The organism is Embleya sp. L77, assembly GCF_055557415.1.
The window spans coordinates 5,945,008-6,002,678 of record NZ_CM145709.1 but is presented as its reverse complement, the minus strand read 5'-3'; the positions used below and the strand labels follow the sequence as shown (position 1 = coordinate 6,002,678).

46 protein-coding genes and 3 pseudogenes (2 of these 49 only partly in view) are annotated in these 57,671 nt (G+C 71.6%); 26 read left to right on the top strand and 23 right to left on the bottom strand.

Annotation, left to right across the window (positions count from 1 at the left end):
- The 8 genes from ACZOOI_RS25605 to ACZOOI_RS25570 form a co-directional block, all read left to right on the top strand.
- Positions 1-270, top strand: partial view of a VanZ family protein gene (locus tag ACZOOI_RS25605; RefSeq protein WP_465278035.1) — the 3' portion only. The gene continues 243 nt to the left of window position 1, outside the view; the window shows 270 of its 513 coding nt (coding positions 244-513); the start codon falls outside the window, past its left edge; it ends in the stop codon at positions 268-270.
- 135 nt (positions 271-405) lie between these two features.
- Complete coding sequence (locus ACZOOI_RS25600) at positions 406-1,617, top strand: ROK family transcriptional regulator (protein WP_465278034.1); 1,212 nt, start codon at positions 406-408, stop codon at positions 1,615-1,617.
- A gap of 235 nt (positions 1,618-1,852) precedes the next feature.
- Positions 1,853-3,139, top strand: coding sequence for an ABC transporter substrate-binding protein (locus tag ACZOOI_RS25595; RefSeq protein ID WP_465281286.1), 1,287 nt, complete (start codon positions 1,853-1,855; stop codon positions 3,137-3,139).
- 4 nt (positions 3,140-3,143) lie between these two features.
- Complete coding sequence (locus ACZOOI_RS25590; RefSeq protein WP_465278033.1) at positions 3,144-4,109, top strand: carbohydrate ABC transporter permease; 966 nt, start codon at positions 3,144-3,146, stop codon at positions 4,107-4,109.
- A gap of 88 nt (positions 4,110-4,197) precedes the next feature.
- The gene (locus tag ACZOOI_RS25585) at positions 4,198-5,103 is read left to right on the top strand and encodes a carbohydrate ABC transporter permease (RefSeq protein WP_465278032.1); all 906 of its coding nucleotides are present in this window, start codon (positions 4,198-4,200) and stop codon (positions 5,101-5,103) included.
- A complete protein-coding gene (locus ACZOOI_RS25580) occupies positions 5,100-6,398 on the top strand; it encodes a 6-phospho-beta-glucosidase (protein WP_465278031.1) in 1,299 nt (432 codons plus the stop codon). The genes ACZOOI_RS25585 and ACZOOI_RS25580 overlap by 4 nt, the downstream gene beginning before the upstream one ends.
- On the top strand, positions 6,386-7,423 hold the full coding sequence (locus ACZOOI_RS25575; RefSeq protein ID WP_465278030.1) for an N-acetylglucosamine kinase: 1,038 nt from the start codon (positions 6,386-6,388) through the stop codon (positions 7,421-7,423). Before ACZOOI_RS25580 ends, ACZOOI_RS25575 begins: the two co-directional genes overlap by 13 nt.
- A gap of 1,423 nt (positions 7,424-8,846) precedes the next feature.
- Positions 8,847-10,184, top strand: a complete 1,338-nt coding sequence (locus ACZOOI_RS25570; RefSeq protein ID WP_465278029.1) for an MFS transporter — start codon at positions 8,847-8,849, stop codon at positions 10,182-10,184.
- Between the two features lie 330 nt (positions 10,185-10,514).
- Here ACZOOI_RS25570 and ACZOOI_RS25565 read toward each other — a convergent pair whose 3' ends face one another.
- Positions 10,515-11,366, bottom strand: a complete 852-nt coding sequence (locus tag ACZOOI_RS25565) for a Gfo/Idh/MocA family protein (protein ID WP_465278028.1) — start codon at positions 11,364-11,366, stop codon at positions 10,515-10,517.
- A 494-nt stretch (positions 11,367-11,860) separates the two neighbouring features.
- Here ACZOOI_RS25565 and ACZOOI_RS25560 point away from each other — a divergent pair, with 494 nt between their 5' ends.
- Entirely contained in the window at positions 11,861-12,328 is a 468-nt protein-coding gene (locus ACZOOI_RS25560) for a hypothetical protein (protein ID WP_465278027.1), read from the top strand.
- Between the two features lie 285 nt (positions 12,329-12,613).
- On the opposite strand, the gene ACZOOI_RS25555 is transcribed toward ACZOOI_RS25560, so the two are convergent.
- The 4 genes from ACZOOI_RS25555 to ACZOOI_RS25540 form a co-directional block, all read right to left on the bottom strand.
- Positions 12,614-12,916 carry a hypothetical protein gene (locus ACZOOI_RS25555; protein WP_465278026.1) on the bottom strand — a complete coding sequence of 101 codons (303 nt, stop codon included), beginning with the start codon at positions 12,914-12,916 and terminating at the stop codon, positions 12,614-12,616.
- Between the two features lie 121 nt (positions 12,917-13,037).
- Positions 13,038-14,210 carry a N(5)-(carboxyethyl)ornithine synthase gene (locus tag ACZOOI_RS25550; RefSeq protein ID WP_465278025.1) on the bottom strand — a complete coding sequence of 391 codons (1,173 nt, stop codon included), beginning with the start codon at positions 14,208-14,210 and terminating at the stop codon, positions 13,038-13,040.
- Between the two features lie 263 nt (positions 14,211-14,473).
- Positions 14,474-16,240, bottom strand: a complete 1,767-nt coding sequence (locus tag ACZOOI_RS25545) for a glycoside hydrolase family 13 protein (RefSeq protein WP_465278024.1) — start codon at positions 16,238-16,240, stop codon at positions 14,474-14,476.
- A gap of 332 nt (positions 16,241-16,572) precedes the next feature.
- On the bottom strand, positions 16,573-17,526 hold the full coding sequence (locus tag ACZOOI_RS25540; RefSeq protein WP_465278023.1) for a GlxA family transcriptional regulator: 954 nt from the start codon (positions 17,524-17,526) through the stop codon (positions 16,573-16,575).
- Between the two features lie 254 nt (positions 17,527-17,780).
- Here ACZOOI_RS25540 and ACZOOI_RS25535 point away from each other — a divergent pair, with 254 nt between their 5' ends.
- Together ACZOOI_RS25535 and ACZOOI_RS25530 are read left to right on the top strand one after the other, a co-directional pair.
- A complete protein-coding gene (locus ACZOOI_RS25535) occupies positions 17,781-18,374 on the top strand; it encodes a protease (RefSeq protein ID WP_465278022.1) in 594 nt (197 codons plus the stop codon).
- 271 nt (positions 18,375-18,645) lie between these two features.
- Positions 18,646-20,427 carry a sensor histidine kinase gene (locus ACZOOI_RS25530; RefSeq protein ID WP_465278021.1) on the top strand — a complete coding sequence of 594 codons (1,782 nt, stop codon included), beginning with the start codon at positions 18,646-18,648 and terminating at the stop codon, positions 20,425-20,427.
- An 80-nt stretch (positions 20,428-20,507) separates the two neighbouring features.
- Here the strand turns inward: ACZOOI_RS25530 and ACZOOI_RS25525 are convergent, their stop codons facing one another.
- The 10 genes and pseudogenes from ACZOOI_RS25525 to ACZOOI_RS25480 form a co-directional block, all read right to left on the bottom strand.
- Entirely contained in the window at positions 20,508-22,700 is a 2,193-nt protein-coding gene (locus tag ACZOOI_RS25525; protein ID WP_465278020.1) for a xanthine dehydrogenase family protein molybdopterin-binding subunit, read from the bottom strand.
- The gene (locus ACZOOI_RS25520; protein WP_465278019.1) at positions 22,697-23,728 is read right to left on the bottom strand and encodes an FAD binding domain-containing protein; all 1,032 of its coding nucleotides are present in this window, start codon (positions 23,726-23,728) and stop codon (positions 22,697-22,699) included. Before ACZOOI_RS25520 ends, ACZOOI_RS25525 begins: the two co-directional genes overlap by 4 nt.
- Positions 23,729-23,734: 6 nt before the next feature.
- A complete protein-coding gene (locus ACZOOI_RS25515; RefSeq protein WP_465278018.1) occupies positions 23,735-24,238 on the bottom strand; it encodes a (2Fe-2S)-binding protein in 504 nt (167 codons plus the stop codon).
- A gap of 272 nt (positions 24,239-24,510) precedes the next feature.
- Positions 24,511-25,413 carry an ABC transporter ATP-binding protein gene (locus ACZOOI_RS25510; RefSeq protein WP_465278017.1) on the bottom strand — a complete coding sequence of 301 codons (903 nt, stop codon included), beginning with the start codon at positions 25,411-25,413 and terminating at the stop codon, positions 24,511-24,513.
- Complete coding sequence (locus tag ACZOOI_RS25505; RefSeq protein WP_465278016.1) at positions 25,410-27,272, bottom strand: dipeptide/oligopeptide/nickel ABC transporter permease/ATP-binding protein; 1,863 nt, start codon at positions 27,270-27,272, stop codon at positions 25,410-25,412. The genes ACZOOI_RS25510 and ACZOOI_RS25505 overlap by 4 nt, the downstream gene beginning before the upstream one ends.
- Positions 27,269-28,237 carry an ABC transporter permease gene (locus ACZOOI_RS25500; RefSeq protein ID WP_465278015.1) on the bottom strand — a complete coding sequence of 323 codons (969 nt, stop codon included), beginning with the start codon at positions 28,235-28,237 and terminating at the stop codon, positions 27,269-27,271. The genes ACZOOI_RS25505 and ACZOOI_RS25500 overlap by 4 nt, the downstream gene beginning before the upstream one ends.
- A gap of 76 nt (positions 28,238-28,313) precedes the next feature.
- Positions 28,314-29,867 carry an ABC transporter substrate-binding protein gene (locus tag ACZOOI_RS25495; RefSeq protein WP_465278014.1) on the bottom strand — a complete coding sequence of 518 codons (1,554 nt, stop codon included), beginning with the start codon at positions 29,865-29,867 and terminating at the stop codon, positions 28,314-28,316.
- Between the two features lie 74 nt (positions 29,868-29,941).
- On the bottom strand, positions 29,942-30,784 hold the full coding sequence (locus tag ACZOOI_RS25490) for an alpha/beta fold hydrolase (protein ID WP_465278013.1): 843 nt from the start codon (positions 30,782-30,784) through the stop codon (positions 29,942-29,944).
- 185 nt (positions 30,785-30,969) lie between these two features.
- Positions 30,970-32,292 (bottom strand): annotated as a pseudogene (locus tag ACZOOI_RS25485) (O-acetylhomoserine aminocarboxypropyltransferase/cysteine synthase family protein); the annotation flags it as partial.
- Positions 32,293-32,580: 288 nt separating this feature from the next.
- A pseudogene (locus tag ACZOOI_RS25480) lies at positions 32,581-33,405 on the bottom strand (isopenicillin N synthase family dioxygenase); the annotation flags it as partial.
- Positions 33,406-33,861: 456 nt separating this feature from the next.
- Here ACZOOI_RS25480 and ACZOOI_RS25475 point away from each other — a divergent pair.
- From ACZOOI_RS25475 to ACZOOI_RS25455, 5 genes and pseudogenes are all read left to right on the top strand, one after another.
- Positions 33,862-33,972, top strand: a complete 111-nt coding sequence (locus ACZOOI_RS25475; protein WP_391587815.1) for a putative leader peptide — start codon at positions 33,862-33,864, stop codon at positions 33,970-33,972.
- Between the two features lie 391 nt (positions 33,973-34,363).
- The gene (locus ACZOOI_RS25470; RefSeq protein WP_465278012.1) at positions 34,364-35,713 is read left to right on the top strand and encodes a bifunctional o-acetylhomoserine/o-acetylserine sulfhydrylase; all 1,350 of its coding nucleotides are present in this window, start codon (positions 34,364-34,366) and stop codon (positions 35,711-35,713) included.
- 27 nt (positions 35,714-35,740) lie between these two features.
- Positions 35,741-36,844, top strand: a pseudogene (gene metX, locus ACZOOI_RS25465) (homoserine O-acetyltransferase MetX); the annotation flags it as partial.
- A gap of 408 nt (positions 36,845-37,252) precedes the next feature.
- On the top strand, positions 37,253-37,816 hold the full coding sequence (locus tag ACZOOI_RS25460) for a rhodanese-like domain-containing protein (RefSeq protein WP_396008751.1): 564 nt from the start codon (positions 37,253-37,255) through the stop codon (positions 37,814-37,816).
- Between the two features lie 239 nt (positions 37,817-38,055).
- Positions 38,056-38,868: a polysaccharide deacetylase family protein gene (locus tag ACZOOI_RS25455; protein ID WP_465278011.1), complete on the top strand. Its 813-nt coding sequence runs from the start codon at positions 38,056-38,058 to the stop codon at positions 38,866-38,868.
- An 18-nt stretch (positions 38,869-38,886) separates the two neighbouring features.
- On the opposite strand, the gene ACZOOI_RS25450 is transcribed toward ACZOOI_RS25455, so the two are convergent.
- The gene (locus tag ACZOOI_RS25450) at positions 38,887-39,315 is read right to left on the bottom strand and encodes a pyridoxamine 5'-phosphate oxidase family protein (protein WP_465278010.1); all 429 of its coding nucleotides are present in this window, start codon (positions 39,313-39,315) and stop codon (positions 38,887-38,889) included.
- Between ACZOOI_RS25450 and ACZOOI_RS25445 the strand changes: the two genes are divergently transcribed.
- From ACZOOI_RS25445 to ACZOOI_RS25435, 3 genes are all read left to right on the top strand, one after another.
- Positions 39,302-39,505 (top strand): hypothetical protein, encoded by a 204-nt coding sequence (locus ACZOOI_RS25445; protein WP_465278009.1) that lies wholly within the window; start codon positions 39,302-39,304, stop codon positions 39,503-39,505. The two genes, ACZOOI_RS25450 and ACZOOI_RS25445, sit on opposite strands and share 14 nt — an antisense overlap.
- Before the next feature lie 53 nt (positions 39,506-39,558).
- Positions 39,559-40,167: a TetR/AcrR family transcriptional regulator gene (locus tag ACZOOI_RS25440; protein ID WP_465278008.1), complete on the top strand. Its 609-nt coding sequence runs from the start codon at positions 39,559-39,561 to the stop codon at positions 40,165-40,167.
- A gap of 63 nt (positions 40,168-40,230) precedes the next feature.
- Positions 40,231-40,983, top strand: a complete 753-nt coding sequence (locus ACZOOI_RS25435) for a hypothetical protein (protein WP_465278007.1) — start codon at positions 40,231-40,233, stop codon at positions 40,981-40,983.
- A 201-nt stretch (positions 40,984-41,184) separates the two neighbouring features.
- Here ACZOOI_RS25435 and ACZOOI_RS25430 read toward each other — a convergent pair whose 3' ends face one another.
- Together ACZOOI_RS25430 and ACZOOI_RS25425 are read right to left on the bottom strand one after the other, a co-directional pair.
- Positions 41,185-42,060: an alpha/beta hydrolase gene (locus ACZOOI_RS25430; RefSeq protein WP_465278006.1), complete on the bottom strand. Its 876-nt coding sequence runs from the start codon at positions 42,058-42,060 to the stop codon at positions 41,185-41,187.
- Positions 42,057-42,680 carry a TIGR03086 family metal-binding protein gene (locus ACZOOI_RS25425; RefSeq protein ID WP_465278005.1) on the bottom strand — a complete coding sequence of 208 codons (624 nt, stop codon included), beginning with the start codon at positions 42,678-42,680 and terminating at the stop codon, positions 42,057-42,059. Before ACZOOI_RS25425 ends, ACZOOI_RS25430 begins: the two co-directional genes overlap by 4 nt.
- A gap of 326 nt (positions 42,681-43,006) precedes the next feature.
- On the opposite strand from ACZOOI_RS25425, the gene ACZOOI_RS25420 reads away from it, so the two are divergent.
- The 4 genes from ACZOOI_RS25420 (at position 43,007) to ACZOOI_RS25405 (ending at position 47,624) form a co-directional block, all read left to right on the top strand.
- Positions 43,007-43,660, top strand: a complete 654-nt coding sequence (locus ACZOOI_RS25420; RefSeq protein WP_465278004.1) for a TetR/AcrR family transcriptional regulator — start codon at positions 43,007-43,009, stop codon at positions 43,658-43,660.
- A gap of 70 nt (positions 43,661-43,730) precedes the next feature.
- Positions 43,731-44,312 (top strand): TetR/AcrR family transcriptional regulator, encoded by a 582-nt coding sequence (locus tag ACZOOI_RS25415; protein ID WP_465278003.1) that lies wholly within the window; start codon positions 43,731-43,733, stop codon positions 44,310-44,312.
- Positions 44,313-44,452: 140 nt separating this feature from the next.
- Positions 44,453-45,670 carry a Cmx/CmrA family chloramphenicol efflux MFS transporter gene (locus tag ACZOOI_RS25410; protein WP_465278002.1) on the top strand — a complete coding sequence of 406 codons (1,218 nt, stop codon included), beginning with the start codon at positions 44,453-44,455 and terminating at the stop codon, positions 45,668-45,670.
- Between the two features lie 313 nt (positions 45,671-45,983).
- Entirely contained in the window at positions 45,984-47,624 is a 1,641-nt protein-coding gene (locus ACZOOI_RS25405; RefSeq protein ID WP_465278001.1) for an APC family permease, read from the top strand.
- A 45-nt stretch (positions 47,625-47,669) separates the two neighbouring features.
- On the opposite strand, the gene ACZOOI_RS25400 is transcribed toward ACZOOI_RS25405, so the two are convergent.
- On the bottom strand, positions 47,670-48,047 hold the full coding sequence (locus tag ACZOOI_RS25400) for an RNA-binding S4 domain-containing protein (RefSeq protein WP_465278000.1): 378 nt from the start codon (positions 48,045-48,047) through the stop codon (positions 47,670-47,672).
- A gap of 186 nt (positions 48,048-48,233) precedes the next feature.
- Here ACZOOI_RS25400 and ACZOOI_RS25395 point away from each other — a divergent pair, with 186 nt between their 5' ends.
- The 3 genes from ACZOOI_RS25395 (at position 48,234) to ACZOOI_RS25385 (ending at position 53,735) form a co-directional block, all read left to right on the top strand.
- The gene (locus ACZOOI_RS25395) at positions 48,234-51,047 is read left to right on the top strand and encodes a hypothetical protein (RefSeq protein WP_465277999.1); all 2,814 of its coding nucleotides are present in this window, start codon (positions 48,234-48,236) and stop codon (positions 51,045-51,047) included.
- Positions 51,048-51,281: 234 nt separating this feature from the next.
- Complete coding sequence (locus tag ACZOOI_RS25390; protein WP_465281285.1) at positions 51,282-52,475, top strand: serine hydrolase domain-containing protein; 1,194 nt, start codon at positions 51,282-51,284, stop codon at positions 52,473-52,475.
- 57 nt (positions 52,476-52,532) lie between these two features.
- The gene (locus tag ACZOOI_RS25385; RefSeq protein ID WP_465277998.1) at positions 52,533-53,735 is read left to right on the top strand and encodes a serine hydrolase domain-containing protein; all 1,203 of its coding nucleotides are present in this window, start codon (positions 52,533-52,535) and stop codon (positions 53,733-53,735) included.
- Positions 53,736-53,760: 25 nt separating this feature from the next.
- On the opposite strand, the gene ACZOOI_RS25380 is transcribed toward ACZOOI_RS25385, so the two are convergent.
- The 4 genes from ACZOOI_RS25380 to dhbC form a co-directional block, all read right to left on the bottom strand.
- Positions 53,761-53,991, bottom strand: coding sequence for a phosphopantetheine-binding protein (locus ACZOOI_RS25380; protein ID WP_465277997.1), 231 nt, complete (start codon positions 53,989-53,991; stop codon positions 53,761-53,763).
- Between the two features lie 7 nt (positions 53,992-53,998).
- Positions 53,999-54,631, bottom strand: a complete 633-nt coding sequence (locus ACZOOI_RS25375; protein ID WP_465277996.1) for an isochorismatase family protein — start codon at positions 54,629-54,631, stop codon at positions 53,999-54,001.
- Between the two features lie 191 nt (positions 54,632-54,822).
- Positions 54,823-56,565 carry a (2,3-dihydroxybenzoyl)adenylate synthase gene (locus tag ACZOOI_RS25370; protein WP_465277995.1) on the bottom strand — a complete coding sequence of 581 codons (1,743 nt, stop codon included), beginning with the start codon at positions 56,563-56,565 and terminating at the stop codon, positions 54,823-54,825.
- Positions 56,562-57,671: the 3' portion of an isochorismate synthase DhbC gene (gene dhbC / locus ACZOOI_RS25365; RefSeq protein WP_465277994.1), read on the bottom strand. 78 nt of this gene lie beyond the right edge of the window; the window shows 1,110 of its 1,188 coding nt (coding positions 79-1,188); the start codon falls outside the window, past its right edge — the gene reads right to left on this strand; the stop codon is at positions 56,562-56,564. Before dhbC ends, ACZOOI_RS25370 begins: the two co-directional genes overlap by 4 nt.

The following is a 57,671-nucleotide window of genomic DNA, read 5'->3' as shown; positions in this document are numbered from 1 at the left end:
GTGGGCGGCAATCTCGCGGTGTTCGCGGCGCTCGGCTTCCTGCTGCCGTTCCACGCGCCGCGCTTCGCCGGTCGGTCCGGCGCGTGGCGGATCGCGGGCCTGGCCGCGGCCGGGTCGGTGGCGATCGAAATCGCCCAGTGGTTGCTTGCGATCGGGCGGGTGTCCTCGGTGGACGACGTGCTCCTGAACGCCTCCGGTGCGTTCATCGCGGCCGGGCTCCACGCCGGATGCCGGGCCGCCGCGCGGGCCACACATCCGCGCGCCGGCTGACCTCGGCGCCGATTCCCCTGCCCCGCAAGGCAAACGACCTTGGCGGACACCCTTGACAGTGCCGAGAGGGCGGGCCTAATTTCCTCTACAACTCTTAGGAAGGTTTCCTAACAGTGGCGAAGGGGAGAACCGCTCATGGCCGGAAGCACCGAGCGCGGCGCGGGAGCGTCCGGGCGGGAGCAGGCCGGGCGGCCGAGCCTTTTGCGGGCCATCAACGACCGGGCCGCGCTCGAACTCCTCTTGCGGCACGGGCGGCTGTCCCGGGGTCAGATCGGTTCGATGACGGGTTTGTCGAAGCCGACCGCCTCGCAGCTGCTCTCCCGCCTGGAGGCGGCCGGCCTGGTCGTCGGGGTCGGTACCACCGAGGGTGGCCGCGGACCCGGCGCCCAGTTGTACGAGATCAACCCGGCGGCCGGACACGTCGCGGGCCTGGACGTCACGCCCGCCCGGATCCGGGTGGCCATCGCCGATCTGACCGGACGGGTGGTGGGTGAACACGAACTGCCCACCCCACGCCGGGAAGCGGCCGATACGCCGGGCCGGATCCGGGATGCGGTACGCGCCGCGGCCAAGCCCGCCGGGCTCGACCTCGCCGACCTCGCGCACGTGGTGATCGGCATCCCGGGCGCGTTCGACCCGACCACCGAACAGTTCCGCTACGGCCGCCACCTCGCGGGCTGGCACTCCCCCGGCGTGCTGGACCTCGTCCGCGAGGAACTCGGCCTGACCGTGGACGTGGAGAACGACGTCAACCTGGCCGCGCTCGCCGAGCAGCGGGACGGATCCGCCCGCGACGGCGGCGACTTCGTCCTGTTGTGGGTGGACGAGGGCATCGGCTGCGCGATCGTGCTCGGCGGCCGACTGCACCGAGGTTCCACCGGTGGCGCGGGCGAGGTCGGCTACATGCCGATGCCCGGCGCCCCGCTGCCGCACGACGTCAGCCGCCGCAACACCGGCGGCTTCCAGCAACTCGCGGGCGCGCCCGCCGTGTTGTCCCTTGCCCGCGCCTACGGAGTGGGCAGTCGTACCGCGCCGCAGGCGGTCGCCCGAGCGGTGCGCGCGACCGAATCGCGCGGCGGAGCCTTCCTCGACGAGCTGGCCAACCGGCTGGCGGTGGGCCTCGCGGTGATCGTCTCGGTGCTCGATCCGGGACTCGTCGTGTTGTCGGGGGCCATCCCGATGGCCGGCGGCGAGGCGCTGCGCTCGCGCGTGGTCGACGAGTTGCACCGCCTCGCGATCCCGCGTCCGCGCGTCGTGCTCGGCGACGTACCGGCCAATCCCGTTCTCACCGGCGCCGTGCACGCGGCGCTCGACGTCGCCCGCGACGTCGTCTTCACCACGACCTGACGCATCCGCGCCCGACCCGGCACCGCACCCTCGTTCGCGACTCGGCACCGCACTCTCGCTGCGGCATGCCCGTTTGCCCGGTCGCGCGCTCTGTCGCCCGACCCGCACCACCGCAAGGCCCCCGGCGCCGCTCGTCCCGGCCGCGCCGTCGCCATCTCCGGAGGAGGACCCAGTGCACAGACTCCCACGGCTCCGTCGTTCCATCACGACCCTCGCGTGCGCCGCCACGCTCGCCATGCTGGCCTCCGCGTGCGCCGGCGACGACGGCGGCTCGGGGACCGGTGCCGACGAGGCGCCCGACAAGAAGGTCACCATCACCTTCTGGCACGGGTGGAGCGCCGAGAGCGAGGTCAAGGCGGTCGACGACCTGGTCGCCAAGTTCAACGCGAAGCACCCCAACATCAAGGTCAAGGTCGTCTCCAACGTCACCGACGACAAGATCACCCAGGGCATCCGCTCCGGCAAGGGCCCGGACGTGGTCTCCTCGTTCACCACCGACAACGTCGGCCAGTTCTGTACGTCGGGCTCGTGGACCGATCTGGCGCCGTGGCTGGCCAAGTCCAACATCGACCCGGCCGCGACGTTCCCCAAGCCGGTGCTGGACTACACCCAGTTCCAGGGCAAGCGGTGCGCGCTGCCGCTGCTCGCCGACTCCTACGGGCTGTACTACAACAAGGACATGTTCGCCGCCGCGGGCATCACCGCGCCGCCGAAGACGTTCAGCGAGCTGACCGAGACCGCCAAGAAGCTCAACCAGTTCAACGGCGACGGGACGTTCAAGGTCGCCGGCTTCCTGCCGACCTTCCACGCCTACGAGTTCTCCGCCGCGCACACGCTGGCCCAGTACGGTCCGACCTACCAGACGCCCGACGGCAAGTCGAACCTGTCCAAGGACCCGGTCGTCCCCCAGTTCTTCAACTGGCAGAAGCAATTCGTGGAGAGCCAGGGCGGGTTCGACAAGCTGGAGAAGTTCCGCACCACCTTCGGTGAGGAGTTCTCCGCGGAGAACCCGTTCATGAGCGGCAAGCTCGCGATGACCATGGACGGCGAATGGCGCACGGCGATGATCGCCCAGGACGCGCCGAATCTGAAATACGGCACCGCGCCGTTCCCGGTCCCGGACGACCAGGTCGACAAGTACGGCCGCAGCTACCTCACCGGAACCACCGTCGGCATCGCCAAGTCCAGCCACCACCAGGCCGCGGCTTGGGAGTTCGTCAAGTTCGTCACCACCGACACCGAGGCGCTGGTCGCCTTCTCGCAGGCGATCCACAACGTGCCCAGCACCAACGCCGCGCTGGCCGCGTCGCCGCTGGCGAACGACGAGCACTTCAAGCCGTTCATCGACGCCTTCAAGCACCCCGCCAGCAACACCACGCCCGCCAGCCCCAACGGCGGCAAGTACCAGGTCACCCTCTCCGAGTACGCCTACAAGTGGGAGGCCGGTCAAGGCGGCGACCTGACCAAGAGTCTGGCCGATCTGGACAAGCAGATCGACACCGACGTGGCCCAGGTCAAGTGATCCGATGACCACGACCGCCCCCGCGGCGGCGGAGGTCCCGGCGGCGCTGCGCAGGCAGCGCCGCCGGCGGAACCTGCGCACGCTCGCGTTCCTGTCCCCGTGGCTGATCGGCTTCTCGGTCTTCTTCGCGTATCCGCTCGGCGCGACCGTGTACTACTCGTTCACCCGCTACGACCTGATCAACGCCCCGGTCTGGGTGGGCATGCGCAACTGGAACTACGTGCTCAACGACTACCCGCCGCTGTGGCAGGCGTTGCGCAACACGCTGTGGCTGGTCGTGGTGATGGTCACCTTGCGGGTGATCTTCGGCCTGGGCCTGGGCATGTTGGCGATCCGGCTCAAGCGTGGCGGCGGGCTCTTCCGCACGCTGTCCTACCTGCCCTACCTGGCCCCGCCGGTGGCCGCCACGATCGGTTTCGCGTTCCTGCTCAACCCGGGCACCGGACCGGTCAACCACCTGCTCGGCAACGTCGGTATGCCGCAGCCGGGTTGGTTCAACGACCCGGACTGGTCCAAGCCGGCCCTGACCCTGCTCGCCCTGTGGGGCATCGGCGACCTGCTGGTGATCTTCACCGCGTCGCTGCTCGACGTGCCGCGCGAACAGTACGAGGCGGCCGAGTTGGACGGCGTCGGGCCATGGCAACGTTTTCGCTACGTGACCTGGCCGGCGATCACCCCGGTCGTGCTGTTCGCGGTGGTCACCGGCGTGATCCAGACCATGCAGTACTACACGCAGGCGATGGTGGCCGGGAAGGTCGCGAGCGGCATCATCGGCAACTCCGGCCAGTCGTTCGAACCGGGCTACCCGCAGGGCACCACGCTGACGCTGCCGCAACTGGTGTACGAGGAAGGCTTCTCCACCTTCAACACCGGCGCGGCGTGCGTGATCTCGCTGCTCCTGTTCGTGATCGCGATGGCGTTCACCTTCCTGCTGCTGCGTCGCCGCTCGGGCCTGCTCGACGACGACTGAGACGCCGCACACCATCACACCGGAGCCGGAATTCCCGCTCCGGCAGCCCGAGTTCGACGATCCACCGTGCCCAGAAGGGATCGGATCCATGGCCCAGACCGTCACGGCCGAGGCCGCCGGCATCGCGCCGCCGCTCGCGCCCGCCCGGACGCCGCCGCGCCCACAACGGCGCAAGCGCGTACTGACCTGGATCGGCGTGCACACGCTCGCCGTCACCGCCGTACTGTTCTTCATCCTGCCGTTCGTGTTCCTGTTCCTGACCTCGGTGATGAGCAACAAGCAGGCGCTGACCAGCGACCTGTGGCCCGCCTCGTGGGAGTGGGGCAACTACACCAAGGTGATGAAGACGCCGGGCTTCGGCACCTGGTGGCGCAACACGCTGATGTACGCCGGGCTCGGCACCCTGTTCACCGTCGTCTCCAGCCTGCCGGTGGCCTACGCGCTGGCCAAGTTCCGGTTCCGCTTCCGGGGCGTGGCGCTGATGCTGGTGATCTCCTCGATGATGTTGCCGCCGCAGGTGATCGTCATCCCGATGTACATCTTCTGGGCCAAGCAGATGCACCTGAGCGGGACGTTGTGGCCGCTGATCATCCCGATGGCCTTCGGCGACGCGTTCACCATCTTCCTGCTCCGCCAGTTCCTGCTCACCATCCCGTCCGAATACCTGGACGCGGCCCGGGTGGACGGGTGCGGCGAGTTGCGCATCCTGATCTCGATCGTGGTGCCGATGATCCGGCCGGCGATCGCGGCGGTGGCGCTGTTCCAGTTCTTCTATTGCTGGAACGACTACTTCGGTCCACAGGTGTATGCGTCCGAGAATCCGGGCGCGTGGACCCTCTCCTACGGCCTGGAATCGTTCAAGGGCGCACACCAGGTCAATTGGAATCTCATGATGGCCGCCACGCTTCTTGTGATGGCGCCGGTGATCCTCGTGTTCTTCTTCGCCCAGAAGGCGTTCATCGAGGGCGTGACTTTGACGGGAGTAAAGGGTTGAAGCTCGCGGTGGTGGGCGGTGGGTCCACTTACACGCCCGAACTGGCGGACGGCCTGGGCCGGTTGCACAAAACCTTGCCGGTCGACGAGCTCGTGCTCGTCGACCCGGTGATCGAACGACTCGAACCGGTCGGCGCGGTGGTGCGTCGCATCCTGGCCCGGTACGGCCACCCGGCCCGGGTGGTGCTGACCGACGACCTGGACACGGGGGTCGAGGACGCCGACGCGGTGCTCTTCCAGCTCCGGGTGGGCGGTCAGGAGGCCCGCGCACAGGACGAGGAATGGCCGTTGGACTGCGGCTGCGTGGGCCAGGAGACCACCGGCGCGGGCGGGCTGGCCAAGGCACTGCGTACCGTGCCGGTGGTGCTGGACGCGGCCGAACGGGTGCGCCGGGCCGCTCCGAACGCGTGGATCGTGGACTTCACCAACCCGGTCGGCATCGTCACCCGCGCCCTGCTGGACGCCGGTCACCGCGCGGTGGGGCTGTGCAACGTCGCGATCGGCTTCCAGCGCCGCTTCGCCGCAATGCTGGACGTGGCGCCGAACCGGGTGCGGCTCGACCATGTCGGACTCAACCACCTGACCTGGGAACGCGGGGTGCACGTCCTGGACGAGCACGGCGAGCCCGGTCCGGACCTGCTGCCGACGCTGCTGGCCGAGCACGGTCCGGCGATCGCCGCGGACATCGAGCTGCCGGTGGAACTGCTGCGCGCACAAAGCACCGTGCCGTCCTACTACCTGCGCTACTTCTACGCGCACGACGCGGTGGTCTCCGCACAGCGGCACACCGAGTCCCGAGCCCAGCAGGTGGCCGCGATCGAACGCGAACTGCTGGAGCTGTACGCGGATCCGACCCTGGACACCAAGCCGGAGCTGCTGGAACGCCGGGGCGGAGCCTACTACTCGGAGGCGGCGGTGGCCCTGGTGGCCGCGCTGCTGGGCACGGGCTCCGGGTCCGGGTCCGACGACGCCGAGCGCATCCAGGTCGCGGACGTGCGCAACAACGGCACGCTGCCGTTCCTGCCGGACGACGCGGTGATCGAGGTGCCGTCGCGGATCGACGCGAACGGCGCGACGCCACTGCCGGTGGCGCCGCTGGGGCCGCTGCACTCCGGGTTGATCGCGCATGTCGCCGCGTACGAGGAACTCGCGCTGGACGCCGCGCTGCGCGGAGGCCGCGATCGGGTGGTCACCGCGCTGCTCGCGCATCCGCTGGTCGGGCAGTACGACATCGCCGAGGCCCTCGCCGATCGACTGCTTGCGGCGGGCAAGGAGCACCTGCCGTGGGCCCGGTGACGGAGGGCGGGGCCGATTCCTCCGGTTCGGCCCCGGCCGTGCTCGCGATCGACGCGGGCAACTCCAAAACCGACGTCGCGGTGGTCGACGCGGACGGTCGGGTCTGGGGCCGCGGCCGGGGCGCGGGCTACGCGCCGTACCAACTCGGCCAGGACGCGGCGGTCGAGCGGATCGCCTCGCTGGTCGAGGAGGTGCTGCGGTCGGCCGCGGGGGCCGGACCGGTGGAGCACGTGGCGGCGTACCTGGCCAACATCGACCTGCCGGTCGAGGAGTTGCACCTGCGCAAGGACTTCGAGGATCGCGGCTGGGCCCGCACGGTCACCGTCGGCAACGACACCTTCGCGGTGCTGCGCTCGGGCACGGGCGCGCCACGCGGGGTCGCGGTGGTGTGCGGGGCCGGGATCAACTGCGTGGGCCTGCTGCCGGACGGCCGGACCGCGCGCTTCCCGGCGCTGGGGCGGATGACCGGCGACTGGGGCGGCGGCCTCGGCCTGATGGAGGAGGTGATGTGGTCGTCGGTCCGAGCCGAGGACGGTCGGGGTCCGGCAACCGCGTTGGCCGCCGCGACGGCCGGGCACTTCGGCCTGGATTCGGCGACCGCCGTGGCCGAGGCGGTGCATCTGGGCGAGTTGCCGTCCGAGCGGCTGCACGAGTTGGTACCGCTGCTCTTCCGGATCGCCGACGCCGGGGATCCGGTGGCGGGCGAGGTGGTCGAGCGGCAGGCCAAGGAGATCGCGGTGATGGCGGTGACCGCGCTGGGCCGACTCGATCTACTGGCGGAGGAAGCCGACGTCGTGCTGGGCGGCGGGGTCCTGGCAGCCCAGCCCCCGATGCTGATGGCAGCGGTCTCCCGCCTGATCCTGCACTCCGCGCCACGAGCGGTATTGCGGGTGGCCGTCGATCCACCGGTGGTGGGCGCGGCCCTGCTGGGCCTGGACCGCCTCCGCTCCGACGGCCGAGCACCCGAGGACCCCACGGGCAAGGCGGAGCACCTCCTGCGAACCAGCTGGGGGCGTACGGCCTGACCCCCAACACGGGTCGCCTGCGTACCGACGGGAGACGGCCGGCGCGGCGCGAAGCATCGCCCGCGCGCTCGGCGAGGCTCACAGCCGAACCCGACCGGCGTCGCGTGGGCGGGGAGGTACCGGCAACCACCGCAACCTCACCGCCCACCGACCGCCACCCCAGGCTTCACCCCCGTCGCACCAACACGGCTCCGCCCCCGACGCGACGCGCCCCACCCCAAGCACCACCGGCCGCGTAGCGGACGCGCAACCCACCACACCACCACGCACAACCCGACCCGGCCCGAGCGCTCCCACCGGCGGAAAGGCACCACAATCGCCGCAGCGTCCCCGCCCACCGCCGGCACCCCAAGCGGGTACACCTCGGTCGCACCGACACGGCTCCGCCGCCACCCCGTCGCGCCCGCCCCCAGCACCACCGGCCGCGTAGCGGACGAGCAACACGGATGCGAAGCACCGAACCCAACCCCGGCCGCGAAGCGGACGCGCACCCACCACCCCACCACACCACCACGAACAATCCGACCCGAGCGCGCTCCCACCGGCGGAAAGGCACCACAATCGCCGCAGCGTCCCCGCCCACCACCGGCACCCCAAGCGGGTACACCTCGGTCGCACCGACACGGCTCCGCCGCCACCCCGTCGCGCCCACCCCCAGCACCACCGGCCGCGTAGCGGACGAGCAACACGGATGCGAAGCACCGAACCCAACCCCGGCCGCGAAGCGGACGCGCACCCACCACCCCACCACACCACCACGAACAATCCGACCCGAGCGCGCTCCCACCGGCGGAAAGGCACCACAATCGCCGCAGCGTCCCCGCCCACCACCGGCACCCCAAGCGGGTACACCTCGGTCGCACCGACACGGCTCCGCCGCCACCCCGTCGCGCCCACCCCCAGCACCACCGGCCGCGTAGCGGACGAGCAACACGGATGCGAAGCACCGAACCCAACCCCGACCGCGAAGCGGACGCGCACCCCACCACCCCACCACACCACCACGCACAATCCGACCCGAGCGCGCTCCCACCGGCGGAAAGGCACCACAATCGCCGCAGCGTCCCCGCCCACCGCCGACATCCCAGGCGGGTGCACCTCGGTCGCACCGACACGGCTCCGCCGCCACCCCGTCGCGCCCACCCCCAGCACCACCGGCCGCGTAGCGGACGAGCAACACGGATGCGAAGCACCGGACCGGACCCCGGCCGCGAAGCGGACGTGCGACCTGCCCCACCACGACGTACGGCCCAGCCCGAGCGGTCCCGAGCGCTCCCGTGCGGGCAGAGGCGGGCGGCGTCCCGAGTGTTCACGTCGGTCGCATACGATCCCGGCGGGGCGGGACCATCCGCGACGGGACCCACATGATGCGGACGAGGACGACAGTGGGCGATTTCGCGTGACCGACGGTTCGGTATCGGGCTTGACCCGTGACCGCGCGACCTGGCTGCTGTATCTGCACATGGCCGCGTTCGGCTACTTCCTGTACTGCTTCGGCCCGTCCGTCACGCTGCTCGGCGACGACCTGGGCGTAAGCAACGCGGTGGCGGCACTGCACAGTACGGCGTACGCGGCGGCCGGCGTACTGATCGCGCTGCTCGGCGACCGGCCGATGCGCCGCTTCGGGCGCGGACGCACGTTGTGGGCCGGCTGCGCACTATTGAGCGCGGGCGTGTTGGCGTACTGCGCGGCCGGGACGCCGGCGGTGTCGCTGAGCGCGGCGCTGCTGTGCGGCTTCGGCGCGTTCCTGGTGGTCAACGTGGCCGGCACGGCACTCGCGGACCACCACGGCCCGATCGCCGGCCCGAGCGCCCTGAACGAGGCCAACGGCCTGGCGGCCGGGGTCGGCATGGCCGCGCCCCTGCTGATCGGCGTGATGGACTCCTCCGGACCGGGCTGGCGCTGGGCAATGGTGGTGGTCCCACTGCTCTTCGGCACGCTGGCCGTGAGCCTCGGCCGAACGCAGATACCGGATCTGGTGACCCCGGGAACGTCCTCGGCAGGCGCGCCGGTAACCACTCCGGGCCCGTCGATCTCATCGGGTTCGTCGGGCACCTCTACCGCCCCGGAGACGGCTTCGGCCGAGATGCCTACGCCCGTCTCACCAACCTCACCAACCTCACCAACCTCACCGACATCACCGGCCTCGTCAGCCTCGCCGACCTCACCGACATCACCAACCTCGCCATCGCGTGGGTCCCTACCCGCCGCGTATTGGTGGGCCTGGCTGTTGACCGTGTGCTCGGTGGGGGTCGAGTTCTCCCTGTCGTTGTGGGCCTCCACGCTGCTGCGCGACCGCACCGGCATGTCCGAAGGCGCCGCCGCCACCGCGATGACCGCCGTGGTGGCCGGCCTGTGCCTGGGTCGCCTGGCCGGCGGTCGGCTCGCCCTGCGCATACCGCTGGACCGGCTGTACGGCAGCGCCGTCGCGGTGAACCTGGTCGGCTTCGCCCTGTTCTGGTCGGCCACGGTCCCCTGGCTCGCCTACCTCGGCCTGTTCGTCTCCGGCCTGGGCATGTCCGTACAGTTCCCACTCGCCACCGCAGCCGCCATCCGCGCCGCCGACGGCCGAGCCGACCTTGCCGTCTCCCGCTTGGCCGTGGCCACGACCCTGGCCGCCGGCGGCGCCCCCTTCCTCCTCGGCCTGGCCACCGACCTGATGCCGGTCCGCATCGCGTTCCTCCTCCTCCCCATCCTCCTCCTGGCCTCCCTCCCGATCCTCCACAAAAGCACCCACCCAAAGCCCCACCCAAAGCCCTGAACCGGGCACAAGACGGCACACCACACCGCACGCGGAAAGGCGAGCGCGGCGCAGGGGCACGGACGTCGGGCAGCACCAAACGCGCCACGGAAAGCAAGCGCGAGCACCCAAGCAGCAAGTGCGGCAAGCGGGGCGCACCAGCCACAGAGCAGCTGCGGCCGCACCTCGCACTCACTGCTTCGTGTCCACGCCGGCGGTCGGGCCCGCGCCGCTCCCCCACCACCCGCGGGCTCGATGCGCAGGATCGGCCCGGGCTCGGCCCGGGATCGGCGCAGGATCGATACGCCGGATCCGTACGCGGGGCCGGTGCGCCGGGGCGCAGGGGTGGGCTCAGGCGCGGGCGAGACCGGCTGCAGCCGTGACGCAGGTGAGGACTGCTCGGGTACGGGACCACGGGACGGGGGACGGGGCGCCTGCGGCCATGGCGAGTACGGCGCGCATGGTCGCGCGGTAGCCGAGGGCCTCCTGCCAGTCGGCGCCGCCGAGGCGGGCGGTCTCGACGCCGTCCTCGGTCTGTACGGCCACCTCGTAGACCTCGTCGCCACCCACCCCGGCGACCTCGATCGTGCCCACGCGCCCGTCGGGCCAGCCGAGCAGGATCGCGCCGACGTCCTCCGAGCGGGTCGTCGGGTGGACCAGCACGGAGCCCGTCGCGGCCAGTACCCGCGCGCCGGGGCCGGCCGCCGCGTCCAGGAGTTCGGCGCCGTGCAGGCCGAGCGAGACCAGGGTGCCGCCGCCTTCGGCCGGGTCGTCCTGCCAGGCGCGCTCGGGCGTCAGGAAACCGGCGATGTCGTGCCGGACCAGCGCCCGGGCGCTCAGCACCCGGCGGTCCGCGACCCGTTCGGCCAACTCGGTCACGGCAGGCGCGAAGCGCAACACGGACGTGGTCAGGAAACGCTCCTCGTACCCGGCCACGGCCCGATCCAACTCGGCAAGCGCGGCGGCCGAGGACGCGGCCGGCTTGTTCACGAAACACGGCACGCCCGCCCGCAGGATCCGGGCCACGGTGTCCGCGATCAGCGCCGGCCGCACCGTGACCACCACGGCGTCCGGCCGGCGGTCGAGCAACTCCACGAGCGACCCGGCCGGCTCGCACACGTGTCGCTCCCGAAAGGCCGCGAACCGCTCCGGCTCACCGGCATCCCAGCCATCGATCCGCCGCACCCCCAGGTCACGGGCCACACCCGCATCCGTGAACGGGTGACTGTGCGCAAACCCGGCAAACGCAAGACGCATGCTCCGGACGTCCCCTCCGAACAACAACCAAGTCGCCCGACCCTAGCCCCGCACACCCGGCGCCCTGCACACCCGCTCGCCCCACCGCCATCCACTCGCGCCGCCACGCCACAGCACCACGCCCCCAGTCCGTGCATCGCACCGCCCACATCACCCACGTACCGCCCCGCCCGCACCACCCACGTACCGCCCCGCCCGCATCGCCCCGCGCCCCGCGACCCGAAACCGGCGGCCGCACCACTCGCCGGCACCCGGCCCCGCCACCCGGCCACCCCGCCGTCTCGCGCGGCCCCCGCCGCCCCCGCGCCCCCGCCGCCTCCGCCCCGACCGCCGGTTGTCTCCCGCGTCGGGATTGGCGGACACGGTCGGCCGTGTGGGGGATGGATGAGCGGGTATGCGCTGACTGCGGGGGGTCATCGCCCTCTGGAAAAGGTGAAGCCATGTTCCTTCTGGGACTGTTGCTCGCCGCGTGCGCCGGAGCGTTCGCGGCTCTGCTGATCGCCTACAACACCTCGGGTGGACCCGAGTACACGGTGAGCATCTTCGGCACCGACATGGTCACGCTCAACTCGCTGGCGATCTTCTGTTCGGGCCTGGCTCTGGGCCTGATCTTCAGCCTCGGCCTGGTCCTGATGGGCGGGAAGGCACGGCTGCGCCGGGCCCGGCGCAACCGCGAGCGGCGCGCCCTCGACCGGGCCGCCCTCGAACGCGACTCCGCAGCCGCCCGCGAGGACGCGGCCAAGGCACGCGAGCGGGCCGCAGAGGCCGAGGCTCGCGCCGAGCGTGCCGGGAACGAGCCCGCGGGCGCCGACGAGTCCGACACCACCTGGTCCGCCGACACCCCCGCAGAGCCCCGGACACACACCGAATCCGGCGGCGCCCACCGACGCCTCTGGCACAAGAAGTGACCGGTTAGCCACGCCGGCAACACACACAAAGCAACGCACGAAACACACACAACGCACACAACGCACGGTACGTACGAAGCAACATACGCAACATAAATAGAACCAACGCCGAAGGCCCCCACCTCATCCGCGGGGGCCTTCGGCGCTTGTCTTCACACCACGTACGGCCAGAGTTCGAGCCACGGAGCCTCGAAACGGATCACGTCGCCCACGGACAGTTCCTCGAATCCCCGTGCCACGTCGATCGTCATGATCCCGAGGCCGAGCCGCATCACGACCTGCGGTTCACCGTCCCGGCCGACCCGCTCCAGCCGGCCCGACACCGCCACACCGCCACGTACGGGCGAGAACCCGGTGGGCGTCCCGGCCCCGGCTCCACTCGGCCACGTCGTCCGGCGGATCCACCTCGACGTCGTAGCACGCACCCACGACCGGCAGCCGATCCGGAAAGCCGTTCCCGACGTTCCAGTAGCCAATCCCGCTGCCAATCCCGCTGCCAATCCCGCTGCCGATCCCGCTGCCGATCCCGCTGCCGATCCCGCTGCCGATCCCGCTGCCGATCCCGCTGCCGATCCCGGACGTGAACACGACCCTCCTCGGCTCGGCCTCCTCCCGGCCCACCACCCGAATCCGCATCGTCCCCCATCCCCGGCCAGGACAACCGGCCACGACAACCGTCCGCGGCAATCGTCCCCGGCAACCATCCGCGTCATCCTCCCGCGTGGACCGCGGCGTTCCTCGGGTGCGGGTAATCCGCGGACCGGTGCTGGAAACTGAGGATCTTCGGGTTCTGCACAACGCCGTCGCGGATCTCGATCGCCTTGGCGATGGTCGAGTCCGCGTCCCAGGCGGCCGGGCCGTCCATGACCGTGCCGAGATAGGGGATCAGCGCCTCGCTGATCTCCCACGTCGCGGAGTCCCACAGGTAGGACGGGCTGTGGTCGACCGCGTAGTAGTGGCAGTTGTCACCGACCGTGAAAGTCGGCTCCTCGAAGGTGGTCGGGCGGGCCCATTCGAAGCCCATGCCGTCGTCGCACGAGACGTCGATGAAGAACGACCCCGGCCGATACTCCGGAAGGTCCCGGTTCAGCACGAACGTCAAGGGCGCGTCGGTGTCCTGCCGGATGCAGTTCACCACGATGTCGTAGCCGGCGAGGTGGGTGCCCAGCGGCATCGGCCCGTCCTCGGTGAGCGCGTCCAACCGCGTCGGATCGTCCTCGCCGAACCGGAAGTGGCCCATCACGACCGAGGGCATCGGCGAGGCCACCGCCACCGCGTCCCGCGCGGTGAGTACGGTCACGTCCGAAACGCCCATCGCCTCGAGTGCTATCACCGCGCCGCGCGCCGTGGCTCCGAAGCTGAGCACCGCCGCCCGCATCCGGCGACCGTAGCTGCCGGTCACGCCGCCGAGCGACAGCGCGTGCAACACCGAGCAGTAGCCCGCCAGTTCGTTGTTCTTGTGGAAGACGTGAACGCTGAACGCGCCCGCCGCGGTCCAGTGATTCATCTCCTCCCACGCGATCATCGTCAGCTTTCGATCGATGCCCAGCTGGGTCATCGTCGGATCCTGCACACAGTGCGGCCAGCCCCACAACACCTGGCCGTCGCGCAGCGCGGCGACGTCCTCGTGGGTGGGTTTCGGCAGCAGCACCACGTCGCTCTCCGCGAGCAACCGTTTACGCGGCAGCAGACCGGCCACGTGCCGAACCAGTTCCGCGTCGGCGACACCGAAGCGCTCGCCGTACCCCTCCTCCAGGAACAGGTGTTCGCGCACGTCCGGGGCGATCCGCTCGATGTGCAGCGGGTGGATCGGCAACCGGTGCTCGTTCTCCTTCAAGGAGGTGCCGAGAATGCCGAGGGTCATGCGAGTCCTGCGAATCATGAGATTCCTTAGGTAGACCTCAAGTATCCGCCCTGGAAACCGCACACCCGCCGCACCACTCCCGATACGCCAGATACGCCCGATACGCCCGATCGCCCGATACGACGACTCGACGACTCGACGACCTCGACCGCGGCCCGCCCCTCTCCCGAGCGCCGACCGTCGAGGCCGTGCCCCTCACCACAACCGGCGACGCACGACGGCAAGGATGGTGACGGAAACGACAGTCCTCGCACACCGTCCGCATCCGGCCTCTCGGCCGGCTACACGTGCCGATGTACGCGGGCCTCCCACGGGCGCAGCACCATCTCGTCGATCGGCCCCGCGTTGCCCAGTAGGAGCGGCGCCTGCGCCCACTCCGCCGCCAACTCGGCCGGTATCGACACCGCCTCGCCGGTGAAGTTGGCGAGCACGAGCAGCGTGGTGTCGTGGTACCGGCGGGTGAATGCGTACACACGCTCGTCGTCCGCGAGCAGCATGGTGAAGTCGCCGTGCACGACCGCCGGTTCGGTGTGCCGGAGGGCGATCAGCCGGCGGTAGTGGTGATAGACCGAGTCCGGATCCGCCACCGCCGCAACGGCGTTGATCGTGGTGTGGTTAAGGTTGACCGGCAACCAGGGCGTGCCGGTGGTGAAGCCGGCGTGCTCGGACGCGTCCCACTGCATCGGCGTGCGGGCGTTGTCCCGACCCCGTGCGCGCAGGCCGTCCAGTACCCGGTCCGGGTCCTCGCCGGCCCGCACCGCCTGCGCGTAGTGGCCCAGCGCCTCGATGTCGTGCACGTCCTCGATCGTGGCGAACGGCGCGTTTGTCATGCCCAGTTCCTCGCCCTGGTAGATGTAGGGCGTGCCGCGGTGCAGGTGCAGCACGGTGGCCAGCATGGTCGCCGAGCGCACCCGGTGTTCGGGGCCGTCGTCGCCGAACCGGGAGACGATCCGGGGCTGGTCGTGGTTGTTCCAGTACAGGCTGTTCCAGCCCGTCTCGGCGAGGCCGGTCTGCCAGCGGCCGAGCGAGGTCTTGAGGTCTGTGAGCCGCAGTGGCCGCACGTCGAACTTGTTCCGGTCGAAGTCCAGGCCCACGTGCTCGAATTGGAAGACCATGTCCACCTCGCCGCGGGCCGGATCGGTGAACAGCCGGGCGTGCTCCAGGGTCACCCCGGGCATCTCGCCCACAGTGAGCAGGCGTTCGGGCCGACCGGCGAAGACCTCGCGGTGCATCTCCTGAAGGTATTCGTGCACCCGAGGGCCGCAGACGTAGTACGGGGAGCCGTCGCCGTACAGGCCGTCCCCGTGCAGCCGGCCGTCCGGGAGGTCGGGGTCCTTCGAGATCAGGTTGATCACGTCCATCCGGAAGCCGTCGACCCCGCGATCCAGCCACCATCGCATCAGCGCGTACACGGCCTGCCGGACCTCGGGGTTCTCCCAGTTGAGGTCGGGCTGCTTGGGCGAGAACAGGTGCAGGTAGTACTCCCCGCTCGCGGCATCGTGCTGCCACGCCGACCCGGAGAAGAACGACCCCCAGTTGTTCGGTTCCGCACCCGGCACCCCGGCACCCGGCGCCCCCGCGCTCGGCGGCTCCTCCCCCGTGCGATCCGCCGCGGTACCAACGTCCTTGCGCGCCGGCCGCCACCAATACCAGTCCCGCTTTGCGCTGTTCGGCCCCTCGCGCGACTCGCGGAACCACGGGTGCTCGTCGGAGGTGTGGTTGACCACCAGGTCCATCACCAGCCGCATCCCGCGCTCGTGTACGGAGGCGAGCAGCCGGTCGAAGTCGGCCAGGGTGCCGAACATCGGGTCGATATCCCGGTAGTTGCTGATGTCGTAGCCGTTGTCGTCCTGCGGCGACGGGTACACCGGCGACAGCCACAACACGTCCACCCCGAGGTCGGCCAGGTAGTCGAGCCGCGCGGTGATCCCGGCCAGGTCGCCGATCCCGTCGCCGTCGGAGTCGGCGAAACTGCGCGGATAGATCTGATACACCACGGCGGACTTCCACCACACGTCGTCCGCAGCCCCCACACCGTCGAGCGTCATCCCTCGATCCCGTCCCCTCCACATCACGCCCCGACAAATCCGTCCGAGCCCACCGTGAGTCCTGCCCCACCCGGCCCCACTTCACCGACCCACCGACCGACGAGCCCCACGAACACGCGTACGGCGAGCGGCGGGCGGCGTACCGCGTACGGCGGGCGGCGGGCGGCGTACCGCGTACGGCGGGCGGCGGGCGGCGGGCGGCGGGCGGCGGGCGGCGGGTCGGACGGACGAGCGGGGCGGAGCGCGAACGCGCGTACGGCGAGCGGGGCGGGGCGGACGGTGACCGGCGTGGGGGGCAGCGGGCGGCGGTTGGCGGTCGGCAGGAGCCGGGGTCAGGTGTTACGGGTCCGGAAGGCGCGGCGGTAGGACTGGGGAGTGGTGCCGGTGATGCGTTTGAAGCGGTCGCGGAAGGCGGTGGGCGAGCCGAAGCCGGTCTCGGTGGCGATCCGGTCCACCGGGTGGGCGGTGGTTTCCAGGAGGTGCTGGGCTCGGCTGATCCGGACCCGGTGCAACCATTGCAGCGGGGTGGTGCCGGTCTGTTCGCGGAAGTGCCGGTTCAGGCTCCGCGCGCTCATTCCGGCCTGCGCGGCGATGTCGTCCAGGAGCAGTTCGCGGTCGCTGTGCTCGCGCAGCCAGCCGAGCAGCGGTTCCAGGCTCGCGCCGTCCGGGGCCGGCGGCTCGTGCACGATGAACTGGGCCTGGCCGCCCGCACGTTCGAGGGGCATCACGGCGTCCCTGGCACTGTCCGCGGCCACCGCCGAGCCGTGGTCGAGGCGGATCATGTACAGGCACAGGTCCAGACCGGCGGCGGCACCGGCCGAGGTGAGGATCGAGCCGTTGTCGATGTAGAGCACGTCCGGGTCCACCGCGATCTTGGGATAACACTCGGCCAGCTTGGCCGTGCCGAGCCAGTGCGTGGTGGCCCGCAGACCGTCCAGGAGGCCCGCCTCGGCGAGTACGAACGCGCCCACGCAGATCGACGCGATCCGGGTCCCGCGCGCCGCGGCCTCCCGCAGCGCGGCGACCGCAGCCGCAGGCGTGGGCTCGGTCGGGTCGGCCCTGCCGGGACAAACGATCGTGTCCGCCTCGGCCAGCGCCTCCAGCCCCCACGGCGCGCGCAGCGTGAACTCCCCGGCGTCCACCTCGGCCCCCGCCTCGAGCGCACACACGCGGACCCGGTAGGCGGGCCGCCCATCCGGCAACCGGGAGCGTCCAAAAGCCTGGATCGGCGTGGTCAGATCGAACCCGATGACGCCGTCGAGGGCCAGAATGGCGACGGTATGCATGGCAATAATCTATGGGTCCGCCCGATTCCCGCCAAAGTCGCCGACTCGGCGAACACACCCGCACACCGACGCACGAACGCAGGCGCAGCAGCAACAGGAACAGGAACAGGAACAGGAACAACAGCAACAGCAACAGCAACAGACGACCCCACATACCGGACACCCACCGAGCCCGGAATCCCGTGGCGAGAATCCGTGGAACAGTGTCACTATTGCCACTCGTCGCGCCCCGGTACCGCTTCTAGCCTCGGTCCGTGACCAAGTTCCTCCTCGCCATCCACGTCCTCGCCGCGATCGTCGCGATCGGACCCGTGACGGTCGCCGCGAGCATGTTTCCGCCCGCCGCCCGGCACGCCCTCGCCGACCCGCACGACGAACATGCCGTCGCGATCGTCCGCAACCTGTCGCAGATCTGCCACATCTACGCTGTCGTCGGCGTCGTGGTACCGGTCTTCGGCCTGGGCGTCGCGCTGAACATGGACGTGCTCGGAGACACCTGGTTGATCGTCTCGATCGTGCTGACCGCGCTCGCCGCGGCGGTCCTGGCGCTGCTCGTACTGCCCCGGCAGGACGTCCTCCTCACCACCATCGCCACCACCGAGCCCGCGCCGGCGCCCACCCCCGGACACACGGCCGAACCCACCCCCGTCCGCACGACCGAACCCGCGCTCGCAGCCGCGACCGATCCCACACCCACACCTACACCCACAACCGCCCCGCCCACCCAACCGTCCGCCGCGCACCGCGCCACCGTCCGGCTGGCCATGTTCACCGGCATCTTCAACCTGCTCTGGGCGACCGTGACGGTCCTGATGATCGTGCGCCCGGGCTCGACCACCGGCGCCTGACCCCCGCCCCAACGCCACCCCAATCCCACCCCAACCCGTCCCCGACCCCACCCCGCGTGGTACCCGATCGCACGTCCCCACCAGGTGCAAGAATCCGCGATCCGGGCAGGTATCGGTCCTCGTACGATGTCCGGGCTCACGGCCGGCACGGCAGCGGGTTCGCGACGATGGGGACGATGTGGTGGAGCAACCGGACGAAGCCGGCACGCGATCGGGGTCGCCGACACACGCCCCGCACCGGCGGACGTGGGACACCCGACGCTGGTTGCTCGTGGGCGTGTCCACGACGCTGGTCGTACTGGCCCTGCTCGCGCTGTCGGGCATCTGGGTGTTCGCGCGATCGACCTCGGTCAACGGGCACCTGGTCGACCACAGTTCGCCGGCGCTGATCGCCGCGGTGCGCCTGGAAACCGCGTACGCCGACCAGGACGCCGCGATCCGGGAGCACATCCTGACCGGCAACGCACCTCTCCCGAACGCCTATTCGGTCGGCCGCGAGACCGAGCGCGAGCAGGTCGCCGTGCTGCACGAGCTGTTGCGTGACGACGCCCGCTCGATCGCCCGCCTGCGGGTGGTGCTGGAGCGCGCCCGCACGTGGGAGGACCGGGTGGTCCGCCCGGCCCTGACCGTCTCGCCCGGGACGACGCCGCCGGCGGAGGTGCGCGCGGCCGTCGCCGACCCGTCGCCCTACGCGGCGCTGCGCACGGCGACCCGCGACCAGGTGGACCGCCTCCAGCGTCAGCGCGATCTCGCCCGAGCCGACCTTCAGGACGTCCGCGATCTGCGCACGTGGGTCTTCAGCGCGATCGCGCTGGTGATCGTGGCGGGCGTGATCATGGTGTTCGCGGGCCTGCGCCGCGGCGTCACGCTGCCGGTGGGCCGACTCGTGGCTGATGCGGACGTGGTGAGCCGGGGCGATTTCGGGCACGCGATCACCCCCACCGGACCGGCCGATCTGCGCGCCCTGGCCGAAGCGATGGAGGCGATGCGCCGCCGGCTCGCCGACGAGTTGGCCTTTTCCGACGACGCCCGGCGCCGCCTGGACGAACAGGCCACCGAGCTGCGCCGCTCCAACGCCGATCTGGAACAGTTCGCCTATGTCGCCTCGCACGACCTCCAGGAGCCGCTGCGCAAGGTGGCCAGCTTCTGTGGCCTCCTGGAGAAGCGCTATCAGGGGCAGTTGGACGAGCGTGCCGACCGCTACATCGCCTTCGCGGTGGACGGCGCGGTCCGCATGCAGGCCCTGATCAACGACCTGCTCGCCTTCTCCCGGGTCGGCCGCGGACCGGTGAACGAGACCTCGGTGGACCTGAACGCCGTGTACGAGACGGTCGTCGGCGATCTCGACATCGCGATCCGCGAGGCGGATGCCGAGATCACGCACGATCCGCTGCCCACCGTGCGCGGCGACCGCATCCAGTTGTCCGTGGTGTTGCAGAACCTGATCGCCAACGCGGTGAAGTTCCGTCGGCCGGACCGGCCGGTGCACATCGTGGTGGGCGCGGAGCAGGTGGACGGGATGTGGCGGATCTCGGTGACCGACGACGGCATCGGCATCGATCCGGCGCAGGCGGACCGCATCTTCGTGATCTTCCAGAGGCTGCACACCCGCGACGCGTATCCGGGCAACGGCATGGGCCTGGCCATGTGCAAGAAGATCGTCGAGTTCCACGGCGGCACGATCGCACTGGACCCCGAACACACCGCCGGCACCCGGATCACCTTCACCCTGCCCATCGCGACACCGGCCGACACTGCACCGGCCGACGCAACCCCCGCCGGCACAACACCGACCGTCACGACGCCCCCCATCAAGCAGTCGCTCACCAAGAGGCAGCCGCTCGCCAAGAAGCAGTTGCCTACCAAGAAGCAGTCACTCACCAAGAAGCAGGCGCCTACCAGGAAGCAGGCGCCCGTCGAGGAACGGAAACCCCCCAAGGAGCAGACGCCGACCGAGGAACGGAACACCCCCGAGGAGCAGACGCCGACCGAGGAACAGAAGCCCCCCGAGGAGCAAACGCCAACCGAGAACCAGGCACCCACCACGAGATAAACGCCGACCGGCAGAAAAGCCCCCACCGCGAAACGGACTCCACCGGACGAGCCGACGCCGGCCGGCCGGCCGATCGCGAGTCACCTGCCGACGGCCACGCCGGTCACCACCCGGTCCGGCGTGATCGGCAACGTACGCACCCGCACTCCGGTCGCGTGGAACACCGCGTTGGCGATCGCCGCCGCCGCGCCGACGACGCCGATCTCGCCCGCGCCGCGTGCGCCGAGATCGCTGATGTGCGGGTCCGGTTCGCCGACGAAGAGCACGTCCATCGTGCCGATGTCAGCGTTGACCGGCAGGTGATAGCCCGCCAGGTGCGGCTCGACCACATGCCCGCGGCGCGGGTCGATCACGGTCGCCTCCATCAGCGCCTGGGCCAGGCCGAAGGTCATCCCGCCGAGCAGTTGACTGCGCGCGGTACGCGGGTTGATCACCCGGCCGATGTCGAACGCGCCGACCATGCGACGCACCCGGACCGTACCGGTGAGCGCGTCCACCGCCACCTCGGCGAACTGCGCGCCGAAGGAGTGCACCGCATAGCGCGAGTTGGCGTCCGGGTGGTGGTGGCCGACCGCCGACACGGACGGCTCCCCCATCCGGGCCAGTTCGGTGACGAACGTCTCCGGCCCGAACTCGATCGCGTCGATCTCCCGTTGGTACAGCGGCGATTCGGGATCGGCGACGGCCGCCGCGAGCAGGTTGTCGCGCACCGCCTCGCAGGCGCGCCGGATCGCCGGGCCCACGTAGGCGACCGTCTGCGAGCCGATCGACGGCGGCGCCTCGGGCAGATCGGTGTCGCCGAGTCGGACGATGATCCGCTCCGCCGGCAGGCCCAGCACGTCCGCCGCGATCCGGCCGAGCACGGTGTACGTCCCGGTGCCGATGTCGTGCGACGCGACGCCGACCACCGCCGTGCCATCGACGCGTAGTTCGGCGTAGGCCGAGGCGGCGCCGGGGTCCATCTCGTGGGTCGCGGACGCCATTCCGGTGCCGATCAGCATGTCGCCCTCGCGGCGGGTGCCGGGGGTGCGGTCGGCCGGGTCCCAGCCGAATCGTTCGGCGCCCATCCGGTAGCACTCCCGAAGGTGCTTGCCCGACCACGGCCGGCCCGAGGACGGGTCCGCGTCGGCGTGGTTGCGCATCCGCAACTCGACCGGGTCCAGGCCGAGTTCGTGAGCCAGCTCGTCCAGTGCGGATTCCAGTGCGAAGGATCCCGGCGCCCGCCCCGGGGCCCGTTGGAAGGTCGGCGCCTGCATGTCCAGCCGGACGATGCGCTGACGGATCGTCACATTGGGGCAGGCGTACAGGATCGAGGTGAGGCCACCGGTCGACTCGACCACGTTCTCCCCGGGCGAGGTGGCCGACGTGCCGTCGTGCCCGATCGCGGTCAGCCGGCCGTCCCGATGGGCGCCGAGCACGATCCGTTGGCGGGTCGCCGGCCGGGTGCCGCACGAGGTGAACATCTGCGGCCGGGTGAGCGTGAGCCGGACCGACCGGCCCACCAGCCGCGCCGCCGCCGCGGCCAGCAGTACGTGCGGCCAGACCGTGCCCTTGCTGCCGAAACCGCCGCCGACGAAGTCGGACAACACCCGCACGTTCGCCGCCGGCACCCCGAACGCGGTCGCCAGCGCGTCCCGCACGCCGTACACGTACTGCGTCGAGTCGTACACCGTGAGCCGGTCGCCCAACCAGCGCGCGGTGGTCGTGCACGGCTCCATCGGGTTCATGTGTTGCGGCGGCGTCTCGTAGTACGCCTCCACCGTCACGTCGGCCACCGCGAGACCGGTCGCCAGGTCGCCGCGGACGATGTCCTCCCGACCGGGCGGGGTCTGTGAAATGGCGTCCTCGATCCGGACCAGCGGCGATTCGTGGCGGTAGCGGATGCGGATGCGCTCGGCACCGGCCACCGCCTGTTCCAGCGTCTCGGCCACCACCATCGCGATGTGCTGCCCGTGGTGGTGGATCACCGGATCGGACAGCGGGACGCGGCCGTCACCCATCGGGCCGCCGTCGGCCGAGTAGAACGAGGCGACCCGGCCGATGCCCAACGACCCGTCGGAGGTGCAGACCGCGAGCACGCCGGGTGCGGTCTCCGCGGCGGCGATGTCCATCCCGGTGATCCGGCCCTTGGCGATCGTGCTCTGCACCAGCACCGCGTGCGCAAGATCCGGCAGCTCCACGTCGCCGGTGTAGGTCGCGGTACCGGTGACCTTGGCCGGGCCGTCCACGCGGGGTTCGTCGGCGCCGACCCACGGGGTGGGGTGCGGGCTCATCGGTGTTCCCCTTCCGCAGGGCCAGGGGCTTCGCCGGCCGCCGGAGGGTCGCCGGCCGCCAGGGTGCTCAGGGCGCGGGCGACGACGCGGCGGATCAGTTCGACCTTGTGGCCGTTGTCCCGGCCCGGCACGGCGCCTTCCGTGGCGGCGTCGCCCGCCCGGGCGAACGCACCGGTGCTCGGTGGGCCGCCAATCAGCGCCGCCTCGGCCGCGTACGCCCGCCACGGCGTCGTCGCCACGCCGCCGAGTGCGATCCGTGCGGCCCGTACCGTGTCCTCGCGCACCTCCAGCGCAACCGCCGCCGAGCACATCGCGAACGCGAACGAGGCCCGCTCGCGCACCTTGAGGTAGTGCGAGTGGGCGCCGAGCGCCGTCATCGGCACCTCCACCGCGGTGATCAGTTCGCCGTGGGTCAGCGTGGTCTCCCGCTCGGGGGTGTCCCCCGGCGGCAGGTGGAACGCCTCGATCGGCTCGACGCGCGGGCCGTTGGGCCCGTCGATCGACACCCGCGCCTCCAGCGCCAGCAGCGCGACGGCGAGGTCGGAGGGGTGGGTGGCGATGCACCGGCTGCTCGTGCCGAGCACCGCATGGCCGCGGTGCTCGCCGTCCAGCGCGGCACATCCGCTGCCGGGCGTGCGCTTGTTGCACGGCATCGCGAGGTCGCGGAAGTATCCGCATCGGGTGCGCTGCAACAGATTCCCGCCGAGCGTGGCCAGGTTGCGCAACTGCGGGGACGCGCCGGCCAGCAGCGCGCGGGAGAGGACCGGCAGGCGCTCGCGCACCACCGGATGCGCGGCGAGGTCGCTGTTGGGTACGAGGGCGCCGATCCGGAGCGTGTCCGTGGCCGCGTCCACCGTGATGTCCGCGAGCGGGAGTCGGCCGATGTCGACGAGCCGGGTCGGGGCGGCCACACCGCACTTCATCAGGTCGACGAGGTTGGTGCCGCCGGCGATGTACATCGCGTCCGGGCCGAGGTCGGCCCAGGCTCGCGCGGGTTCGGCCGGACGGGTGTAGGTGAAGGAACGCATCGGGGCCTACCGTCCGGCCGCGGCGGCGATCGCCGCGACGATATTGGGGTACGCGGCGCACCGGCACAGGTTGCCGCTCATCCACTCGCGGATCTCGTCGTCGTCACCGGTGTGGCCCTCGGCCAGGAGCGCGACGGCGGACATGATCTGGCCCGGCGTGCAGAACCCGCACTGGAACGCGTCGTGGTCGACGAATGCCTGTTGGACCGGGTGCAAGTCCCCTTCGGGGTCGCCGCCGAGGCCCTCGATCGTGGTCACGTCGCGGCCCTCGTGCATGAGCGCGAAGGTCAGGCACGAGGTGATCCGGCGGCCGTCGACCAGTACCGTGCAGGCGCCGCATTGGCCGAGGTCGCAGCCCTTTTTGGGGCCGGTCAGGCCGAGGTCTTCGCGCAAGGCGTCCAACAGGGTGACGCGGGGGTCGATGCGGAGCGCTCGGGCCACGCCGTTGACGCGGAGTTCGACGATTTCGGCTTCGACTTCGGCTTCGGCTGCGACTTCGTCGGCGGCCATGCTCCCTCCCGAGGGCACGCTCGGGGCCGTCGGCCCGGCCCGGGATCTTCGCTGGTACCCGAAGCCGGTGGCCTCACACTCGGGGTTCGGGAGCCGAGTGACCTCGAACGCCGGCCGGGCTCCTCGGCCTCGGACGCCCGGACGGGCCGGGCCCAATCGGCCTGCGGCCGAGGTGGCCACGAATCCCGGCCCGGCTCCCTTGCCTCGACCGCCGACCGCCGACCGCCGACCGCCGGCCGGGCCGAAGGTGCCGGACCGGGCCCGGAGTGGCCTCAGCCGGCGCCCGAGTCCTCGGCGGCCGGCGTGTTCCGGGGCGCCGCGGCGACCGTGGGGGTCGGCGCGTCCGAGGGCGTCGGCGCGACCGAGGGGGTCGGCGCCTTCGGGGTCGGCAGCGTTGGGATCGCGGTGAGGAGGGTGCGGGTGTAGGGGTGTCGGGGGTCGCCGAGGACTTGGCGGGACGGGCCGGATTCGAGGGTTTCGCCGGACTTCAGGACCAGGACGTGGTCGCACAGGTGTTGCACGACGCCGAGGTCGTGGGAGACCAGGATCAGGGAGAGGCCGAGGCGGGCGGTGAGGTCGCGGAGGAGGTCGAGGACCTGTGCTCGGACGGAGACGTCGAGGGCGCTGACCGGCTCGTCCGCGACCAGGACGCGCGGGTCGGGTGCCAGTGCCCGGGCGATCGCGATGCGTTGTCGTTGGCCGCCGGAGAACTGGTGCGGGTAACGGGTGCGCGTCTGCGGATCCAACCCGACGGCCGCCAGCACCTCGTCCACGCGCGCGTCGTGGTCGCCCCCGACGCCGAGGCATTCGAGCGGCTCGGCCACGATGTCGCGTACGCGCAGTCGCGGGTCGAGCGAGCTCATCGGGTCTTGGAGGACGATCTGCACCTCGCGCCGGAACCAGGTCAGCGAGCGCGCCGGCCCGGGCCGGACCTCGCGGTCGCGGTAGTACACCGTTCCCGCGTCGGCCCGGTCGAGCCCGAGCAGCAGCCGGATCAGGGTGGACTTGCCCGCGCCGGATTCGCCGACCACGCCGAGCGCAGCGCCCTCGACCAGTTCCAGGTCCACCCCGCGCAACGCGTACCGCTGCCCGGCCGGGCTCCACAACGACCGGCGCGGCAGACGATACGTCCGGGTCAGCCCCTCGGCGCGCAGCAGTACGGCGGGCGCGGTCACAGTGGTGCCTCCACGGTCTCGGTCGAGGTACGGACACCCGGCGTCGGCTCGACCGCACCGAAGTCGGCATCGCGTGCGGCATCGGAGTCCGCGTCGCGAGCGGCATCGGAGTCGGCACCGACAGCGGCTGCGCCCAAGGCGGTTGCGTCGAAGGCCGTGGCCCGAGCCGCCGCCAGCAGGGCACGCGTGTAGTCCGCGTCGGCGTCGTGCAGGATACGATCCAGCGGCCCCTGTTCGACCACCCGACCGGTCCGCAGCACCGCGATCCGATCGCTGACCCCGGACACCACCGCGAGGTCGTGCGTGATGAACAGCAGCGCGGTGCCCTGCCGGCGGGTCGATTCGTCGAGCAGCGTCAGGATGTCCCGCTGCACGGTGACGTCCAGCGCCGTGGTCGGCTCGTCCGCGATCAGCAGCGCGGGTCGGCAGGCGAGCGCGATCGCGATGCCCACCCGCTGGCGTTGGCCGCCGGAGAGTTGATGCGGCCGGGCCCGGACCAGGTCGGCCGGGTCCGGCAGGCCCACCTGCCCGGCCAATTCGATCGCCGCGAGGTCGGCCCGACGGCGAGTCATCCCCCGGTGCAGGCGCAGCGGTTCGGCGATCTGGCGGCCGATCCGCATGGTCGGGTCGAGCGCGGTGAGCGGCTCCTGGAAGACCATCGCCACCCGATTCCCGCGGATTCGGGCGAGTTCGCGCTCGCGCTTGCCGAGCAGTTCCACGCCGTCCAGGCGGATGCTGCCCGTGACTTCGGCGCCCTCGGGCAACAGGCCGAGTACGGCGAGCGCGGTGAGCGACTTGCCGGACCCGGATTCGCCGATCAGGCCCAGCCGTTCGCCGGGGGCCAGGGTCAGGTCGATGCCGTCCAGCACGGTCCGTCCGGCGATCCGGATGGTGAGGTCGGTGACCTGGAGCAGCGCCCCGTCCGCCGGCAACGGCGCACGGGGCGCGGCCGCTTGCTCGGATTTGCCGACGACGTCGGGCCGGGTTTCGCCCGCGTGCCGGCGCAGTCGCGGATCGGTCGCGTCGCGCAACGCGTCGCCGAGCAGGTTGAAGCCCAGGACGGACAGCGCAACGGCCAGTCCCGGCCAGACCACCAGCAGCGGCCGGGCCGAGATGTACGGCTGTTGGTCGTGCAGGATCCGGCCCCACGACACGGCGGGCGCGGGGCTGCCGTAGCCGAGATAGGACAGCGCGGCCTCGGTCAGCGAGGCGACGGCCATCACCAGGGAGAGTTGCACCAGCAGGGTGGGCGCGATGTTCGGCAGGATGTGCCGGCGTACCGTGCGCCACGTGCTCGATCCGCTCGCGGTCGCGGCGAGCACGTAGTCGGAGCCGTGCACCCGCTCGATCTCGGCGCGCGCGATCCGGGCCAGGTGCACCCCGAACGCGACGCCGATCGCGCCGGCCGCGGTCCACACCGATCCGCCGAACACGGCGGCCAGGATCATCGCGGTCAGCAGCGCCGGGAAGGCGATCGCGACGTCGATCAGCTGGACCACGCCGACCGCGAACCGCCGCGGTCCCAGCGCCGCGGCCAGCGCGAGCGGCAGGCCCAGCACGGCGGCGATCCCGGCCGAGGCGAGCGCGATCAGCAGGGTTTCCCGGGAGCCGACCAGGATCAGGCTGAACTGGTCGCGCCCGAGCATGTCGGTGCCGAGCACGTGTCCGTCCCGGAACGGAAGCAGCCAGGGCGCGTTCGGGTCGACGGCGGTGGGGTCGTACGGGGTCCACACCAGCGACAGCAGCACCGCGCCGACCAGGATCGCGACCAGTGTGCCGCCGATCAGGCCGTTGCGGTCGCGGACCAGCGCGCGCAGGACGGTGCGTGTGGGCGCACCGGTCGCCCGCGGGGCCTTCATCCGGACACCTCCCGGGTGCGAACGTCCGCCAGGCGCGGGTCGATCAGCCGTTGCGCGACGTCCACCAGGAAGCCGACGAACAGCACGATCGCCACCAGGAGCATCACCTCGCCCTGCACCTTGACCAGATCGCGGTTGCCCACGTCGGCCACCAGCATCGAGCCGACGCCGGGCAGGGTGAAGACCTTCTCCACCACGATCGCGCCGACCAGGAGGGCGGCGACCTGCACGCCGAGCATGGACAACACCGGGCCGGCCGCGTTGCGCACGCCGTGCCGCAGCAGCGCGCCGGTACGGGTCCGCCCGGCGGCCCGCGCGGTGCGCAGGTAGTCGCGGTGCAGCACGTCGAGGGTGGCCGAGCGCACGAACCGCAGCAGTACCGCGCCCTCGGACAGGGCCAGGGTCAGCGTCGGCAGCACCAGGCTGCGGGCAGCCTCGCCCGGGTCGGCCCAGCCCTCCACCGGGAAGCCCTGTGCGGGCAGCAGCGGCGTCTGCACCGCGAACAACAGGATCAGCAACAGACCCACCCACAACGTGGGCAGGGCGATGCCGAGTTGGCTCGCGACGCTGATCACGGTGCCGTCGCGACGCTCGCGGCGCACCGCCGCGAGCATTCCCAGCGGTACCGCGAAGGTCAGCGCGAGCAGCAGCGCGCCGAGTACCAGCGGGCCGGTCACCCGCAACTTCTCGGCCAGTTCGCCGGTCACCGAGGATCCGTTGAGCTGCGAGTGGCCCAGGTCGCCGGTGCGGATGTCGGTCAGCCAGGTCCAGTACTGCACGAGCAACGGCCGGTCCAGGCCCAGGTCGTGCCGGATCGCCCGCAGTTGCGCGGTGTCCGCGGTGATGCCGCCTACCGAGGTGGCGGCATCACCGGGCAGCAGCCGAAGCAGCGTGAAGGTCAGTACGCTCGCGCCGAGCAGGGACAGCGCGAGCAGTCCCAGTCGGCGTGCGACGAACACCGTCATGTCGGACGCCGCTCTGCCGCTCGGCGCGGGACGGGGCGTTGTACCGGTGCCGGTCGGAACGGGCGGCTGCGGGCCGTCACTTGGTGATCCCGATGGTGGCGAGGTTGAGCCGGCTGCTGGTGTGGTGCTGCGGTGCGCCGCTGACGCCCTTGCGCACGACGGTCAATGTCTGCGCCTGGAACAGCCAGTCGGCGGCGGCGTCCTCGGTGACCTGGCGGCCGATCCTGGTGAGCAGCTCGGTACGGGTGCGCTCGTCGGGTGCGGCGACGGCCCGGGCGTACCACTCGCGCACCTGCGCGTTGTCGTAGCCGAAGTAGTAGCCGGGGGTGGCGAAGTTGGCGATGTCGTGCGGCTCGGCATGGTTGACCAGGCTCAGGTCGTAGTCCCGCGCCGTGTAGACCTCGCTCAGCCAGGCGGTGAACTCCTGCTGCTTGACCGTGAGTTCGATGCCCGCTTCCTTGAGGTTGGCGACCAGCACGTCGCCGATCGCCGCGGGGTAGATGTTGGGGATCTTCAGGGTCAACTTGAGGTTGTCCACGCCCGCGTCGGCCAGCGCCTTCCTCGCCGCGGCGGCGTCGTGCGGGTCGATCGTGCTCAGGTCCTGGAAGCCCGGGTCGGAGGTGGGGATCGGGCCGCCGAGCCGGACGCCGGCTCCGCCGAGCGTCTTGATCAGCGCGTCCTTGTCGATCGCGCGCCGGATCGCGTGCCGCACGGCCGGGTTGTTCAGCGGCGGCTTGGCGTTGTTGATCGCAAGCGTGTACTTGTCCGTGGTGGTGCCGCGCAGCACGGTGAACCGGTCGTTGCCGGTGAACGGCTGGAGCAGGGTGGCCTCGGCCGCCGTCTCGATGTCGGTCTGCCCGGTGGCCTGAGCGTTGTTCGCGGCGTTGCGGTCCGGGATGTAGCTGAGCACGACCTTGGCCACCTTGGCCTTGGCGCCCTTGTACGCGTCGTTGCGCACCAGGGTGATCGCCGAACCGCGCTGCCAACCGTCCAGCTTGAACGGGCCGGTGCCGTTCTCGGCGGCGTCCAGCTTGGTGAAGTCGGTGCCCTTTCGGTACACGACGCCGACCCGCTGGGTGAGCGCCCAGGTCAGGTTGGTGTCGCGCTGCTTGAGCGTGATCACCACGGTTGCCGGGTCGGGCGCCGCGACGTTGGCGATGGTGGCCAGGGTCTTGGCGTTCGGCTGCTTGGAGCCCGGCGCGAGCACCTGTTGCAGCGACCAGGCGGCGTCCTCGGCGGTGACGGGCGAGCCGTCGTGGAAGGTGGCGCCGGGGGTGAGGTGGAAGGTGTAGGTGAGGCCGTCGGCGGAGGTCTCGAAGCCGGTCGCGAGCGCGGGCACGATCTTGTTGTCCGCGTTGGTGTCGACGCTGAGCAGGCCCTGGTAGACGTTGTCGAGCAGGACCTGCTCGACCGCGACACCGGCCGTGCTGGTCAGGTTGAGGCTGGTCGGCTCCAGCACCAGGCGCACCCTGGCCGTCGCGTTGGGGTCGAGCGCGCCGTCGGCGGGCGCCGGTGCCTGGGAGTCGGCACCGGTGGCACCGGGGGTGGGCGTGCCGCCGGAGCCGCATGCGGCGAGGACCGGTCCGGCCAGGGCGAGGACGGCGGCTATGCGGAGCGCGGAGCGGCGCATGGTGGATCGATCTCCTTGCTGGAAAGGGTGTTTCGGGGTGTGCCTCGCCCGGTGCTCGCCGGGCGGGCGGGTGTTCAGTCGCGCGTGGCGGCCAGGACGAACTCGGCGATCTCGTCGTGCACTCGGGCCCGGTCGTTCTCGGCGAGCACGTTGTGCCGGTCGCCCGGGAAGATCCGGACCCGGGCGTTCGGCAACGTCTTCGCGGCGGCCAGCACGGCACTCGCGGGAGCGAGATCGTCCGCCTCGCCGTGGACGAAGAGCACCGGCCGGGTGATCGTGCCGGCGGCGATCAATGCGGCGATCCGCTCGCCGCCCGCCTCCAGCGCGTCCAGGGTCTCCGGACGCAGACCGCCGGACCACACCAGCGGGTCGTTGCGCAGCCGTTCGGCGTACTCGGCGTTCCCGCACAGCTCGCTCGGGTCCTTGCGCAACGACATCGGGTCGATGCCGTGCTCCGCCAACAGCCTGCGCAGGCCGCTCTCCCCCGCCGACAGCCCGGTTCCGGCGCCGGCCAGGACGAGCGCGCGGGCGGGTGCGGCGGCGGCGCGGGTGCCGGCGAGGAGCAGCGTGACCGCCGAGCCGAGCGAGTGGCCGGCCAGGACCAGCGGCACGCCGGGGCGGCCGGTTGCGATGCGTTCGAGGATCAGCTCGGCGTCGTCGGCGAGCGCGTCCAGGCTTTCCACCAGGACGCGGGTGCCGGCACTGAGGCCGTGGCCGATCTGGTCCGGGGCCCACACCTCGATCCCGTCGGCGTTCAGGCGGTGCGCCAACGGCTCGTGCAGACCGGCGTGTTCACCCAGTCCGTGCAGGAACAGCACGACCGCGACAGGCTCGTCGGCGGCCGGCCACACCCGCAGGTGGAACTCGCCGCGCGCACCGCGGATCCGGCTCTCGTGTACGGCCTGACGCGTCGTCATCGCACGCCCTCCGTCGCACTTTCGGCGCGGACGGCGGTGTCGGCGTGCACGGCGGTGTCGGCGTGGTCGCCGGTATCGGCGCGGACGGCGGCGGCGCGCACGGCCGTGTCGGCCCTGTCACCGGCCTCGGTTCCGGTGCCGGTCTGGACACCGACGCCGCTTCCGGCACGGTCGCCGCGCTCGGCCGCCGCGGCCAAGCCGCGGTCCAGGTCGGCGAGCAGGTCGTCGATGCCTTCGAGGCCGATGGACAGCCGGACCAGGCCCGGGGTCACGCCGGCGTGTGCCTGCTGCTCCGGATCCAGTTGCGCGTGTGTGGTGGACGCGGGATGGATGGCCAGGCTGCGTGCGTCGCCGATGTTGGCGAGGTGGCTGAACAGCCGCAGCCCCTCGACGAATCGCCGACCCGCGGCCAGGCCGCCGGCCAGGTCCACCGAGAGCACGGCGCCCGCGCCGCGCGGCAGGTAGCGCTTCGCCGCATCGTGCCACGGGCTGGTGGGCACGCTCGGGTGGTCCACCCGCAACACCTCGGGCCGCGCGTCGAGCCAGGCCGCGACCCGTTCGGCGTTGGCGGTGTGCCGCTCGATCCGCAACGACAACGTCTCGATGCCCTGGAGCAGCAGGAAGCTGTTCAGCGGGGACACCGCCGGGCCCAGGTCGCGCAGCAGCCGCACCCGCAAGCGCAGGGCGTAGGCGATCCGGTCGGCGCCGAACCGCTCCCAGAAGGACAGTCCGTGGTAGGTCGGATCGGGCGCGACCAGGCCCGGATAACGATCCGGGTGGGCGCCGAAGTCGAACGTGCCGCCGTCCACCACGATTCCGCCGATCGCGGTGCCGTGGCCGCCGAGGAACTTGGTGGTCGAGTGCACCACGATGTCCGCGCCGTGCTCGAACGGGCGCAGCAGGTACGGCGTCGGCACGGTGTTGTCCACCACGAACGGCACGCCGGCCTCGTGCGCGATGCCGGCCACGGTGGCCAGGTCGAGCACGTTGCCGCGCGGATTGCCGACGCTCTCGCCGAACAGCGCCCTGGTCCGCGGCCGGATCGCCGCGCGCCACGCGTCCGGGTCGTCCGGGTCGTCGACGAAGGTGACCTCGATACCCAGGTCGGCAAAGGTGTGTTCGAGCAGGGTGCGGGTGCCGCCGTACAACGAGGCCGCCGCGACCAGGTGGTCGCCGGCCCGGGCCAGGTTGAGCAGCGCGAGGGTTGTGGCGGCCTGGCCGCTGCCCACGGCAACCGCCGCGGTGCCGCCTTCGAGGGCGGCGATCCGCTCTTCCACCACGGCGGTAGTGGGGTTGGACAGCCGGGTGTAGGCGTGCGTCTCCAGGTCGGTGAGCGCGAACGCGTCGGCCGCGTGCGCCGCGTCCCGGAAGACGTAGCTGCTGGTCTGGTAGATCGGCACGGCGCGGGCGCCGGTGCCCGGATCGGGTCGGGCGCCCGCGTGCACCTGAAGGGTCTCGAAAGCCGGTCCGGAGGCGGGAGTTTCGTCCACCGAGGCAACATCGGGTATCGCACTCGGCGACCCGGATCGGGAAGCCGCGTCCGCCGGCTCGGCGCCCGGTGTCGCACCCGGCGCTGCGGCATCGATCGTGCCGTCGGCCGGCTGTGCCGGGAGTCGGTCCGCCCACCAGCGCTCGACCACGCGCGGGTGCGAACGCAGCCAGCCGATCAGCGCGTTCTCGCCGTACGCGGGTTTGAGCGGATTGTTCGGGTCCTCGGTGACGCCGTCCGCCACCGCGGCCAACTCGGCGGGCAGGGTGAGGGGTTCGACCACCGCGTCCAGTCGCGGGCCGAGGAAGAACGGCAGCGAATAGCGGTCGACGCCGGGCTGCGGTGCGATCACCCGGTGCTGCGTGGCGCGCAGATAGCCGCGCGTGGCGATCTCCAGCATCTCGCCGATGTTGAACACGAACGCGTCCGGCAGCGGCGTGGCATCGATCCACGACCCGTCCCGGGCCTGCACCTGAAGGCCGCCGACGTCGTCCTGTTGCAGCAGCGCGAGGTACCCGTAGTCCTTGTGCGCGCCCACCCCCTGGTCCACGTCGGCACTCGGCCGACCCGGATAGTGCACGACCTTGACGTGTACCGCGGCCTCCTCGTCGAACCATTCGTCGAAGTAGCCGCTGTCCTGACCCAGCGCCGCGGCCAGTGCGCGCAGCACCTCGCGGCTGACCCGCAGTGCCTCGGCCTGCCACGCGAGCACCGTCTCGCGCAGCTCCGGCAGCGCGGCCGGCCACTGGTTGGGCCCGATCAGACGCAGATAGGCCGGATCGTCCGGGCCGAGCGTGAGCGCGGCGCGCTCCGGGCCGATGTCGAGTTGCTCGCGCCAGTCGGGGCCGCCCCGGGTGTACTCGGTGCCGGTGCGGGTGTAGCCGCGGAACTGCGGCGAGTTGACGTTCTCGACCGCGAGCCGGTCCGCCTCGGGCAGCGCGAAGAAGCGCTTGGAGACCTCCAGGGCACGGGCGCGCAGCTCCGGATCGACGCCGTGGCCGACCACATAGAAGAAGCCGATCTCGCGTGCGGCGTAGCGCAGTTCGGCCAGGAAGGCGGCCGAGTCCGCGGCGGGGTCGCGGAATCGGGAGATATCGATCACAGGGAGGGTGGGCGGTGCGGTGGTTGCCATGACTGGGTCCTCGGTACAGCCTCGGTCCGAGCACGCCGGGCGGCGGCCCGGGACGGGCCGAACACGGCGGGTCGAACCTGCGGCGGGTGGGGCAGGATCGGGTGCGAAGGCGGCGCGGCACGGAAGGCGGCGACGCGGCGGAGCCGGGCCCGGGCGCGGCGGACCGACGAAGGTCACGCGGGGCGGGGCACGCTCTGCTCATTCGGCGGCGGGAAGCCGCACGAACGCAGGGTTCAGCGACAGATCTGGTCGAAGTGGTCGGCTCGTCGACCCACCCAGAAGGGGTCGAGCGGCGCGGAAGCGACCTGACGCGGAGTCATGGCGGTGATGTAAGCACGAGGAAGGCGCATTGGTCCAGCCGAACCCACTCGCACCCGCACCCGAACCGCCCGTGGGACCGCTCGCCGGGCCGCGTGGCGGCTCTTTCACGGGTCCACCGGGCAACCCCGTGGCGCAATGCCGGTCGGGCCGCCTAGACTCGCGGCCATGTCCAGCCCCATGCTCGTCAGTCGCCGCCACGTGGATCTCGTGCGCGTGACCAGCATGGCGTGTCGAATGTCCCACTGAACCTCGGTGACCGTTTCGGTCCCGATGGTTCGCGCGGTGTGTGAGTCCGGGCGCTGACCCGCCGACTCCCCGCGTCCCGCTCCCGCTCTTCCCACCCGGGCCCGCTCCGTCCGGTCCTCGTCCGCGGATCACCGCGTCGCGAGCCGGTTCGGCGCGCCCGCGGTCGAGTGGGCGTACCCGATCGCCACCACCCGCGGCGTGCTTCCGCCGAACTGCCCCGGCCTGCCGCGCGCCGCTCCGTCCTGCTCGTCCTGCTCCGTCCTGCTCGGACGGAGCGCCCGACCACCGAGTGCCCGAGTGCCCGAATGCCGTGCACCCGAAATCACCGAGCGCCGACCACAGGCGCACCCGACATCACCGTCGACTCCCTTACCCCGCAAGGAGTTTCCCGATGACCCTCGAAGCAACCGACGCGCCGCCCGCCATCGAAACCGGGCCCGCCGACGACCCCGCGGCGTGGTCCTTCGAGACCCGCCAGGTACATGCCGGCGCCTCGCCCGACCCGACCACCGGGGCCCGTGCGGTGCCGATCTACCAGACCACGTCGTTCGTCTTCCGGGACACCGCACACGCCGCCGGGCTGTTCGACCTGTCCGAGGAAGGACACATCTACACCCGGATCCACAACCCGACGACCGACGCGCTGGAGCAGCGCGTGGCCGCCCTGGAAGGCGGCGTTGCGGCGGTGGCGACCGCGTCCGGGCAGGCCGCCACCACGTTGGCGGTGCTCAACCTCGCGGGCGCCGGCGACCACATCGTGTCCAGTTCGTCGCTGTACGGCGGCACGTACAACCTGTTCCACTGGACACTGCCCAAGCTCGGCATCGAGGTCACCTTCGTCGACGACCCGGACGACCCGGACGCGTGGCGCGCGGCGATCCGACCGGAGACCAAGCTGCTGTTCGCCGAGACGCTGGGCAACCCGCGCGGCAACGTGCTCGACGTGTCGGCGGTGGCCGACCTGGCGCACGCCGCGGGCCTGCCGCTCGTGGTGGACAACACGGTGCCGACGCCGTACCTGCTCCGGCCGCTCGAACACGGCGCGGACGTCGTGGTGCACTCGGCGACCAAGTTCCTCGGCGGCCACGGCACCGCGATCGGCGGGATCGTGGTGGACGGCGGCACGTTCGACTTCGGCGCCCACCCGGACCGCTTCCCCGGCTTCACCGAGCCGGACCCGAGCTACAACGGGCTGCGCTACTGGCCGGACCTGGGCCCGGGGGCGTACGCGGCCAAGTTGCGGGTGCAGTTGTTGCGCGACGTGGGCGCCTCGATCGCGCCACTGACCAGCTTCCTGCTGCTCCAGGGCCTGGAGACGTTGTCGCTGCGGATCGAGCGGCACGTGGCGAACGCGAGCGCGTTGGCCGAGTGGCTGCAGGCCCGCGACGAGGTGGAGACCGTGCACTACGCAGGTCTCCCGAGCAGCCGGTGGTACGACGCGGGCAAGCGCTATCTGCCGCGCGGTGCCGGTGCGATCGTCGCGTTCGAGCTCAAGGGCGGGATCGAGGCGGGCCGCCGATTCGTGGAGGGGCTGTCCCTGTTCAGCCACCTGGCCAACATCGGCGACGTGCGCAGTCTGGTGATCCATCCGGCCGGCACCACGCATGCGCAGCTCACCGACGCGGAGCGGCTGGCCACCGGGGTCACCCCGGGCCTGGTCCGGCTCTCCGTCGGCATCGAGGGCCTGGCCGATCTGCGCGCCGACCTGGTGGCCGGCCTCCGCGCCGCGCAGGCGCACTAGCCGGGAATACGGACGGAACGGCTCACCATGTCGCATGCCACGCCCACCACTCCCACCGCCCCGGCGGGGCCGCGCTCACTGACCCTGCCGCAGCCGCTGTGGACCGAGTCCGGTCAGGTGCTGCCCGAGGTCCACGTCGGCTACGAGACGTGGGGCCGGCTCGCCCCGGACCGCTCCAACGCGGTTCTGGTCCTGCACGCGCTGACCGGCGACAGCCACGTCGCCGGTCCCGCCGGACCGGGGTTCCCCACCCCGGGGTGGTGGGACGGCCTGATCGGGCCGGGCCGCACGCTGGACACCGATCGGTACTTCGTGGTCGCCCCGAACGCGCTCGGTGGCTGCCGCGGCACCACCGGACCCGCGTCGCCCGGACCGGGCGGCCGGCCCTGGGGAAGTCGCTTTCCCCGGTTGACCGTTCGCGATCAGGTCGCGGCCGAGGCGGCCACCGCCGACCTGCTCGGCATCGAACGCTGGGCGGCGGTGGTGGGCGGGTCGATGGGCGGCATGCGTGCGGTGGAGTGGGCGGTGACGCACCCGGACCGGGTCGGCGCGCTGTTCCTGATCGCCACCACCGCGGCGGCGAGTGCGGAGCAGATTGCGTGGTGCTCGACCCAGCTGCACGCCATCCGGGCCGATCCGGGCTGGGCCGGCGGCGACTACCACGACCGGCCGGCCGAGTCCGGGCCCTGGCGCGGACTCGGCCTGGCCAGGCGGATCGCGCACGTCACGTACCGCAGCGAGACCGAGTTGGCCACCCGGTTCGGCCGGGACCGGCAACCCGGCGACGCCCCGCCCGGGCGGTACGCCGTGGAGTCCTACCTCGACCACCACGCCGCCAAGCTGACCGCACGCTTCGACGCGGGCAGCTACGTCAGCCTCACCGAGGCGATGAACAGCCACGACGTGGGCCGGGATCGCGGCGGCGTGGCCGCGGCCCTGGCCCGGGTCACCGCACCGACCGTGGTCGCGGCCGTGGACAGCGACCGGCTGTACCCGCCGAGCCAACAGCAGACCCTCGCCGACGGCATCCCGGGGGCGGGTCCGCTGCGGGTGATCGAGTCGCCGTACGGCCACGACGGCTTCCTGATCGAACTGGACCAAGTGGCGCCACTGCTCGCGGAGTTGCTGGAACGGACGGCGAACCCGGGCCGGAGCGAAGCTCCGGAGGGGACCTCGGAGCCGACCGCTGGTCCGGGCTCGGGCTCGCGTCCCGGCCCGGCCCGGGTCCCGGCCTCGACTCCGGCTCCGGCATCCGCTCCGGCTCCCGACCCGGCTTCGCACCTTTCCCGGGACCGGAACGGGGACCGAGACCGGGACCGAGACAGAGACAGAGACCGGGACAGGGACCGAGATCAAGAACGGACCGGAAACCTGGGCCGGACCCGGAACACCGAGCTCGACCCCACCGTTACCCGAAGGTAGTCACAACCGGCAGGTAACGTTCCACATTGCCGGCCCGGTGTCCGACCGAAGGATCCACCGCGAACCGGTGCACTCCTCCCGGTCCGGCACCGGGCTCCGTCGAAAGGCCCGATCACCATGACCGCCCTGGCCCCCGCGCAGGTCCGCGCCCGGCTGACCGAGTTCACCGTGCTCGACGTGCGCACCCCCGGCGAGTACGCGACCGGGCACATCCCCGGCGCACACAACGTCCCGCTGGACCGACTGCGCGAGGCCGTACCGGTGCTCAAGCGGGCCGAACACGCCGACCTGCTGATCGTCTGTGCGTCCGGGGCCCGCTCGGAGCGCGCCCGCGCCGAGCTGACCGCCGCCGGCATCGAGGCCGCGCACCTGACCGGCGGCACCTCGGCCTGGGTCGCCGACGGTCACGCCCTGGACGGCCCGATCGGCGCCCGCAACGTGTGGCCGATGGAACGTCAGGTCCGGCTGGCCGCAGGGACCCTGGTCGTCCTCGGCCTGGCCGCCGGCCGCCGCTCGCCCAAGGCCCGCCTGCTGGCCGGCGCCATCGGGTCCGGTCTGATCTTCTCCGCCGTCACCAACACGTGCGGCATGGCATCGGTGCTCGGCAGGCTCCCGTACAACCGCCCCGCCGCGGAAGCCCCCGACCTGGCCGGCACGCTCACCGCCCTCGACCGAACCTGATCGCACACGGTCCGACCAGGTCCGGCGTGACCCGACGCAGCGCGTTGCGTTTGCGACGGGTCGGGTCGGGTCGGGTCGCACCGTGTCCCACGCCCCGCGCGCCGCGCGCCGTACGTCTGCGGCTGGTCGACAACGCACAAAGTCACCGCAAAATGGGTCGCCCGTATGGAACCCATTCGTTGGATCCGGTCGTGTTCGCAAGTGTGTCCTCGCTTTCGAACCGTACTGGGAGTCAACCGGTGACGAGCCTCAACACCCGTCGTGGCCTGCGTAATCTCACCGTTCTCGCCGTCGCCGGCGCGCTCGCGGTGGGCACCGCCGCGTGTTCCTCGGACTCCGGCGACAAAGCGGCCGAGCCCGGTGGGCGGGAGGGGGCGGCGGAGGCCGGGCCGACCCCCTCCGACGCACCGACGGCGGCCGATCCGAACGCGTCGGTACCGCCGCCGCTGGTGCCGGACGCACTGGTGCGCAAGACCGCGGGCGGTGGCCGTACCGTCGCGTTGACCTTCGACGACGGGCCGAGTCCACAGTGGACACCGCAGGTGCTCGCGCTGCTGAAGGAGTACCGGGCCAAGGCCACGTTCTGCATGCTGGGCCCGAACGCGAAGGCCAATCCGAAGCTGGTCAAGGAGGTCGTCGCGAACGGCAACCGGCTGTGCGACCACTCGGTCACCCACGACGAGGGCATCGCCAAGCGCCCGCTGTCCCGGATCAAGTACGAGATCACCACCGCGCACGACCAGATCGTCGCTGCGGCCGGCCCCGGGGCCAGGGTGGACTGGTTCCGCGCACCCGGCGGCGACTGGTCCCCGCAGGTGCGTGCGATGGCGGCCGGCTACGGCATGCGCTCGCTGGACTGGTCCGACGACACTCGCGACTGGCAGCGTCCCGGCGCGGACAAGATCCTGGCCACGGCCGAGAAGGAGCTCAAGCCCGGCGGGATAATCCTGATGCACGATGCGGGCGGCGACCGCGCGCAGACCCTGGCCGCGCTCAAGCAGCTGTTGCCCTGGCTGGTTCAGCAGGGGTACACCTTCGACTTCCCGGCCTGACCATGGTCGTGCACATCGCTACGGCAGCTGCGACACCGCCGAGACCAGCCCATACGGGTCCGGGTGGATTCCGGCGGTGAAGTCGATCAGCTCCACTCGATGCGGCACCAGGCGTACGAGCGCGAAGTCGCCGCCGGTGGGCCCGTCCGGGAAGAACGGCCGCAGCGTTTCGTCCCAGTGGGCCGTCAACTCCGGTCCTGCACATACGAGTTCGGCACGTGCGTAGAACGTCGCGTAGGCCACCGCCGCGCGATCCTCGACCGAGTAGGACACCTCCGGCCGGGCGACCAGGTCGATCGCCTTGCGTGAACGCGGACTCGTGCCGATCCGGATCGTCGCGTCGTCATCGACCGCGAGATGTTGCACCAGGCGCACGTTCGGCGCACCGGTTGCGCCGATGGTGGCCAGGAAGCCCAGCGAATACGAGCGCAGGATGCGCAGCGCCACATCGACCGGGTTCGGGACGCCGGGCGGTGAGGTCGGGGATATCGGGTGCGCCGAGGGCGCCGAGGGCGCCGAGGGCGCCGACGCCGTCGCAGCGGTCGATGAAGTCCGTGAAGCCCGTGCGGCCCGTGAAGTCGGTGAAGTCGGCATGCTGCACCATCAATCATTCGCCGTATTGGTCGATCCATACTAGAATCGTAATTCCAGAAAACGCCAAGCGGCGGACAGTGTCAAGGACGGATGCGCATGGGCCGCAAACCGAGGTTCACCGATGACGACTTCCTCGACGCCGCGCTCCGGGTCATCGCCCGCACCGGCGCCGGCGCAGTGACCGTCGCGGCGGTGGCCGCCGAGGCGGGTGCCCCGGTCGGGTCGGTGTATCACCGCTTCGCGTCGCGTGACCTGCTGCTGGCCCGCCTGTGGGTGCGCACGGTGCAGCGCTTCCAAGCGCCGTTCCTGACCGCGCTCGCCGACCCCGACCCGGACCGGGGGGCCACCCGCGCGGTCCGGGCCGTGTTCGCCTGGGTGCGCGAACACCCGGACGAGGCCGCCGTGTTGCTCCTGCACCGACGCGAGGATCTGGTCGCGCGTTGGCCCGACGAACCGGGCTCGGAGCCGGCCACGCTCAACGACGCCGTGGCCGACGCGCTGCGGACGCACACGCGCGCTCGCTTCGGCCGGGTCACGTCGGCCGCGCTGGAGCGGGTCACCTTCGCGCTGGTGGACATCCCGTACGCGGCGGTCCGTCGTCACCTGGCGGCCGGCCGCACGCCGCCCGCGTCGGTCGAAGGCACCGCCCTGGCCGCTTCCCGAGCGGCGCTCGACGCTCGATCCCCAGGCGGGCCCGCGTCGTGATTTCCCACGCCGACCCGCGTTGCGGTCCACCACGGGTGCGGCGATATGTCCAAGTCTTGACAAATGCAGCACATCACCATGTTCGGCGCACATCGCCGCACGCGTGCCCTGATCGCTCTCCCGCTCCTCGTCACCGCCGTGCTCGGCGGGCCGGCCGCGCCGCCGGCGAAAGCCGCGGTTCCCGCCGCCGCCCCTTCCCAAGCCGCCGCGCCGCCCGTCTCCGAACCAGGCGGGAGCATCACCCGTTCCGAGGTGCTGGAGCGCGCCGAGGACTGGTACGACCGCGGCGTCCAGTACGACCAGGGAGCCGAAGCCCCGGACCGGGAAGGTGCGCACGACTACCGCACGGACTGTTCCGGCATGGTCGCCATGGCCTGGCATCTCCCGAACACGGACTTCGACACCGACACTCTCGACCGGCGTTCGGTCACCGGCCGGATCGAGCGGGACGACCTGCTCCCGGGCGACGCGCTCGACAACCCCGACGACGGCCACGTGGTGCTCTTCACCGGGTGGGTGAGCCGCGACGCGGGCACGTTCAGCTACATCCAGATGGCCAACTCGCACTCCGACATGACCAAGGACACTGGCAGCTTCGCCGATCCGCTGCTCGCGGGCCACCCGACCGCGAACTACTTCGCGCTGCGGTACAACCGGATCCTCGACGACGGGACACCCGTCGTGGGGGTGCCGCCCGCGCGAAACCTGGATCGTTACCCGTGGCCCGTGCCCTGGCATACGAACCGGCGGGTCGGCGCGCCGCAACCGCCGTGGAGCGGCGTACCGACGAACCTGCGGGCGGGATCCGCCCGGTGACGCCGCGAGTTGCCGCGGCGGGCCCGCGACGCGCTAGGCGATCCGGGTGCCGGCATGGACACCCGCGCGACGCGACACGGTACACGCGGGCTACACCGCCGGGTCGGGCGTCCACCGACGTCGCCGTGGACGCCACCGCCGAACGCCCGACCACATCCGTCGAGGGCCTCGGCGAACGCCTGTTGGGACTGCCGGACACGGCTAGACGCACTCCATCGTGGGCTCCCGTCGCGGTGCGTCGAGGAAGCGGAGCACCTCGGCGAGTACCGCGGCGTCGCCGAGTACCCGGTTGTGACCCAGTCCTCGGGTGACGAACAGCCGGGCCTGGTCGGGGTAGGCCGCCGCCAGTCGATATCCCTGGTCGGCCACCGCCATCGCGTCGTCCTCGTCGTGCACGATCAGGATCGGCACCCGCACCGGACCGGCTCCGGAGGATGCGGAGAACCGCTGCCAGATGGCCGACTCCGGCGCCAGGAGGCGAGCGTCCGCCCGCTCCCGCACCATGGCCTTGACCCGCGGGTCGAGGTCGAGTTCGACGCTGAACCGGTCCAACAGATACTCCATGTCGCAGACCCCGGCCACCGCCACGACACGATCGGCCCGTACGCCCGAGCGCAGCGCCTGGAACGCGCCGAGCACGCCGAAGGAATGCGCGAGCACGGCCCGGAAGTCGCCGTATTCGTGCTGGAGTCGGCGAGCGATCTCGGCATATTCGAGGACGGTCGTGCTCGTCCCGCCGGAATCCCCGTGTCCCGGCGCGTCGAACCCGATCGGGGTCAGCCCCCGAGCCCGCAACTCCTCGACGAACGGCGCGAATCGCGAGGCGCGTGATTGCCAGCCGTGCAGGAGGAGCACCGGTTCCGCGCCGTTGCCCCACCGATAGGTGACCACCCGCTTGCCGCCGACGTACATCGTGTCGGTGGTCGCGAACATGTGGGCCGAACGCTCGGCGGGCCGCACCCGACCTCGCACGAACGGGCGCCGGAACAGCAGGTACGCAAGTGCGCCGGCCGCCCGCGGGGACAACGTGCCGGTGGCGCGCAGGGTGATCCGCGCGGACGCCTCGACGGCACTCATGCCGACCGCCGGTGCGGCGTGCGGCCGAGCAGCGCGACGAGACGCTCCCCCGGTGTCGCGTCCTCGGGCGGATCGACCGCGCCGCCGAATGCGGTTCCGGGCCTGCCCAGTTCCCAACGCTCGGCGAACGCCAGGGCGCTCAGCGCGAGTTCGGGTTCGATGGTGCCGGGCAGGCCGATCGTGCGGGCGACGTCCCAGGCATGCACGAGGTTGTCCACGAAGTGCATCGCGATCGCGACCGAGCCGGAGAACGTACCGAACTCGCGGATGCGAAGCTGCCGTTCGTGTATGTCGGGGCCGGACAGGGACGCCGTGACCTCCACCGCCGAGCCGGCGAAGTCGACCCACGGATCCTCGCCGAGCGCATCGTCTCGCCAGACGTCCGGGTCCGCGGCGCCGGCGGCCGCGGCGATGAAGCCTCGGTTCTCTGCGACCATGTGGCCGAGCAGATCACGCAGGTTCCACCCGGTGCACGGGGTGGGCAGGTCCCACTGATCACGCCGGACGAGCCGCAGCGTATCCAGCACGATCACGGTCGCCCGGCGGTCCGACGCTTGCACGTCGAGGGCGGCGATATCGACGGCGGGGCCGGCGGTGGCGGGTGCTTCGGTATCGGTCATGAGGCGACCTCCATGGACGAGGGCGGGTGGACGCGTGGCCGGTGGTCGCCGCGGCACCCGGGGCACCCGGGGCGAGCGGGCAAACAGGCGAGCGGGCGGCTAGCCACGGGAAGCGTGCCTTTTGAAAACTGCACGACCGGTCGTACTATTTACTAAGCGTGGAGATCCTGTCAAGGCAGACCGGGAGATGGGAATCGAGAGGTAAAGCCGGGAGACGCCCGGAGGTGGGGCAGGCGGATGGCACCGGGAGATAATCGACGGCGATCGGTCGTACGACCGGCCGGCCGATCAGCCGATCAGTCGAACCGCCAAGGGTAGGAGTGGCCGTGAGTGCGTCCCCGACGGACGGGCGGGTCCGCAAGGGCGATCGCACCCGACAGGCGATCATCCGCCGCGCCGCGGACATCGCGTCCGTCGAGGGCCTCGAAGGGCTCTCCATCGGTCGGCTCGCGGGCGACCTGGAGATCAGCAAGAGCGGGGTGTTCGCGCACTTCGGGTCGAAGGAGGAACTCCAACTCGCCGCGATCGGCGCGGCCGTGGACGTCTACGTCGAGCACGTGGTCACACCCGCGCTCGCCGAGCCCGCCGGTCTGATCCGGCTCTGGCGCCTGACCGAGCGCTGGATCGCCTACTCCCGCGACCGGGTGTTCCCCGGTGGCTGCTTCTTCTTCAACGCCTCGGCCGAGTTCGACGCACGGCCGGGTCGCGTCCGGGACACCCTCGCGGGCGCCTGGCGGGGTTGGCGCGAAATGTTGCTCACCGAGGTCGAGACCGCGAAGACGATCGGCGACGCGCCGGCCGACCTCGACACGGCCCAACTCGTCTTCGAACTGATCGCGTTCCTGGAGACCGCCAACGGCATCAGCATGCTGCACGACGACGAGAGCGCCTACTCCCGAGCCGGCACCGCGATCCGCACCCGCCTCCTCGGCGCGGCCACCGATCCGACCACCCTGGCACCGAGCCTCACGGGCGCATAGGGCCTCCTCCCCCGGGAACCCGCCCGGCCTTATTGGACTGCTCATTACAAAACCTGCTAGCGTTTCTCGCATGGCCCGACCTCGGAAGTTCGACGAAGAGGAAGCGGTCCAGGCGGCGCTCGAAGCCTTCTGGGTCGCCGGCTACGAGGCCACCTCGACACAGGACCTGTGCGACGCGACCGGGCTCGGCCGCAGCAGCATCTACAACACGTTCACCAGCAAGCGCGACCTGTTCCTGCGGGCGCTGCGTCGCTACATCGAGCACATGACGTCCCTCCAGGTCGCGAACCTGGAGAGCGATCGACCCGTGCACGACAAGATCCGCGACCTGTTGGCCGTGGTGGTGGCCGAAGAAACCGATGCGGGCGGCGACCGGCGCGGGTGCCTGGTCGTGAACACCGCGATCGAGTTGGCCGGGCGCGACCCGGAGGTGGCACAGCTGCTCAAGCGCGACTATGAACGCCGCCACGCCGCGATCAAGGCCGCCATCGACACCGGCCGACTCGACGGCGACGTCGACCCGGACAAGGACGCCGGCGCGCTCGCACACGCCGTCATCGGCACGGTGTCGGCCCTCCGCCTGGCCGCACGCAGCGGCGTGGACCGCGCCGGCCTGGAAGCGATCGTGAACACGACCCTGGGCGCCCTGTAGGTCGACCGGAGAACCCCCCCCCCCGCACGCCGGCAGCGGCGGCGGACAGCGGCGACACCGGCGGCCCTCCGGCGATCACACATCACGCACGCCTTCGTTTTGAACTGCTCATTACAAAACACGACCACGCGGGAGTCCCCATGCCCCTTGCCGTCTACATCCTCGGACTGGGCATATTCGCCCAAGGCACCTCGGAGTTCATGCTCTCCGGGCTGCTGGAGACGATGGCCGCCGACCTCGGCGTGTCCATCCCCGACGCCGGATTGCTGATCTCGGCCTTCGCCGTCGGCATGGTCGTCGGCGCGCCGCTGCTCGCGGTCGCCACGTTGCAATGGCCGCGCCGCACCGCGCTGATCGCGTTCCAGGTCGTCTTCATCCTCGGCCACGTGGTCGGCGCGCTCGCGCCCGGCTATTGGCTCGTGCTGGTCACCCGCTTCGTGAGCGCCGTCGCGTACGCCGGGTTCTGGGCGGTCGCCGCCGTCACCGCGCTCGGCCTGGTCGCCGCGAACGCGAAGGCCAAGGCGATGGCCGTGGTGGCGGGCGGCCTGTCGTTGGCCACCGTCGTCGGCCTGCCGCTCGGCACGATGATCGGCAACTGGGCCGGCTGGCGTGCGGCCTTCTGGGCCGTCGTGGTGCTCACCGCACTCAGCACCGTGGCCGTGTACGTGGTCCTGCCGGCGGGGCGTCCCGCCCACGAGGCGCCGCGCTCGGTACGCACCGAACTGCGCGCGATGCGGCGGCCACAGCTGTGGGTGGCCTACACGACCACCGCGGCCGGCTTCGGTGCCGTGGTCGCCGTCTTCAGCTACCTGGGCACGATGTTGACCAACACCACGGGCATCGGCGAGGCATGGGTGCCGCTCGTGTTGTCCTGGTACGGCGTGGGCGCGGTGGTCGGGATCACCGTGGGCGGACGACTGGCCGACGAACACCCGTTCGGCACCCTGTACGCGAGCATCGGCGCCATCGTGGCCGTGTGCGTCCTGCTCGCACTCACCGCCGAGAACGTCCCGGCCACACTCGTCCTGGTGTTCCTGCTCGGACTGGCCGGATTCGCGGCCAACCCGGCCGTGAACGCCCGGGTGTTCGCCATCGCGGCCGACGCACCCACCCTGGCCGGGGCAACCAACACCGCGGCGTTCAACGTCGGCATCACCATCGGCCCGCTCCTCGGCGGCCGGGTGATCGCGGCCGGCTTCGACTACGCGGCCGTCGCCTGGGTCGGCGCGGGCCTGGGCCTGGCCGCGCTGGCCGCCGCCCGACTCGACTCGCGCCTGCGCACCCGCGCCCGCGTCCACGCCGGCGAGGCCGCGTCGCCGACCGCCCCGGTGCGGGAAGCGGCCGGGCTCTCCGTCTAGGCCGTGTCCGGTAGCTGCCCCGTTCTGTCCGGGCCGCGCCGGCGTCCGGGCCGCACCACACCCGCGTCCGGGCGCGCCGAGAGGGGTCCGCCGAGCCACCGTCGCGCCACGACGTGACCGTCCCGTCGCATCCTGCGACGGGACGGTCGACGGACCGACCAGAGCGTCTGACGTGGCATCAGTTCCGTTGATTTTCCCGGGCTCCGGGGCTGCCGGTCGGGTTACCGGCGGGTCTAATCTGATGGCCTGCTTCCGATGGTCCGTTTTCGGTCGAACGGGTACAAAGTGCCCGTCTAGGACAGGACGGTTCGCCATGGCCACCATCGACCCCTCGAGACCGCCCGCGTCCGAACCGCCGCTGCGTCGCGCGGCCGGCGAGAAGGGCCTCAAGACCGGCGCGCTGGGCCTCGCCTCCAGCATCGTGATCGGACTCGCCTCCACCGCACCGGCCTACAGCATCGCCGCGACTCTCGGCATCATCGTCGCGGGCGTCGGCCTGCAATCGCCGATCGTGATGGTCCTCGCCTTCATCCCGATGTTCCTGATCGCCTACGGCTACAAGGAACTCAACGAGGACACCCCGGACTGCGGCACCACCTTCACCTGGGGATCGCGCACCTTCGGCCCGATGACCGGCTGGATGGGCGGTTGGGCCATCATCGTCGCGGACGTCATCGTGATGGCCAACCTCGCGCAGATCGCCGGGCAGTACGGCTTCCGGCTGGTCGGCGCCCACGGCCTCGCCGAGGACACGTTCTGGACGACGTTCGCCGGCGTCGTGTGGATCGTCCTGATGACCTGGATCTGCTACGTCGGCATCGAACTGTCGGCCAACCTCCAGAAGGTACTGCTGACCATCGAGGTCGTGGTGCTGATCGCCCTCGGCCTGACCGCGCTGTGGAAGGTCTACCTGGGCAACGCCCCGGACGGCTCGGTGCACATCGGCTGGTCCTGGTTCAACCCGTTCGAGATCGACTCCATCGACGCGCTGACCAAAGGCGTGCTGGCCGCGGTGTTCATCTACTGGGGTTGGGACACCGCCGTCTCGATCAACGAGGAAACCGCGGACACCAAGCACACGCCGGGTCGGGCCGCGGTGATCTCCACCGTCCTGCTGCTGCTGATCTACGTGCTGATCAGCACCTCCGCACTGTCCTTCGCGGGCGCCGGCGAGACCGGCAACGGCCTGGCCAACCCGGACAACTCGGGGGATGTGCTGTCCAGTCTCGGGTCGAGCGTGTTCGGCACCGAGGGGTTCGGCTGGTTCATGGCCAAGCTGCTCGTGTTCATGGTGCTCACCTCGTCGGCCGCGTCCACCCAGACCACGATCCTGCCGACCGCGCGCACCGCGCTGTCCATGGCCGCCCACCGGGCCGTCCCGCAAAACTTCGCCCGGGTGCACAGCCGGAACCTGGTACCGACGTGGTCCACGGTCGGGATGGGCATCGCATCGGTGGCCTTCTACGTGGCGATCACCCGGGTCAGCACCAACGTGCTCACCGACTCGATCGGTTCGATCGGCCTGGCCATCGCGTTCTACTACGGCATCACCGGCTTCGCGTGCGTCTGGTTCCACCGGCGCGTACTCACCCGCAGCCGACGCGACCTGATCACCAAGGGCATCATGCCGGGCCTGGGCGGGGCGCTGCTGGCGTACTTCTTCACCGACGCGTGCATCGTGTACTCGGACAAGGACTACGGCACGACCTACTGGACCCTGCCGTTCGCACCGCACTGGCAGCTGGGCGGGGTGTTCCTGACCGGGATCGGCGCGCTGCTCCTGGGCGCGGTGCTGATGCTCGTCTATCGGTTCATGCAGCCGGCGTTCTTCCGCGGCGAGACGTTGCCGCGCGCGGTGGCCGAGCGGGAGCCGCCGAGGACACCGGCCGCGCCGGTGGGGTCGGTGGGGCCGACGACCGGTTCCCCCGGGGCCGGCGGTACGGCCGGGTCCTGACCTCGGCCGGGGTGGGTCCGGTCCGACGGCCGGGCCCACCATCGCTCAGCGTTCGCGGAACTGCTCCAGCACCCGACGGTCGCGCTTGGTCGGACGGCCGGCGCCCCGGTCGCGTCGGGCCACCACGACCGCCTCTTCACGCGGGGGCGGCGGGGGGCTGTTGTCGATCAGACACTCGGCGGCCACCGGCGGGCCGACTCGCTTGCGGACGATGCGTTTGACCACGACGATCCGCTCGCGGCCGTCCTGGCGCAGCCGTACCTCGTCACCGATCCTGATCGACTGGGCGGGCTTCACCTTGTCGCCGTTGACCCGCACGTGCCCGGCCTTGCACGCCGCGGCGGCCAGCGACCGGGTCTTGGTCAGGCGCACGGACCAGATCCAGCTGTCGACGCGTACGGTCCCCTCGTCTGTCGTTGCCATGGCCCGACTCTAATACCGCACGCGTCGGCTTCGGCCGGGGCGGGATGCCTGCCGGGGGCGGGAGGGTTGCCGGCCCTGCCTGCCGGGGCTCGCCCGATGTCGGGCCGCGCCGGCACCGTGTGCGGGGTCGCGCGACGGCGCGTCTGCGAAAAGTCGAAGCGGTGGGATCGGAGCGGTGGGGACCGGATGACCGAGTGGGCGACACTACACAAGCTGATCGAGGACCAGGACCCGCGCGCGGTCGGCGCGGCACTGCACGGACTCGACGCCGCCGCGCGCAGGGCACTGGTCGATCCGCTCGTCGCCTACGAACGAAACGCGCGTCGCGACACCGGCGTGTGGCGGCGGAGTCCGGCGTTGGCCGTGGCGGGCGCGGCGGTACTGCCGGGCGCCGCACCGTTGGCCGCCTGGCTGGGACGCCACCGGTTGCGCATGTGGTCGAACGACATCACCGACGAGGTCGGGGCCGAACTGGTGATGGCCGCGCTGCGGGATCGGGCGCCGACCTGGTTGCCGAACCTGATGTCCCGGCTGGCCGAGCGCTTGCCCGTCCGGGGCCTCGATCGAGCCCGATTCCTGCTGGTCCGGGCGCTGGCCGCGGAGACCGGTACGGCCCCGCCGCCGAGCGACGGGTACGTGCTGACCTGGCTGGAGGAACCTCGCGCCGCCCGGCTGTTGTCGGTGGATTCGAGGTTCGGGGGTTCCAGCTCTGCGGGCCCGAGGTCTGCGGGTTCGACATCGGTGGGATCCACGCCGATGGGTTCGGTGTCGATGGGTTCCGTGTCGGCGGGTTCGGCGGTATCGCGATCAGCAACGGTGGGATCCGCGGCGGTCGGGGGATCGACGTTGCCGGCTGCGATGTTCCCCTCCGATCGTGCGGAGTGTGGCGCGTTGTTGCTGCGTCTGTTCGAGGTCCCGGGCGTGGGTTCGTTCTTCGACGCATCGTCCTGGTGGCCGGAAGCGTTCCCGGCCCTGATCGCCGAGGGTCGCGTCGATCGGGCGGACGTGGTGGCTGCGTGCGTGACCCGGCTCGGCAGTCCCGGTCGGGCCAGCGAACTGGCCGGCTACCTGCGCGTATTCACCGCCCTCGACCTCACTGCGGACGAAATCGTCGCGCACGCCCGGGAGTTGGTGGCCGTGTCCACGATGGCACCGGGCAGGGTGGCGACTGCCGCCCTGGCGGCGCTGATCCGGGCCGATCGGGCGGGGTCGCTGCCGCCGGAGATCGCCCTGACCGCCGTCGAGGCGGCCTGTACCCGGACCGAGAAGAAACTCGTCCGCACCGCGCTCGGTTGGCTGGACACACTGACCGCGCGCGACCCGGCGGCACGCGCGGACGCGGCGCTGTCGGTGCTCGCCGTCGCGTTCGGCCGGCAGCCTGCCGACCTCCAGCGCCGAGCCGTCTCCTCGGCGCTTCGCTGGATCGACCACGCGGGCCCCCGGGCCCGAACCGACCTCCTCGCCGCTGCCCGGCAGTTGCCCGCCGACCAACGGGCCGAGCTGGGCGCCGACGCCGGTTCCGCCCCGCCGGTGCCGCTCCCGGGACTGCCGGCGTACGTTCCCGAGGAGCTGCCGGCGCCCATCGTGGACGCGGCCGAGTTGGCGGTCGAGATCGCGGTGCTGCACCGGCAGTCCCGGGAGGAACTCGATCCGGTCGCGGTCGAGCGGGTGCTTGCCGCGCTCGTCGCGCTCAGCGCCGTGGACCGGTCGGGGGTGCGGGCCGCGCTTGCGCCGCTCCTCGCCCGGGACGCGTACCTGCCGACCGAGCTTCCCGCGGGTTCGATCGACGACCCCTATCGGCAACTGCACCACGCGGACGACCTGATGCTGGTGGTCGCGGCGGCCCAGGCACCCGCGCGAGGCGCGTTCGGCGCCCCCTACCCGGGCACCGACCCGACACCCGGCGACCGGCACTGGCGGGCCCTGCTGCGCCGGCCCACGTCGACGCCGCTGCACGAGGTGTACGCCCGCCGGCTGCGCGCGATCGCGGTCGGCGTGGCCCATGCACCCCGCCCGGCCCTGCTCTCCACGCCCACCGGCGCGAACGGCCTGATCGACCCGGCCGTGCTGGTCGGCCGGCTGCGTCGGGCGGCGGCCGAGGGCTGGCAGCCGTGGCCGTTCGACCTGGAGCACGCGCTGCGTCGCCTGCCGATCGCTCCGGAGCCGGAACTTGCGGCACACGCACGCGCGTTGGGCACCGCCGAGGGTGACCGGGCGGCGCTGCGACTGGCCGCCGGGCACCTACCGTCGGCCGACCCGACCCAGGCCGTGCGACGCAGCACCGATCGTGGTCGATTCGGCCACCGGGTCGCCGAGCCGGTGACCGCGACGCTGGCCGTGGTCCCGACCGGCAGCCGGCTCGGCCTGGACACGCCCGAGGACTGGCTTCTGGACGGTTACGACGGGGACCGCAGCGGGCGTTGGGCGTCCTGCCTGCCGTCCTTCCTGCCCAACGATCGGGACCTGATCGCCGCGCACCTGGTGCCGCAGTTCGCCCACCGCACCCGGGTGGGCCGGGGCGACGGCCGCCTGCTGCCGATGCTCGCCATCGCGGACGGGCCGTTCGGGGCCGGTCTGGCCCTCGCCCTGGCCCACGGCCTCAACGCCCGCGATCGCACCGACCGTACGCACGCCACCGACGCACTCGCCATCCTCGCCGCACGCGGCCAACTCGACGGCGCCTTCCTGGGTGACCTGATCGGCCGGTCGACCGCCGCCGGCGACCTCACCCCGACCCGATTCGTCCCGAGCCTGCGCGAACTCGCCGACGCGGGCGCCCCGGAACCGGTATGGGACCTCCTCCGGGCCGCCCTCCCCCACACCCTGGCCGCCACCCCACCACCCACCCGGCACGCCGACCTGCTCGAACTGGCCGTCCACGTAGCCGACATCACCGCCGCCCGAGGCCCCATCCCCGGCCTCCCCGAAGCCGCCACCCCCGGCCCCTCCCGCTCCCGCACCGAGGCCCGCCGCCTACTACACATCCTGACCGGCCCCTGAACCGATCCCCCAGCAGCCACAACCACCACACCACCTGAACGACATCGACCCGGCGCAGGCCCGTGCGCCGGTTCGGTTTGCCCCACCCTCCCGCACCGGGTCGCACGATGGTGGTTTCGGGTGCCCACACGGTAGTTGGCCATGATTGTCGTGCGGGATGGTGTTGCGGTATCGGTGAACCCCTGAGGAGTCGTCGTGTCCGCACACGTGGTCCATGTCCCCGGCAGCCCGTTCCTGTTGAGCCGCCGGCGGTGTTGTGCGCTGGCCGTCGCGCTCGCCGGATCGGCGGTTGCGGTGGCTGCGCCGGCGACCGCGGCCGAGCAGCGGGCGCCCGCCCGAGCGCGATTGCGCGGCGAGGCGGAGCGGTTGCTTCGGGACGGCGGTTTCGTGAACGCCGCGATCCTGACCCGCGACGGACGCGAGTACGCCGAGGGGCATGCGGGGCCGGCCGATCTGCGCACCGGGCGGCCCGTACCGCGTGACGGGCAGGTGCGGATCGGGAGTGCGACCAAGACGTTCGTGGCCACCGTCGTGTTGCAACTGGTCGCCGAGGGGCGGTTGTCGCTCACCGACCCGGTGGACAAATGGCTGCCCGGGGTGGTCGCCGGCAATGGGAACGACGGTCGTCGGGTGACGGTGCGGCACCTGCTCCAGCACACCAGCGGCCTGCACAACTACAGCAACGAACTGCCGGACACCGCGACGGGCTTCGAGCAGGAGCGGTTGCGCAGCACCCGTCCGGAGGAACTGGTCGCCGGCGCGATGCGGTTCGCGCCGAGCTTCCCGCCCGCCGACCCGGCGGATCCGGCGCCGAACTGGGAGTACTCGAACACCAATTACGTGCTCGCCGGGATGATCGTCCGACGGGTCACCGGTCGCTCCTGGACGGACGAGGTGCACAGCCGGGTGGTCCGCCCGCTCGGCCTGGCCGATACCTACGCACCCGGCGACGATCCGACGCTGCGTGCGCCGTATGCCCACTCCTATCACCGCTTCGCGGACCGGGACGCCTGGGTGGACACCACCATCCGCAACATGACCTGGGGCGACGCCGCCGGCGAGATGATCAGCACGCACGCCGACCTGGACCGCTTCTTCACCGCGCTGCTGCGGGGCCGGCTGTTGCCGCCCGCCCAACTCGCCCGGATGTGCGACACCGTGCCGATGCCGGCCGACTTCGAGCAGGTCATGCCCGGAGTGCGCTACGGGCTCGGACTGATGCGCCAGCCACTGCCCGGCGGCGGATTCCGCTGGGGGCACGGCGGAGACATCGAGGGCACGAAGATCCGGATGGGGGTCACCGAGGACGGCCGACGCAGCGCCGTGATCGTCGTCAACGGCACCTACGCGGACGACGAACACGAGCTGCCCTCCGAGCTGTCCGTGCAGCAGCTGACCGACCGACTGCTCACCCCCGCAGCGCCCTGAGACCACGTCCGCACCGCCGCCGAACCACCTCGGCGCCGCCCGACAGGAAGGCAATCCGTGCCGAACTTACCCACCCCGCCGCCGCGTTCCGGGCTCCGTGCCGCGTGCCTCCTCGCCGTCGGCGTCGTGCTCGCCGGCACCACGGCGGCCGCGCCGAACAAGCCGTCCGACCCGCCCGCGTCTCGCCTCCAACGCGACACCGACGCAATCCATGCCGCCGGTGCGATCGGCGTCACCGTGCGCTACACCGCACCGGGCACGGTCCGCACCACCCGCAGTGGCGAAGCCGAGTCGCACACCGGCCGACCGCTGCCCCGGGACGGCTACTACCGGATCGGCAGCACCACCAAAACGTTCGTGGCCACCGTCACCCTGCAACTAGTGGCCGAGGGCAGGTTGCGGTTGGACGAGCCGATCGAGACCTGGTTGCCGGGGCTGGTGCGCGGCAACGGCAACGACGGCCGCCGAATCACCCTGCGACAGTTGCTCCAGCACACCAGCGGCATCCCGGGTTACACCGCGATCCCGGCCGCCGTCCCGGGTCTGTACTCCGCACGCGGCTACCGGGAGAACCGCTTCCGGCACTATCAGCCCGACGAACTGGTCGCCGCCGCGCTGACGTTGCCGAGCCGGTTCGAGCCCGGCACCGGGTGGGCCTACTCGAACACCAACTACGTGCTCGTGGGCATGATCGTCGAGCGGGTGACGGGCCGGTCGTGGGGCGACGAGGTACGCGACCGGATCCTGCGCCCGCTCGACCTGCACGACACCCGCGTCCCGGGCGACGATCCGTACCTTCCTCGTCCGCACGCGCAGGCCGAGCACACGTTCGCCGGTGACGACCGGCCCACCGACACGACCGTGCTCAACCACACCGTGGCCGACGCGGCGGGCGCGATGTACGGCACGCCGAGCGACATCGACCGGTTCTTCCTCGCGCTGCTCTCCGGCCGGCTGCTCGGCCCCGCCGAACTCGCCGAGATGCAGCACACCCGTCCGATCCCGGACGAGCCCGGGCGCGGCTACGGCCTGGGCCTGGAGAGCACCGAGCCGAGTTGCGGCGGGCGCTACTGGCACCACGGCGGCGACGATCTTGGCTTCTCCAGCGAGAACGGAGTGACGGCCGACGGTCGGCGCGCCGTCCTGGTGGTGAAGAACGGCGTCGACGAGAACGACGAGGCGGGCGGCGCACGGGTGGACGCGGCAACCAGGGCGCTGATCGACCACGCCCTGTGCGCGCCGGATCCGACTGGCCCGTGAACGCACGGTGCCGGCCGCCGACCGACTACCCCTTGGGCGACAGCAGTTCGGCCCACCCCTCCAGGGTGGGCCGTTCCGCCAGGTCGGCGAAGTCCACGGTGACGCCGTGCTCGCGCGTCCAACGCTCCACCAGGGCCATCACCCGCACCGAGTCGAGGCCGTAGTCGACCAGGTTCTCGTCGTCGGGGATGTCCGCCGGGTCATCGCCGAGGATGTCCGCGACGTCGGTGCGAATGATCTCGAGGGTCAGGGCCATGTCAGGTCTACTTCCCGGTGAACAACGACTCGGTGTCGGTGACCACCGCGCAGTTCGCGGCAGCCCATTGCAGTGCCATCCGGTGGTTGTCCGAGGTGAAGTCGGCCACCGCGTCCGCCACCACGAATGCCTGGATGTCCTGCATCCAGGCGTCGCACGCGGTGGTCATCACGCCGATGTGCGCGTACACCCCGACGATCACCAGCTGGTCGCGGCCGAGTTCACGCATCCACGCGCGCAGCTCGGTGCGGACGAAGGCGCTGTACTTCCACTTGGTCAGCACGGTGTCGGCCGGGCCGGGTGCGACGGCCGGTGCGATCGCCGCCGCGTGCGGGTCGTCCGGGAGTCCGGGTCCCCAGAAGTCCTGTTGCAGGCCGCGCTGTTCGGCCGTCTGGCCGCCGGGTTGCGCCGAGTAGACCACCGGCACGCCGAGTCGGTCGCAGTCGTCCTTGAGCCGGGCGACGTTGGCCAGCAACTCGGTGACCGGCGAGGCGTCCGGTGTGAATGCGGACAGGAAGTAGTTCTGCAGGTCGTGGACGAGCAGCACGGCACGGGCCGGGTCGACGACCCAGTCGACCCGGTTGCTCGGCAGCTCGGCCGGGTCCGGCATCGGGTACGGAGCGATTTTCGGCAGTGCCATGACGGCCTTTCAAGGGAAGATGAAGGAAAACAAACCCCGGCCGCGTAGCGGACGAGCAGCACGGATGCGAAGCACCGAACCGAAACCCCGCCCGCGTAGCGGACGAGCAGCACGGATGCGAAGCACCGAACCGAAACCCCGCCCGCGTAGCGGACGAACAACACGGATGCGAAGCACCGAACCTCACCGAATCAGTGCGCGGTATCTGCCGGTTCGACGGAACCGACCACCCCGGTAGAGTCCACCCCAGCAGAGCCCACCACCCCAGCGGAATCGCCCGCTCCCACAGCCCCGCCCCCTCCCGCAACCCCGGCCAGTCCGGCCGCGATCGCCACGCGCAGGTCCTTCTTGCTCACCTTGCCGACGCCCGTATACGGGAACGTCTCGACGAACTCGACGTGGTCGGGCACCTTGTAGCCCGCCAGACCGCGTTCGCGCACGAAGCGGCGGATCGCCACCGGCTTGAGCGGCGCGGCCCCGGTGCGCAGGATCACGTAGGCGCAGGTGCGTTCGCCCAGGTAGGCGTCCGGTACCGCGACCACGGCCGCGTCGTGCACGGACGGGTGGGCGAGGATGTGGTTCTCCACCTCTTCGGCCGCGACCTTCTCACCGCCGCGGTTGATCTGGTCCTTGGCCCGGCCCTCGACCACCAGGTGGCCCGAGGGAAGCCGGCGCACCACATCCCCGGTGCGGTAGAAGCCGTCCTCGGTGAAGGATCTCGCGTTGTGCTCGGGCGCGTTCCAGTAGCCGCGAATCGTGTACGGCCCGCGGGTGAGCAGGTGACCGGTCGCGCCCTCGGGCAGCTCCGCGTCGGTGTCGTCGACGATCCGGATCTCGTCGTCCGGCGAGATCGGTCGACCCTGCGAGGTGACGATCAGCTCGTTCGGGTCCTCCAGCCGGGTGTAGTTGACCAGACCCTCGGCCATCCCGAAGACCTGCTGGAGCGTGCAGCCGATCGTGGGGGTGACCCGCCGGGCCGCCTCCTCGCTGAACTTCGCGCCGCCGACCAGCAGTACGCGCAGACTGCTCAGGTCGAATCCGCCGCGCTCGGCTGCCTCGGTCCAGGCCAGCGCGAGCGGCGGGACCACCCCGGTGATGGTCACCCGTTCGCGCTCGATCAGGGCGAACGCCACGTCCGGGGTGGGCCTGGGGCACAACACCACGCGGGCGCCCGCGTACAGCGCGCCGAGCGTGCCGGGCGAGCTGAGCGGGAAGTTGTGTGCGGCGGGCAGTGCGCACAGGTACACACTGTCCGCGTCCACCGCGCAGATCTCGTTGGAGCCGCGCAGCGAGTAGATGTAGTCGTCGTGCGTGCGCGGGATCAGCTTGGGCACGCCGGTACTGCCGCCGGACAGTTGCAGAAAGGCGAGTTCGTCCGGCCCGGGTGGGTCGGTGAGTTCCACCGGGTCGCTCTCGATGTCGGCCAGCGCGGTGTGTTCGCCGGGGTCGCCGACCACCAGGACGTGCTTCAGCGCGGGCAGGTCGGCACGCACCCTGCTCGCGAGCGCCCGGTGGTCGAAGCCCTCGGACACGTCGGGGATCACATAGGCGACCGCCTCGGTGAACGCGCAGAAGTAGGCGATCTCGGTCTCGCGGTGTGCGGGCAGCGCGAAGACCGGCAGCGCGCCGATCCGAAACAGCGCGAAGACGACGGCGAAGAACTCGGCCACGTTGGGCAGTTGCACCACCACGCGGTCGCCCTTGCCGATCCCGCGGGCGAGCAGCCCAGCGGCGAGGCGGTCGGCCCGCTCGTCCAGGTCCGCGTAACTCCAGCGGCGGTCGCCGTCCACGATCGCGATCCGGTCCGGGTGTGCGCCGGCGCGCTCGCGCAACATGCCGCCGAACGTCTCGCCGCGCCAGTACCCGGCGGCCCGGTAGCGCTCGGCGAACTCGGCGGGCCAGGTGGGTGCGGGCACGGGGATCGGGGCGCTCACGAGCGGCCTGCCACGGCGTGCAGGAAGGTACGGAACTTGGCCTCGGTCTCGGCGATCTCCGCCTCCGGCGAGGAGGCCGCCACGATGCCGGCGCCGGCGTACAGCCGCAGGGTGTCCGCGTCCGCCTCGGCGCAGCGGATGGTGACGACCCATTCGCCGTCGCCGTCCGCGTCGCCCCAGCCGACCATGCCGGTGTACAGGCCGCGGTCGAACGGCTCCAGGTCGGCGATGGTGCGCCGGGCGGTCTCGGTCGGGGTGCCGCACACGGCCGGGGTCGGGTGCAGGGCGCAGGCCAACTCCAGTGCGGAGGCCGGGTCCTTGGCCGGCAGCGTGCCGGTGACGGTGGTGGACAGGTGCCACATGGCGGCGGTGCAGACCAGGGTCGGCCGTTCGGGTACCTCCAGCGTCTCGCACAACGGTGCGAGCGCGGCGCGCACCGCGGCCACCACGACGGCGTGTTCGTGCAGGTCCTTCTCGGATTCGAGCAGACCGGTCGCGCGGCGCACGTCCTCGGCCAGGTCGGTGCTGCGCTTGGCGGAGCCGGCCAGCGGGTTGGCCAGGACGTGCCGGCCGGAGCGGGAGACCAGCAGTTCGGGACTGGCGCCGACCAGCGTGCTGCCGGCTCGTACTCCGGGCACCGCGAAGGTGTAGCCCTGCGGGTCGCGGCGGGCCAGTCGCTGCAACAGCACGGGTATGTCCGGCGGTTCGGCCGAGCGCAGTTCCAGGGTGCGGGCCAGCACCACCTTGTCCAGCGTGCCGGCGCGCATCCGCCGGACCACCTCGGCCACGCCCGCTCCGTATACCTCGGGCGCCGGCACGGGTCGGATGTCCCATGTGGTTGCGGCCGGTTCGGGAGCGGCCAGCGCGATCAGCGGGTCGGCGGACAGCGGCGGTCCCCAGCCGGCCGCCTCCGGGACCACCAGCGCGGCGCGGCCGCGCTGATCGAACGGGACGGCGCCGAGGACGATCGGGCCGCGCCCGCCGACCGGGCTCGCCGCGGCCAGGGTCTCCGCCACCCGGGTGGTCAACGGCCGCTCGTCGTGCCCGACTTCGGCCTGCACGCCGTGCGCGAGCAGGGTGCGGGTGGGTGAGGCGAAGAAGCGCGC

What these genes read in the sequence shown, in the direction of transcription:
- ACZOOI_RS25540 (WP_465278023.1), bottom strand. Translation starts at nt 17,526, where the DNA reads ATGCATACCGTCGCCATTCTGGCCCTCGACGGCGTCATCGGGTTCGAT.
- ACZOOI_RS25515 (WP_465278018.1), bottom strand. Translation starts at nt 24,238, where the DNA reads ATGGCCGCCGACGAAGTCGCAGCCGAAGCCGAAGTCGAAGCCGAAATC.
- ACZOOI_RS25600 (WP_465278034.1), top strand. Translation starts at nt 406, where the DNA reads ATGGCCGGAAGCACCGAGCGCGGCGCGGGAGCGTCCGGGCGGGAGCAG.
- ACZOOI_RS25495 (WP_465278014.1), bottom strand. Translation starts at nt 29,867, where the DNA reads ATGCGCCGCTCCGCGCTCCGCATAGCCGCCGTCCTCGCCCTGGCCGGA.
- ACZOOI_RS25550 (WP_465278025.1), bottom strand. Translation starts at nt 14,210, where the DNA reads ATGATTCGCAGGACTCGCATGACCCTCGGCATTCTCGGCACCTCCTTG.
- ACZOOI_RS25520 (WP_465278019.1), bottom strand. Translation starts at nt 23,728, where the DNA reads ATGCGTTCCTTCACCTACACCCGTCCGGCCGAACCCGCGCGAGCCTGG.
- ACZOOI_RS25475 (WP_391587815.1), top strand. Translation starts at nt 33,862, where the DNA reads ATGCCGGTCGGGCCGCCTAGACTCGCGGCCATGTCCAGCCCCATGCTC.
- ACZOOI_RS25500 (WP_465278015.1), bottom strand. Translation starts at nt 28,237, where the DNA reads ATGACGGTGTTCGTCGCACGCCGACTGGGACTGCTCGCGCTGTCCCTG.
- ACZOOI_RS25400 (WP_465278000.1), bottom strand. Translation starts at nt 48,047, where the DNA reads ATGGCAACGACAGACGAGGGGACCGTACGCGTCGACAGCTGGATCTGG.
- ACZOOI_RS25405 (WP_465278001.1), top strand. Translation starts at nt 45,984, where the DNA reads ATGGCCACCATCGACCCCTCGAGACCGCCCGCGTCCGAACCGCCGCTG.
- ACZOOI_RS25410 (WP_465278002.1), top strand. Translation starts at nt 44,453, where the DNA reads ATGCCCCTTGCCGTCTACATCCTCGGACTGGGCATATTCGCCCAAGGC.
- ACZOOI_RS25460 (WP_396008751.1), top strand. Translation starts at nt 37,253, where the DNA reads ATGACCGCCCTGGCCCCCGCGCAGGTCCGCGCCCGGCTGACCGAGTTC.
- ACZOOI_RS25425 (WP_465278005.1), bottom strand. Translation starts at nt 42,680, where the DNA reads ATGACCGATACCGAAGCACCCGCCACCGCCGGCCCCGCCGTCGATATC.
- ACZOOI_RS25490 (WP_465278013.1), bottom strand. Translation starts at nt 30,784, where the DNA reads ATGACGACGCGTCAGGCCGTACACGAGAGCCGGATCCGCGGTGCGCGC.
- ACZOOI_RS25595 (WP_465281286.1), top strand. Translation starts at nt 1,853, where the DNA reads ATGCTGGCCTCCGCGTGCGCCGGCGACGACGGCGGCTCGGGGACCGGT.
- ACZOOI_RS25435 (WP_465278007.1), top strand. Translation starts at nt 40,231, where the DNA reads ATGCAGCACATCACCATGTTCGGCGCACATCGCCGCACGCGTGCCCTG.
- ACZOOI_RS25585 (WP_465278032.1), top strand. Translation starts at nt 4,198, where the DNA reads ATGGCCCAGACCGTCACGGCCGAGGCCGCCGGCATCGCGCCGCCGCTC.
- ACZOOI_RS25525 (WP_465278020.1), bottom strand. Translation starts at nt 22,700, where the DNA reads ATGAGCCCGCACCCCACCCCGTGGGTCGGCGCCGACGAACCCCGCGTG.
- ACZOOI_RS25395 (WP_465277999.1), top strand. Translation starts at nt 48,234, where the DNA reads ATGACCGAGTGGGCGACACTACACAAGCTGATCGAGGACCAGGACCCG.
- ACZOOI_RS25380 (WP_465277997.1), bottom strand. Translation starts at nt 53,991, where the DNA reads ATGGCCCTGACCCTCGAGATCATTCGCACCGACGTCGCGGACATCCTC.
- ACZOOI_RS25440 (WP_465278008.1), top strand. Translation starts at nt 39,559, where the DNA reads ATGGGCCGCAAACCGAGGTTCACCGATGACGACTTCCTCGACGCCGCG.
- ACZOOI_RS25415 (WP_465278003.1), top strand. Translation starts at nt 43,731, where the DNA reads ATGGCCCGACCTCGGAAGTTCGACGAAGAGGAAGCGGTCCAGGCGGCG.
- ACZOOI_RS25470 (WP_465278012.1), top strand. Translation starts at nt 34,364, where the DNA reads ATGACCCTCGAAGCAACCGACGCGCCGCCCGCCATCGAAACCGGGCCC.
- ACZOOI_RS25560 (WP_465278027.1), top strand. Translation starts at nt 11,861, where the DNA reads ATGTTCCTTCTGGGACTGTTGCTCGCCGCGTGCGCCGGAGCGTTCGCG.
- ACZOOI_RS25590 (WP_465278033.1), top strand. Translation starts at nt 3,144, where the DNA reads ATGACCACGACCGCCCCCGCGGCGGCGGAGGTCCCGGCGGCGCTGCGC.
- ACZOOI_RS25430 (WP_465278006.1), bottom strand. Translation starts at nt 42,060, where the DNA reads ATGAGTGCCGTCGAGGCGTCCGCGCGGATCACCCTGCGCGCCACCGGC.
- ACZOOI_RS25445 (WP_465278009.1), top strand. Translation starts at nt 39,302, where the DNA reads ATGCGCAGCGCCACATCGACCGGGTTCGGGACGCCGGGCGGTGAGGTC.
- ACZOOI_RS25375 (WP_465277996.1), bottom strand. Translation starts at nt 54,631, where the DNA reads ATGGCACTGCCGAAAATCGCTCCGTACCCGATGCCGGACCCGGCCGAG.
- ACZOOI_RS25505 (WP_465278016.1), bottom strand. Translation starts at nt 27,272, where the DNA reads ATGAAGGCCCCGCGGGCGACCGGTGCGCCCACACGCACCGTCCTGCGC.
- ACZOOI_RS25545 (WP_465278024.1), bottom strand. Translation starts at nt 16,240, where the DNA reads ATGACGCTCGACGGTGTGGGGGCTGCGGACGACGTGTGGTGGAAGTCC.